General features: G+C 69.2%; 56 protein-coding genes and 2 pseudogenes (1 of these 58 running past the window's edge). 27 read left to right on the top strand and 31 right to left on the bottom strand.

Going from position 1 to position 54,518, the window contains the following annotated elements:
- The 3 genes from Apa02nite_RS43710 to Apa02nite_RS43700 form a co-directional block, all read right to left on the bottom strand.
- Positions 1 to 58: the 5' end (the start) of a hypothetical protein gene (locus tag Apa02nite_RS43710; protein ID WP_203830373.1), read on the bottom strand. The gene continues 434 nt to the left of window position 1, outside the view; only the first 58 of its 492 coding nucleotides appear in the window; its start codon is at positions 56 to 58; its stop codon lies beyond the left edge, outside the window.
- Positions 27 to 4,151 carry a DUF6531 domain-containing protein gene (locus Apa02nite_RS43705; RefSeq protein WP_203830372.1) on the bottom strand — a complete coding sequence of 1,375 codons (4,125 nt, stop codon included), beginning with the start codon at positions 4,149 to 4,151 and terminating at the stop codon, positions 27 to 29. The genes Apa02nite_RS43710 and Apa02nite_RS43705 overlap by 32 nt, the downstream gene beginning before the upstream one ends.
- Positions 4,152 to 4,560: 409 nt before the next feature.
- Positions 4,561 to 5,067: a MarR family winged helix-turn-helix transcriptional regulator gene (locus Apa02nite_RS43700; protein ID WP_239164972.1), complete on the bottom strand. Its 507-nt coding sequence runs from the start codon at positions 5,065 to 5,067 to the stop codon at positions 4,561 to 4,563.
- Between the two features lie 81 nt (positions 5,068 to 5,148).
- On the opposite strand from Apa02nite_RS43700, the gene Apa02nite_RS43695 reads away from it, so the two are divergent.
- Both Apa02nite_RS43695 and Apa02nite_RS43690 read left to right on the top strand, forming a co-directional pair.
- Positions 5,149 to 5,991, top strand: a complete 843-nt coding sequence (locus tag Apa02nite_RS43695; RefSeq protein ID WP_203830371.1) for an alpha/beta fold hydrolase — start codon at positions 5,149 to 5,151, stop codon at positions 5,989 to 5,991.
- Between the two features lie 14 nt (positions 5,992 to 6,005).
- Positions 6,006 to 6,431: a VOC family protein gene (locus tag Apa02nite_RS43690; RefSeq protein WP_203830370.1), complete on the top strand. Its 426-nt coding sequence runs from the start codon at positions 6,006 to 6,008 to the stop codon at positions 6,429 to 6,431.
- Positions 6,432 to 6,460: 29 nt separating this feature from the next.
- Here Apa02nite_RS43690 and Apa02nite_RS43685 read toward each other — a convergent pair whose 3' ends face one another.
- The 3 genes from Apa02nite_RS43685 to Apa02nite_RS43675 all read right to left on the bottom strand — a co-directional run bounded on the left by Apa02nite_RS43685 (position 6,461) and on the right by Apa02nite_RS43675 (position 7,396).
- A complete protein-coding gene (locus Apa02nite_RS43685) occupies positions 6,461 to 6,991 on the bottom strand; it encodes an ATP dependent DNA ligase (protein ID WP_203830369.1) in 531 nt (176 codons plus the stop codon).
- A 67-nt stretch (positions 6,992 to 7,058) separates the two neighbouring features.
- Positions 7,059 to 7,250, bottom strand: a complete 192-nt coding sequence (locus tag Apa02nite_RS43680; protein WP_203830368.1) for a VOC family protein — start codon at positions 7,248 to 7,250, stop codon at positions 7,059 to 7,061.
- Positions 7,247 to 7,396 (bottom strand): hypothetical protein, encoded by a 150-nt coding sequence (locus Apa02nite_RS43675; protein ID WP_203830367.1) that lies wholly within the window; start codon positions 7,394 to 7,396, stop codon positions 7,247 to 7,249. The genes Apa02nite_RS43680 and Apa02nite_RS43675 overlap by 4 nt, the downstream gene beginning before the upstream one ends.
- A gap of 885 nt (positions 7,397 to 8,281) precedes the next feature.
- Between Apa02nite_RS43675 and Apa02nite_RS43670 the strand changes: the two genes are divergently transcribed.
- The 4 genes from Apa02nite_RS43670 to Apa02nite_RS43655 all read left to right on the top strand — a co-directional run bounded on the left by Apa02nite_RS43670 (position 8,282) and on the right by Apa02nite_RS43655 (position 12,083).
- Positions 8,282 to 9,307, top strand: coding sequence for an aldo/keto reductase (locus Apa02nite_RS43670; RefSeq protein ID WP_203830366.1), 1,026 nt, complete (start codon positions 8,282 to 8,284; stop codon positions 9,305 to 9,307).
- A 37-nt stretch (positions 9,308 to 9,344) separates the two neighbouring features.
- Positions 9,345 to 9,800, top strand: coding sequence for a VOC family protein (locus tag Apa02nite_RS43665; protein ID WP_203830365.1), 456 nt, complete (start codon positions 9,345 to 9,347; stop codon positions 9,798 to 9,800).
- A 92-nt stretch (positions 9,801 to 9,892) separates the two neighbouring features.
- Positions 9,893 to 11,356, top strand: a complete 1,464-nt coding sequence (locus Apa02nite_RS43660; RefSeq protein ID WP_203830364.1) for an MFS transporter — start codon at positions 9,893 to 9,895, stop codon at positions 11,354 to 11,356.
- A gap of 79 nt (positions 11,357 to 11,435) precedes the next feature.
- Complete coding sequence (locus Apa02nite_RS43655) at positions 11,436 to 12,083, top strand: TetR/AcrR family transcriptional regulator (RefSeq protein ID WP_203830363.1); 648 nt, start codon at positions 11,436 to 11,438, stop codon at positions 12,081 to 12,083.
- Positions 12,084 to 12,470: 387 nt separating this feature from the next.
- Here the strand turns inward: Apa02nite_RS43655 and Apa02nite_RS43650 are convergent, their stop codons facing one another.
- Complete coding sequence (locus tag Apa02nite_RS43650) at positions 12,471 to 13,643, bottom strand: winged helix DNA-binding domain-containing protein (protein WP_203830362.1); 1,173 nt, start codon at positions 13,641 to 13,643, stop codon at positions 12,471 to 12,473.
- Between the two features lie 92 nt (positions 13,644 to 13,735).
- Between Apa02nite_RS43650 and Apa02nite_RS43645 the strand changes: the two genes are divergently transcribed.
- The 4 genes from Apa02nite_RS43645 to Apa02nite_RS43630 all read left to right on the top strand — a co-directional run bounded on the left by Apa02nite_RS43645 (position 13,736) and on the right by Apa02nite_RS43630 (position 17,403).
- Positions 13,736 to 14,377 carry a TetR/AcrR family transcriptional regulator gene (locus tag Apa02nite_RS43645; RefSeq protein ID WP_203830361.1) on the top strand — a complete coding sequence of 214 codons (642 nt, stop codon included), beginning with the start codon at positions 13,736 to 13,738 and terminating at the stop codon, positions 14,375 to 14,377.
- Positions 14,378 to 14,437: 60 nt separating this feature from the next.
- On the top strand, positions 14,438 to 14,860 hold the full coding sequence (locus Apa02nite_RS43640) for a VOC family protein (RefSeq protein ID WP_203830360.1): 423 nt from the start codon (positions 14,438 to 14,440) through the stop codon (positions 14,858 to 14,860).
- Positions 14,861 to 14,947: 87 nt separating this feature from the next.
- Positions 14,948 to 16,435 carry a DHA2 family efflux MFS transporter permease subunit gene (locus tag Apa02nite_RS43635; protein ID WP_203830359.1) on the top strand — a complete coding sequence of 496 codons (1,488 nt, stop codon included), beginning with the start codon at positions 14,948 to 14,950 and terminating at the stop codon, positions 16,433 to 16,435.
- Positions 16,436 to 16,476: 41 nt separating this feature from the next.
- The gene (locus tag Apa02nite_RS43630) at positions 16,477 to 17,403 is read left to right on the top strand and encodes an alpha/beta hydrolase fold domain-containing protein (RefSeq protein ID WP_203830358.1); all 927 of its coding nucleotides are present in this window, start codon (positions 16,477 to 16,479) and stop codon (positions 17,401 to 17,403) included.
- Between the two features lie 252 nt (positions 17,404 to 17,655).
- On the opposite strand, the gene Apa02nite_RS43625 is transcribed toward Apa02nite_RS43630, so the two are convergent.
- Positions 17,656 to 17,856, bottom strand: a complete 201-nt coding sequence (locus Apa02nite_RS43625) for a DNA ligase-like domain-containing protein (protein WP_203830357.1) — start codon at positions 17,854 to 17,856, stop codon at positions 17,656 to 17,658.
- A gap of 274 nt (positions 17,857 to 18,130) precedes the next feature.
- On the bottom strand, positions 18,131 to 18,802 hold the full coding sequence (locus Apa02nite_RS43620; protein WP_203830356.1) for a BON domain-containing protein: 672 nt from the start codon (positions 18,800 to 18,802) through the stop codon (positions 18,131 to 18,133).
- A gap of 451 nt (positions 18,803 to 19,253) precedes the next feature.
- On the opposite strand from Apa02nite_RS43620, the gene Apa02nite_RS43615 reads away from it, so the two are divergent.
- Positions 19,254 to 19,751 carry a hypothetical protein gene (locus Apa02nite_RS43615; RefSeq protein WP_203830355.1) on the top strand — a complete coding sequence of 166 codons (498 nt, stop codon included), beginning with the start codon at positions 19,254 to 19,256 and terminating at the stop codon, positions 19,749 to 19,751.
- Positions 19,752 to 19,840: 89 nt separating this feature from the next.
- Here the strand turns inward: Apa02nite_RS43615 and Apa02nite_RS43610 are convergent, their stop codons facing one another.
- The 3 genes from Apa02nite_RS43610 to Apa02nite_RS43600 form a co-directional block, all read right to left on the bottom strand.
- Positions 19,841 to 20,203, bottom strand: a complete 363-nt coding sequence (locus tag Apa02nite_RS43610; RefSeq protein WP_203830354.1) for an STAS domain-containing protein — start codon at positions 20,201 to 20,203, stop codon at positions 19,841 to 19,843.
- A 186-nt stretch (positions 20,204 to 20,389) separates the two neighbouring features.
- Positions 20,390 to 21,484, bottom strand: coding sequence for a GAF domain-containing protein (locus tag Apa02nite_RS43605; protein ID WP_203830353.1), 1,095 nt, complete (start codon positions 21,482 to 21,484; stop codon positions 20,390 to 20,392).
- A gap of 97 nt (positions 21,485 to 21,581) precedes the next feature.
- Entirely contained in the window at positions 21,582 to 21,872 is a 291-nt protein-coding gene (locus Apa02nite_RS43600; RefSeq protein WP_203830352.1) for a hypothetical protein, read from the bottom strand.
- Positions 21,873 to 22,018: 146 nt separating this feature from the next.
- On the opposite strand from Apa02nite_RS43600, the gene Apa02nite_RS43595 reads away from it, so the two are divergent.
- Positions 22,019 to 22,474 carry a YkvA family protein gene (locus Apa02nite_RS43595; protein WP_203830351.1) on the top strand — a complete coding sequence of 152 codons (456 nt, stop codon included), beginning with the start codon at positions 22,019 to 22,021 and terminating at the stop codon, positions 22,472 to 22,474.
- A 42-nt stretch (positions 22,475 to 22,516) separates the two neighbouring features.
- Here Apa02nite_RS43595 and Apa02nite_RS43590 read toward each other — a convergent pair whose 3' ends face one another.
- Both Apa02nite_RS43590 and Apa02nite_RS43585 read right to left on the bottom strand, forming a co-directional pair.
- Positions 22,517 to 23,440 (bottom strand): NADP-dependent oxidoreductase, encoded by a 924-nt coding sequence (locus Apa02nite_RS43590; RefSeq protein ID WP_203830350.1) that lies wholly within the window; start codon positions 23,438 to 23,440, stop codon positions 22,517 to 22,519.
- Between the two features lie 106 nt (positions 23,441 to 23,546).
- The gene (locus Apa02nite_RS43585; protein WP_203830349.1) at positions 23,547 to 23,942 is read right to left on the bottom strand and encodes a MerR family transcriptional regulator; all 396 of its coding nucleotides are present in this window, start codon (positions 23,940 to 23,942) and stop codon (positions 23,547 to 23,549) included.
- Positions 23,943 to 24,227: 285 nt separating this feature from the next.
- On the opposite strand from Apa02nite_RS43585, the gene Apa02nite_RS43580 reads away from it, so the two are divergent.
- The 6 genes from Apa02nite_RS43580 (at position 24,228) to Apa02nite_RS43555 (ending at position 30,783) form a co-directional block, all read left to right on the top strand.
- Positions 24,228 to 25,298, top strand: a complete 1,071-nt coding sequence (locus Apa02nite_RS43580) for an ATP-binding protein (RefSeq protein WP_203830348.1) — start codon at positions 24,228 to 24,230, stop codon at positions 25,296 to 25,298.
- A 79-nt stretch (positions 25,299 to 25,377) separates the two neighbouring features.
- On the top strand, positions 25,378 to 25,746 hold the full coding sequence (locus Apa02nite_RS43575; RefSeq protein WP_203830347.1) for an STAS domain-containing protein: 369 nt from the start codon (positions 25,378 to 25,380) through the stop codon (positions 25,744 to 25,746).
- A gap of 114 nt (positions 25,747 to 25,860) precedes the next feature.
- Positions 25,861 to 27,723 (top strand): alpha/beta hydrolase, encoded by a 1,863-nt coding sequence (locus tag Apa02nite_RS43570; protein ID WP_239164971.1) that lies wholly within the window; start codon positions 25,861 to 25,863, stop codon positions 27,721 to 27,723.
- 536 nt (positions 27,724 to 28,259) lie between these two features.
- On the top strand, positions 28,260 to 28,493 hold the full coding sequence (locus Apa02nite_RS43565) for a CGNR zinc finger domain-containing protein (RefSeq protein ID WP_239164970.1): 234 nt from the start codon (positions 28,260 to 28,262) through the stop codon (positions 28,491 to 28,493).
- A gap of 170 nt (positions 28,494 to 28,663) precedes the next feature.
- Positions 28,664 to 30,031: an AAA family ATPase gene (locus tag Apa02nite_RS43560; protein ID WP_203830346.1), complete on the top strand. Its 1,368-nt coding sequence runs from the start codon at positions 28,664 to 28,666 to the stop codon at positions 30,029 to 30,031.
- Entirely contained in the window at positions 30,028 to 30,783 is a 756-nt protein-coding gene (locus tag Apa02nite_RS43555; RefSeq protein ID WP_203830345.1) for an HNH endonuclease family protein, read from the top strand. The genes Apa02nite_RS43560 and Apa02nite_RS43555 overlap by 4 nt, the downstream gene beginning before the upstream one ends.
- On the opposite strand, the gene Apa02nite_RS52145 is transcribed toward Apa02nite_RS43555, so the two are convergent.
- Entirely contained in the window at positions 30,778 to 30,903 is a 126-nt protein-coding gene (locus Apa02nite_RS52145; RefSeq protein WP_275412895.1) for a hypothetical protein, read from the bottom strand. The two genes, Apa02nite_RS43555 and Apa02nite_RS52145, sit on opposite strands and share 6 nt — an antisense overlap.
- A 12-nt stretch (positions 30,904 to 30,915) precedes the next feature.
- Entirely contained in the window at positions 30,916 to 31,176 is a 261-nt protein-coding gene (locus Apa02nite_RS51615; protein WP_239164969.1) for a substrate-binding domain-containing protein, read from the bottom strand.
- On the opposite strand from Apa02nite_RS51615, the pseudogene Apa02nite_RS52255 reads away from it, so the two are divergent.
- Both Apa02nite_RS52255 and Apa02nite_RS43545 read left to right on the top strand, forming a co-directional pair.
- Positions 31,154 to 31,567, top strand: a pseudogene (locus Apa02nite_RS52255) (alpha-L-rhamnosidase C-terminal domain-containing protein); the annotation flags it as partial. The gene Apa02nite_RS51615 and the pseudogene Apa02nite_RS52255 overlap by 23 nt on opposite strands.
- Positions 31,568 to 31,964: 397 nt before the next feature.
- Positions 31,965 to 33,233: pseudogene (locus Apa02nite_RS43545) on the top strand (carboxylesterase family protein); the annotation flags it as partial.
- 74 nt (positions 33,234 to 33,307) lie between these two features.
- Here Apa02nite_RS43545 and Apa02nite_RS43540 read toward each other — a convergent pair.
- Genes Apa02nite_RS43540 through Apa02nite_RS43530 form a run of 3 tightly spaced genes read right to left on the bottom strand, consistent with a single transcriptional unit; the run spans position 33,308 to position 36,453 of the window.
- Complete coding sequence (locus Apa02nite_RS43540) at positions 33,308 to 33,922, bottom strand: hypothetical protein (RefSeq protein ID WP_203830344.1); 615 nt, start codon at positions 33,920 to 33,922, stop codon at positions 33,308 to 33,310.
- 52 nt (positions 33,923 to 33,974) lie between these two features.
- Positions 33,975 to 35,717: a sensor histidine kinase gene (locus tag Apa02nite_RS43535; protein ID WP_239164968.1), complete on the bottom strand. Its 1,743-nt coding sequence runs from the start codon at positions 35,715 to 35,717 to the stop codon at positions 33,975 to 33,977.
- A gap of 19 nt (positions 35,718 to 35,736) precedes the next feature.
- A complete protein-coding gene (locus Apa02nite_RS43530; protein WP_239164967.1) occupies positions 35,737 to 36,453 on the bottom strand; it encodes a response regulator in 717 nt (238 codons plus the stop codon).
- A 200-nt stretch (positions 36,454 to 36,653) separates the two neighbouring features.
- Here Apa02nite_RS43530 and Apa02nite_RS43525 point away from each other — a divergent pair, with 200 nt between their 5' ends.
- From Apa02nite_RS43525 to Apa02nite_RS43515, 3 genes are read left to right on the top strand one after another with little or no spacing between them, the layout of a single operon-like run.
- The gene (locus Apa02nite_RS43525; RefSeq protein ID WP_203830341.1) at positions 36,654 to 37,853 is read left to right on the top strand and encodes an efflux RND transporter periplasmic adaptor subunit; all 1,200 of its coding nucleotides are present in this window, start codon (positions 36,654 to 36,656) and stop codon (positions 37,851 to 37,853) included.
- Between the two features lie 29 nt (positions 37,854 to 37,882).
- On the top strand, positions 37,883 to 38,539 hold the full coding sequence (locus tag Apa02nite_RS43520) for an ABC transporter ATP-binding protein (protein WP_239164974.1): 657 nt from the start codon (positions 37,883 to 37,885) through the stop codon (positions 38,537 to 38,539).
- Positions 38,536 to 39,720: an ABC transporter permease gene (locus Apa02nite_RS43515; RefSeq protein WP_203830339.1), complete on the top strand. Its 1,185-nt coding sequence runs from the start codon at positions 38,536 to 38,538 to the stop codon at positions 39,718 to 39,720. Before Apa02nite_RS43520 ends, Apa02nite_RS43515 begins: the two co-directional genes overlap by 4 nt.
- Before the next feature lie 132 nt (positions 39,721 to 39,852).
- Here Apa02nite_RS43515 and Apa02nite_RS43510 read toward each other — a convergent pair whose 3' ends face one another.
- From Apa02nite_RS43510 to Apa02nite_RS43490, 5 genes are all read right to left on the bottom strand, one after another.
- The gene (locus Apa02nite_RS43510) at positions 39,853 to 40,569 is read right to left on the bottom strand and encodes an alpha/beta fold hydrolase (RefSeq protein WP_203830338.1); all 717 of its coding nucleotides are present in this window, start codon (positions 40,567 to 40,569) and stop codon (positions 39,853 to 39,855) included.
- 282 nt (positions 40,570 to 40,851) lie between these two features.
- Positions 40,852 to 41,271: a hypothetical protein gene (locus Apa02nite_RS43505; RefSeq protein WP_203830337.1), complete on the bottom strand. Its 420-nt coding sequence runs from the start codon at positions 41,269 to 41,271 to the stop codon at positions 40,852 to 40,854.
- Between the two features lie 180 nt (positions 41,272 to 41,451).
- Positions 41,452 to 42,126 (bottom strand): DUF305 domain-containing protein, encoded by a 675-nt coding sequence (locus tag Apa02nite_RS43500; RefSeq protein ID WP_203830336.1) that lies wholly within the window; start codon positions 42,124 to 42,126, stop codon positions 41,452 to 41,454.
- An 86-nt stretch (positions 42,127 to 42,212) separates the two neighbouring features.
- Positions 42,213 to 42,656, bottom strand: coding sequence for a DUF6153 family protein (locus Apa02nite_RS43495; RefSeq protein ID WP_203830335.1), 444 nt, complete (start codon positions 42,654 to 42,656; stop codon positions 42,213 to 42,215).
- A 19-nt stretch (positions 42,657 to 42,675) separates the two neighbouring features.
- Positions 42,676 to 43,680: an SDR family NAD(P)-dependent oxidoreductase gene (locus Apa02nite_RS43490; protein WP_203830334.1), complete on the bottom strand. Its 1,005-nt coding sequence runs from the start codon at positions 43,678 to 43,680 to the stop codon at positions 42,676 to 42,678.
- A 73-nt stretch (positions 43,681 to 43,753) separates the two neighbouring features.
- Between Apa02nite_RS43490 and Apa02nite_RS43485 the strand changes: the two genes are divergently transcribed.
- Complete coding sequence (locus tag Apa02nite_RS43485; protein WP_203830333.1) at positions 43,754 to 44,671, top strand: AraC family transcriptional regulator; 918 nt, start codon at positions 43,754 to 43,756, stop codon at positions 44,669 to 44,671.
- A gap of 78 nt (positions 44,672 to 44,749) precedes the next feature.
- On the opposite strand, the gene Apa02nite_RS43480 is transcribed toward Apa02nite_RS43485, so the two are convergent.
- The gene (locus tag Apa02nite_RS43480; protein ID WP_203830332.1) at positions 44,750 to 47,764 is read right to left on the bottom strand and encodes a hypothetical protein; all 3,015 of its coding nucleotides are present in this window, start codon (positions 47,762 to 47,764) and stop codon (positions 44,750 to 44,752) included.
- Positions 47,754 to 48,578, bottom strand: coding sequence for an esterase/lipase family protein (locus Apa02nite_RS43475; RefSeq protein ID WP_203830331.1), 825 nt, complete (start codon positions 48,576 to 48,578; stop codon positions 47,754 to 47,756). Before Apa02nite_RS43475 ends, Apa02nite_RS43480 begins: the two co-directional genes overlap by 11 nt.
- Positions 48,579 to 49,625: 1,047 nt before the next feature.
- On the opposite strand from Apa02nite_RS43475, the gene Apa02nite_RS43470 reads away from it, so the two are divergent.
- On the top strand, positions 49,626 to 49,964 hold the full coding sequence (locus Apa02nite_RS43470) for a hypothetical protein (protein WP_203830330.1): 339 nt from the start codon (positions 49,626 to 49,628) through the stop codon (positions 49,962 to 49,964).
- A 74-nt stretch (positions 49,965 to 50,038) separates the two neighbouring features.
- Complete coding sequence (locus Apa02nite_RS43465; RefSeq protein WP_203830329.1) at positions 50,039 to 50,209, top strand: hypothetical protein; 171 nt, start codon at positions 50,039 to 50,041, stop codon at positions 50,207 to 50,209.
- A 33-nt stretch (positions 50,210 to 50,242) separates the two neighbouring features.
- Here Apa02nite_RS43465 and Apa02nite_RS43460 read toward each other — a convergent pair whose 3' ends face one another.
- The 3 genes from Apa02nite_RS43460 to Apa02nite_RS43450 all read right to left on the bottom strand — a co-directional run bounded on the left by Apa02nite_RS43460 (position 50,243) and on the right by Apa02nite_RS43450 (position 52,455).
- On the bottom strand, positions 50,243 to 50,425 hold the full coding sequence (locus tag Apa02nite_RS43460) for an LIM domain-containing protein (RefSeq protein ID WP_203830328.1): 183 nt from the start codon (positions 50,423 to 50,425) through the stop codon (positions 50,243 to 50,245).
- A gap of 476 nt (positions 50,426 to 50,901) precedes the next feature.
- On the bottom strand, positions 50,902 to 51,387 hold the full coding sequence (locus Apa02nite_RS43455; RefSeq protein WP_203830327.1) for a hypothetical protein: 486 nt from the start codon (positions 51,385 to 51,387) through the stop codon (positions 50,902 to 50,904).
- A gap of 138 nt (positions 51,388 to 51,525) precedes the next feature.
- Positions 51,526 to 52,455 carry an NAD(P)-dependent alcohol dehydrogenase gene (locus Apa02nite_RS43450; protein WP_203830326.1) on the bottom strand — a complete coding sequence of 310 codons (930 nt, stop codon included), beginning with the start codon at positions 52,453 to 52,455 and terminating at the stop codon, positions 51,526 to 51,528.
- Between the two features lie 64 nt (positions 52,456 to 52,519).
- On the opposite strand from Apa02nite_RS43450, the gene Apa02nite_RS43445 reads away from it, so the two are divergent.
- Positions 52,520 to 53,089, top strand: coding sequence for a TetR/AcrR family transcriptional regulator (locus Apa02nite_RS43445; protein WP_203830325.1), 570 nt, complete (start codon positions 52,520 to 52,522; stop codon positions 53,087 to 53,089).
- Positions 53,090 to 53,113: 24 nt separating this feature from the next.
- Here Apa02nite_RS43445 and Apa02nite_RS43440 read toward each other — a convergent pair whose 3' ends face one another.
- Both Apa02nite_RS43440 and Apa02nite_RS43435 read right to left on the bottom strand, forming a co-directional pair.
- Entirely contained in the window at positions 53,114 to 53,713 is a 600-nt protein-coding gene (locus tag Apa02nite_RS43440; protein WP_203830324.1) for a TetR/AcrR family transcriptional regulator, read from the bottom strand.
- A 139-nt stretch (positions 53,714 to 53,852) separates the two neighbouring features.
- On the bottom strand, positions 53,853 to 54,518 hold a 666-nt coding region (locus tag Apa02nite_RS43435; RefSeq protein ID WP_203830323.1), incomplete at its 5' end, for an RNA-guided endonuclease TnpB family protein.

Raw genomic sequence — 54,518 nt, 5'->3', positions numbered from 1 at the left:
GGTCGACGCCCGGCACACCCGGGTTGTCACCGACCTCCCAGTTGATCTGTTTGCTCATCGTCACCCCGAAGCCGAGCTGGTCGTCCTTGAACCGCTGCCACCCGGTCTCGTACTGCCGGGCGAGTTCGTTGATCGCCAGCGCGTGCGCCGCCTACTCCTGCGCACCCGAGTTCCAGGTGTCGTTGAGGCAGTCCTCCACCCCGGACAGGCAGTCGGACTTGAAACCCCAGCCCCGGGTCCACAGCGGCCCCTTGCCCTGGAAGCACTTCTGGTGCCGGGACAGCGAGTTGCCCGGGTCCGGGTTCTCCCAGCAGTTCTGCCACCCGCTGAGTCCTTGCAGCCCGATGACGAGCTGGGACAGGAAGTCGAACAGCGCGAGCCGGCCGAGCGGGTCGACCATGTTCAGCGGGCTGTCGTACGGGTACGGGCTGGCCGGACGCGACGAGCCGATCAGCACCGACAGCGGGTCCCGCGAGTCGAACCTGCCCCCGCGGGGGAGTACCAGCGGGCTCGCAGGTAGACCGACTCGGCGCCGGCCGACAGTTCACCGCGGTAGCCGAAGCGCGGGCCGTCCGCCGTGGGCAGCCCGGCGATGTCCGGGTTGCCGAACGCGTCGTACCGGGCCGCCAGCGCCCACGCGGCGGTGGGCAGTGTCCACAGCGTCGAGCCGTAGGAATCCTCGGAGAACGTGACCGCTCCGAGCGCGGTGTCGCCGAGATGCGGCCGGCACCGTACACAAAATCGGTTTTGCCGTCCTCGCCCAGCACCTGCGGGGTCTGTTCGCCGACCCTCCACTGGAACGTGGTCTTCGGCCCCTTGTCCGGGCCGATGCTGGTGAGCAGGCCGTCGCCGTTGTAGACCGACTTCTCCACCGTGGTGAGCAGCAGGTGGGTGGTCTTGCGCACGACCGGCTTGCCGAACGAGTCGTACTCGGTGCGGACCTCGTGGCCGGGGTTCGCGCGACCGGTCAGGCGCCCGGCCGCGTCGTAGGTGTAGTCGGTGTGCTTGAGCCCGGTGTCGGTCGAGATCAGCTGGTCGGCGGCGTCGTACCGCAGCACGGTGTCCAGGCCGGGCCGGGAGACCTTGGTGCGGTTGCCGTTGACGTCGTACGTATAGCTCGTGGTGCCCTCTTTGACCAGCCGGCCGGCCGGGTCGTAGGCGAATCTGGTGCTGACGCCGAAGTCGCTCTGCCGGACCACGCGGCCGTCGCCGTCGCGGTCCAGCGTGGTGTCCTGCGCGACCGACAGGCCGCCGAACTGCTTGTACTTGACGAGCATGCCGCCGTCGTAGCCGTAGGTGCGCACCGCGCCGGCCGGCAGGTCGGCTTTGAGTACCTGACCGTCCGGGTTCACCGTGTACGCGGTCCGCCCGGCCCGCGGGTCGTCCACCCCGACCAGGCGGCTGCCCGCGTCGTAGGAGTAGGTGACCGTGAGCTTGTCCGGGTACCGCAGACTGGTCCGGTTGCCGTCCGCGTCGTAGGTGAGGGCGTACGCCTCCTTGTTCGGTTCGGTGAACCCGGAGACCCGGCTGTTCGCGGTGTAGGTGTAGGTGGTGGTCCCGGTCGCGTCGGTCATGCTGGTCCGGCGGCCGTCCGCGTCGTACGTGAACGACTGGACCTTGCCGTCGTCCCCGGTGCGGGTCAGCAGCTCACCGACCGCGTCGTAGCTCATCCGCAGGGTCTTGCCGTCCGGGTCGGTGACCGCGGCCAGGTTGCCGGACGCGTCGAAGGCCTGCTTGGTGACCCGGTGGAGCGGGTCGGTCGACGAGGTCTGCCGGCCGGCCTTGTCGTAGGTGTACGTGGTGACCGAGCCGCCCGGCTCGGTGATCGTGAGCAGGTTGCCGGCGCCGTCGTAGGTGTAGGCGGTGGCCTCACCGTTGGCGTTGCTGCTCGTGGTGAGCCGGCCCTTCGCGTCGTACGTCAGGTGCTTGACCGCACCGGTCGGGTCGGTCGACGCGATCTGGTTGCCCTTGGCGTCGTACTGGTAGGTGGTGACGCCGCCGCGCGGGCCGGTCGCCTTGACCAGACGGCCGTTCTTGTCGAACTCGGACCGGCTGACCAGGCCCGCCGCCGAGGTCTGCGAGTTGCGCCGGCCGTCCGCGTCGTAGGTGTAGCGGGTGACCCCGCCGAGCGGGTCGGTGACCGTGACCAGGCGCCCGTTCGCGTCGTAACCGTAGGTGGTGACGTGCCCGAGCGGGGTGGTGGTGGTCAGCGGGCGGCCCACCTCGTCGTAGGTGTACCGGGTGACCGCGCCGCTCGGGTCGGTGCGGGTGAGCACGTGGCCGGCCGCGTCGTACGACGTGCGGCTCACGTTGCCCATCGGGTCGGTCACCGCGATCAGGCGGGCGTTGGCGTCGTACGCGTAGGTGGTGGTGCGGCCCATCGCGTCGGTGGAGGAGGTGAGCAGGCCCCGGCTGTCGTACGTGTTCTTGGTGGTGCCCGCCGGAGCGTCGCGTCGGGTCTGGTTGCCGTCGGCGTCGTAGGTGTAGCTGACGGTGTTCCCGCTCGGGGTGGTCGCCTGGGCGACCCTGCCGAACGGGTCGTAGCTGAACTTCTCCACACCCCCGATCGGGTCGGTCACGGTGGCCACCTGGCCGTTCGCGCCGTAGGTGTAGCTGGTGCGGTTGTCCAGCGGGTCGGCGACCGTGGCGAGCCGGCCGTTGGTGTCGTAGCTGTTCTTGGTGACCGCGCCGTTCGGGTCGGTGGTGTCGAGCAGCAGCCCGGCCGTGGAGTAGCGGTACTTGGTGACCGATCCGCCGGGATCGGTGGCCGCGGTGACCCGGCCGGAACCGTCGTAGGCGTACCTGGTGGTCAGGCCGAGCGGGGTGGTGACCTCGGTCGGGCGGCCGACCTGGTCGTAGGCGTAGCGGGTGATCCCGCCGGCCGGGTCGGTCAGCTCGCTCAGGTGGCGCCCGGCGTCGTAGGCGTACCGGGTGACCGCGCCGGCCGCGTCGGTGGCCTCGGTGACCAGGCCGTCGACCACGGTGTTGGTGCTGACCGCGCCGAGCGGGTCGGTGATCCGCGACGGGGCGCGGTCGTCGCCGTTGTAGGCGTACCGGGTGACCGCGTCGGTGGCGTCGGTCGTCGTGACGACCCGGTCGAGGGTGTCGTACTCGTAGCGGGTGACGGTGTCGGCGATGCTGCGGCTCAGCACGTTGCCGCGGGGGTCGTAGGTCAGGGCGATGTCCAGCCCGCCGGCGGTGTGCACGGTGGTGATCCGGCCGCTGGCGTCGAAGGTCTGCGTGATGCTGCCGCCGCCCGGGTCGTCGATCGAGGTCAGGTGCCCGGTGGTGTCGTGGTGGTAGGTCGCCTTGGCGCCGTCGGTGGCGGTCACCACGGTGGTGCCGGCGTCGAGGTCGTAGACGAACGTGGCGTCGCCGCCGGAGCCGTACTCCTGGCGGGTCACCCGGCCGGCACTGTCGTACTGGTTCGTGACGACCAGCCGGTCCTCGCCGTCGCGGATGTCGCCGAGGCGCCCGCCGCCGGCGGTGTAGTTGGCGATCACTCCGGTCGGTCCGGTCACGGAGGTGAGGAAGCCGTTGTCGTACGTGTAGACGACCGAGCGCTGGTCGCCGGTGGTGACCTGGGTGATCAGGTCATCGGTGTAGGTGATGGCCAGGCTCGGGCCGGACGACTGGGTGGCGGTCAGGAGCCGGCCCTGAGCGTCGTAGCCGAAGGTGACCCGCACGCCCTGCGACGACCGGGAGGTGCCGCGGCCGTCGGCGCCGAACGCCCACACGTCACCGGACAGGCCACGCAGGCTGTAGGTGCCGTCCGCGTTGTGGGTCAGGTCGGCGTCGAAGTCCTGCGGCCGGGTGTAGCCACCGCCGGAGGCCGGCGCGAAGGTGAGCACCCGTCCGTCGTCGGCGTGGTAGCGCACGCTGCCGTCGTCCTCGGCGACGAGGTGGGCACTGAGGTCGGCGGTCCAGCCCTTGCCGAACGGCCCGGTCGTGTCGTCGAGCGCATTGTAGGTGCGGCCCCAGTCCAGGAGCCCGGCCGGAAAGTCCAGGTCCGACGCCGCGAGCGAGTAGTTGCCGGTGGCGGAGTTGACGCCGCTGCCGGCGATGCCGAAGACCGCATCGGATCCGTACAGTTCCGCAGCCGGGCGGTCCACCAGCGGGGCCGCGTAGGCCCGCCCGACCGCGAGATTCAAGGTCAGTAGCGTTGCCAGGGCGGCAGTTATCCACAATCGTCGCTTCATGTCCTCCCCCGAAGGCGCAAAGGCCGCGGCCGGCGAGGGTCGCGCGACCGCTGATCCTGGCGGACGTTACACCGAAGATTGTCGATGTCTTGGCCCCGCGCTGCGCCCGGTGCACAGTGGCGGAAGCCGTCAATTTCCTGGTTCGGGCGCCGGTCTCGCATCGAGATGAGATCGACGTCTGTTGATTTATGTCCGATCATCCGAGCCGGCACGAGCCGACGGTCCAAGTGGGACTCGGCCACTCGACGCCGAACCTGCGGCCGTAGCGAAGGCGAGACCCCGTACGCGACGCCTGCCCCGTGCCGGCGGCGGCGCGGGGCTCTATTTCAGGCGACGGTCGCGGTGCTGGCCGGTGTCGTGCTCAGCGCCGGGGGCCGGGCGCTGGTGACCGATCCGGCGGGTCCAGCTCGCTCATGTAGGTGTGCATCGTCGACCGCATCCGGCTGACGACCGAGTCGATGCGGTCCAGGTCGGCGGGGGAGTAGTCGCCGAGCACGGTGCCGAGCAGCCGGCTCAGCGGTTCGTGGAACGCGGTGGCCGCGGCGTGGATGCCGGGCGTGGAGCGCAACGTGACCACCCGCCGGTCGCTGTGCTCCCGGGTCCGCACGACGTGGCCCGCCTGCTCGAGCCGGTTCAGCAGGATCGAGGTCGCGCCGGTGGTGAGCCCGATCCGTTCGGCGAGGCGCGCGGGCGTCAGCGGCTCACTCCGGCCCTCCGCGCTGATGATCTCCACGATCGCGACCGCGTCGGTGCCGTGCATGCGCATGCTCCGCGCGAACACACGCCCCAGTTCGCTCTGCGCCGCGGCCAGTCCACGGAGGCCCTCGATGACCTCGTGCGCCCGCCGGTCCGTCATGTCGTCGCTCACGCATCACCCTCTCCGTCCTGGTTGCAAAATATCAGATCGGCAAAGTATCTTTGCCGCAAAACTACTTTGAGGGAAAGCAAGATGACAGAGGGCGGAATGCACGTGACCTCGCGTGACGGCACGCGGATCGGCTACCTGCGCCGGGGCACCGGCCCCGGACTGGTGCTGGTCCAGGGCGCTATGGGCACCGCGTACCACTATCAGCGCCTCGCGGCGGCACTCGCGCCGGACTTCACCGTCTACACACCCGATCGCCGCGGTCGCGGCATGAGCCCGAAGCCGTACGACGACGGGCACGACATCGCCCGTGACGTCGAGGACGTGGACGCGATGCTCACCGAGGCGGACACCGGACACCTCTTCGGCCTAAGCTCCGGCGCCATGATCACCCTGGAGGCGGCCCGGACCCTGCGCCGGGTCACCCGGGCCGCGGTGTACGAACCGCCGTTCTACCGCGACGGCATCTCCCACGCCGGCATCCGGCAGCTCGGCGCGGACATCGACCACGGGCGCCTGGCGGCCGCGCTCGCCGGTGCGCTGCGCACCGCCCGCACCGCCCCGGCTCCGCTGCGGATGCTTCCCCGGCCGGTCGCCCGGCTGCTCGCCGCCGCCGTGCTCAGCGCGGACAGCCGTAGGACCGGTCCGGCCCCGAAGCTTCGCGACCTGCTCCCCGGCATCCGCTACGACTTCACCGTCGTCGGCGGCCTGGACGCCGAGATGGCGAGCTTCGGATCCATCGACAAGCCCGTGCTGCTGCTCAGCGGAACGAAGAGCCCTCGCTTCCTGCGGCAGGCCATCGGCGACCTGGCCGGCGTCCTGCCGCAGGCGACACCCGTCGAGTTCGCCGGCCTCGGCCACGCCGGCGCCTGGAACACCGGACGCCCGGAACTCGTCGCGGGCGCCCTGCGCGACTTCTTCTCCTGAAAGCGGACACCAGCATGCGTCTCAACCACATCAACCTCTGCGCCAGCGACGTCACCGCTCTCGCCGGCACACTCGTCACCCACTTCGGCTACCGGATCATCGACACGGGCCGCGCGCCCGCCGCGTTCGGTGGCGGCTCCTTCGCCGCTGTCGCCGGGAGCGACGGCTCCGAGTTCGTCATCACCCAGATCGATCCGGTACCGGACGGCGGCTCCGCGTACCCGAAAGGCTTTCACTTCGGTCTCATCCAGCAGTCCCGCGAGGCCGTCTACACCAAACACGCCGAACTCACCGCGGCCGGCCTGAACCCCGGCGCGATCAGCGACGGATTCCAGGTCTGGGGAGCGACCTGGACCGCGTTCTACTGCCCCCTGGGCGACGGCCTCGACCTCGAGGTGAACTACCGAACCCCCTCCGCGCTGCTGGACACCAACCCCTGATCCGGGAGCGCCGCACCGGCCGCCACCGGCTACTCCGGCAGCAGAGCGGTCGAGGCGTCGCGATCGTCCAGCACCCCGCGGTACACCGGGTGCCGCAGCTGGGTTCCGCCGGTCCACGAGCGGTAGCCGATCCGGGCCACCACCTGCGGGTCGACCCACATCGCCTCGGCCATCGCGGCGCTCTCGGCGTGCCCGGCCGGTGGGCTGCCGCGGTGCAGCGGCGCGAGGAGCTGCTGCAGTTGCCGGCGCGCGGCGCCGGACAGCCCGCTGCCGACCCGGCCGACCAGGTGCAGGTGCCCGGTCCGGTCGTACGCGCCGACCACGAGCGCGCCGATGGTGTCGCGCAGCCGGCCCTGGCCGGGAAGCCACCCGCACACCACCACGTCCGCCACGTGCGGGATGACCGTTTTGACCCAGGTCCTGGCCCGCTGCCCCGGCGTGTACGGCGAGTCCAGCCGTTTGCACACGATGCCCTCCAGCCCGTGCTCCTGCGCCGCGGCGTAGAGCTCGGCTGCCGCGTCGACGAAGAACGGCGGTGTCTGCACGCCGGCGCCGCGCAACGGCAGATCCTCCAGCAGTGCCCGGCGCTCGCCTGAGTCGATGCGAGCCGCCGCGGTCGAGGGGGTGCTACTGGGCGACGTCGACGACCCAGGTGACACCGAACTGGTCGGTGAGCATGCCGAACCCGGCGGACCACGCGGATGCGGCAAGCGGCTCAAGGATGGTGCCGCCGACGGAGAGGCGGTCCCAGGTGGCCGTGATCTCGTCGAGTGTCGAACCGCTGAGGGCGAGGAAGTACGGCTGGTCGGTGATGGTCATACCGTTTTGCGGTGCGTTGCTCCGGGCTGGGTCGTCTCGCCGGCAGCCTGCCGGGTGGGCACGTCGTAGGCCATGATGCGCAGGCCGTCGGTCGAGGCGACCTGCCCCCAGACAGCCTTGTCGGTGTCGGGGAGGCCGGCGGGCATTCCGTCATTGGTACAGCCTGACCGGCACGGCAGGCTTCTATGACAACTTCGGCAACATCGGGCCCACCATCTGGTGCAACGGCGGCATTGTCGGCGTCTGGGCTTCGACACCGACCGGGGTTCGCACCAGCCTTCTCGTCGACGGTGGCGAAGATCTTCAGGCGGCCACGGACGCAGCGGCCGCTCGACTCGAGCAGCGACTAGACGGAACAACCGTGACGCCTGCTATTCGCACACCGATCGAGAAGGCACTGTCGTCATGACGTGACCGGCGGGTCTCGATACTCATCGCGAGGTTTGTGGCGGCGCCGGAGGCGAGCAAACGTCCATGACGACCGGCATGGCTTAACCGCTGCAGGGGCCTGCTCCGTCAAGATCGGTGAACCGTCCGAGGTCGCCGAGGCGCCAGGGGCGCACGCGTCGATGGGCGCGGGCGCCGGCGACTCATCGGCCTGCCGCCACTGGAACGGGAAGCCCGATCAGGCCACCGCAGACGCGCACGACGGCAGTAGTCCCATCGACAAGGACTCACTCGGCCAAGGCCGGTGCGGCCGGACGGGCGGGATGCGCGAGCTGTCCTCCCTCGTGCAAGCCGGGCGCGGCCTGCGGAAGTGCGGTGGCCGCTTACCCGAGGCTGAAGACGGTCGGTCGGAGTGGGCGTGGTTGGCCCCGGCGGATCCAGGTGACGCCGACGCGGTGAGTAAACATGCCGAACAACCCCCTCTCTTGCAGTACTGAACGGTACCGGTACTTGACGTTACCGGAACCGATCGGTACCGTTATGAAGACGAGCTTCGCTGCATCGCAGGTCAACTCCGAGCGGTTGTGTCAGGGCGTTCGCACCGGGCGCTGGATGCGGAGCCATTTCGAAGAACGGGTGATCACATGCAGTACCGCACTCTCGGGGACACCGGACTGAGCGTCAGCTCGCTGTGCCTGGGCACGATGATGTTCGGGTCCTGGGGCAACAAGGACCACGACGACTCGATCCGGACGATCCACCACGCGCTCGAGGCCGGCATCAACTTCGTCGACACCGCCGACCTATATGGCCGCGGGGAGGCCGAGGAGATCGTCGGCAAGGCGCTGGCCGGGTCGCGCCGCGACTCGGTGGTCCTGGCCAGCAAGTTCCACAACCCGATGAGCGACAACGTCAACGACCGTGGCAACTCGCGCCGGTGGATCATGCGGGCGGTGGAGGGCAGCCTGAAGCGGCTCGGCACCGACCACCTCGACCTCTACCAGGTGCACCGCCCCGACCCGGCGACCGGGATCGAGGAGACCCTGGGGGCGCTGACCGATCTGCAGCGGGCCGGGAAGATCCGGTACTTCGGCACCTCGACGTTCCCCGCCCACCAGCTCGTCGAGGCGCAGTGGGCGGCCGAACGCCGGGGCCTGGGCCGGTTCGTGACCGAGCAGCCCCCGTACTCGATGCTCGCCCGTGGGATCGAGGCCGATGTCCTGCCCGCCGCCGAGGCGCACCGCATCGGCGTGCTCACCTGGAGCCCGCTCGGCGGGGGCTGGCTCTCCGGCACGTTCCGCAAGGGTGCCACCGGCCAGGTGAGCAGCCGCACCGAGCTCATGCCCGGCATCTTCGACATCGACGCCCCGCGTAACGCCGGCAAGCTCGACGCCGTCGAGGCCCTCGCCCTGCTCGCCGAGGAAGCGGGCCTGTCGCTGATCCACCTCGCCCTCGGCTTCGTGCTCGCCCACCGCGCGGTCACCGCACCGATCATCGGCCCGATGGACATCGAACAGCTCGACAGCCAGCTCGGCGCGGCCGACCTCGTCCTCGACCCGGACGTCCTGGACCGCATCGACAAGATCGTGGCTCCGGGCCGGAACATGACCGTCGGCGACGCCGGTTACTTCCCGCCCGCGCTCACCGACGCGTCACTGCGTCGGCGCTGACACCTTCCCCAATCCTTTCAACGAACGGAACCTCTCCATGTCCATCTCCGCCATCCCGCACCTCAACTTCGCGAACGGGAACGCGCGCCCGGCGCTCGAGTTCTATCGGGGCGTCTTCGACGGCGACCTGCTGTCGCACACCTACCAGGACTTCGGCATGCCCGCCGGCCTGCCGGACAGCGACCGGATCGTCTACGGCCAGATCACCACCGCCGACGGCGTCCTGGTGATGGGCTATGACATCCCGGGCGACCAAGAGCCGGACTTCGGCAAGCCGGGCTCGACCCGTCGCGCGAACGGCACGACCATCACCGAACAGCCCATGTTCATCCAACTCCGCATCGCCACCCTGGAAGAGGCGACAACGCTCTTCAAGCGCCTCGCCGTGAACGGGACCGTCGTCGAAAGCCTCACTTCATCGACCTGGTCGCCCGGCTTCGGCATCGTCACCGACCAGTTCGGGGTGACCTGGATGGTCAACGTCCACGAGTGACCACCGCGGGGCGACGCCCGGACAACCACCTCGGGCGTCGCCCCGCACCTCACCTTCTCCCTCGCTCATCCCCATCGGAGTGTCCTACACCCATGCCTGCAGATCTCACCACCGGTCGCGCGAGGAACCTCGCGCTCGCCTTGCTGGCGTTGACCCAGTTCGTCGTCGTGATCGACGCGTCGATCGTCAACGTGGCGCTGCCCTCGATCGGCACCGCCCTGCACATCTCCCAGGACCACCTTTCCTGGGTGGTCAACGCCTACGTCCTGGCCTTCGGCGGGTTCCTGCTGCTCGGCGGTCGCCTGGCCGACTTCCTCGGCCGCCGGCGGATGTTCGTGGCCGGCATCGCGCTGTTCACGATCGCCTCGCTGCTCGGCGGATTCGCCCAGAACGAGACCTGGCTGATCGCGGCCCGGGCGCTGCAAGGCCTCGGCGCGGCGATCGCCTCACCCGCAGCCCTGTCCATCGTGACGACCACCTTCGCTGAGGGCAGCGAGCGCAACCGGGCCCTCGCCATCTGGGGTGCTGTCGCCGGCGCCGGTGGCGCGGCCGGTGTGCTGCTCGGCGGCGTGCTCACCGAGTACCTCGGCTGGGAATGGGTGCTGTTCGTCAACGTCCCGATCGGGGCGCTCATCATCTGGCAGGCACCCAAGCGTCTCACCGAATCGACCAGCGGGGCACAAAACCGGGCCTTCGACCTGCCCGGAGCGGTCACCGTGTCCGCCGGACTGGCCCTGCTCGTCTACACCCTCGTGGACGCCGACAAGGCCGGCTGGACCTCGACCACCACCCTGCTGCGCGGACTGGGCGCACTGGCCCTGCTCGCCGCGTTCACCGTCATCGAGTGGCGCTCGCGCAACCCGCTGTTGCCGTTGTCGACGTTCTCCCTGCGTACGCTGCGCGGAGCCAACGTCGTCGGTCTGCTGGTCGGCATGGCCCTGGTCTCGATGTTCTTCCTGATCACCCTCTACCTGCAGCAGGTGCTCGGGTTCAGCGCGCTGGCCGCGGGATTCGCCTACCTGCCTCTGTCGGTGTCCATCATCGTCGCCGCGACCGCGGCCTCGACCCTGGTCACCCGGCTCGGGTTCAAGCCGGTGCTGATCGCGGGCCTTGCGTTCGTCGCTCTGGGACTCGCCTGGTTCTCCCAGGTGCGCCCGGACGGCTCGTTCGCCGTGGACGTGCTCGGCCCGTCGGTGCTCGCCGGACTCGGCCTCGGCCTCTCGTTCGTACCCCTGACGATCGCCGCGGTGACCGGAACCACCCCGGAGCAGGCCGGCCTCGCCTCCGGGCTGATCAACACCACCCAGCAGATCGGTGGCGCGCTCGGCCTGGCGATCCTCGCCTCCATCGCCAACTCGGCGACCACCGACGCGCTCACCTCCGGCGTACGGGACCTAAAGGTCGCCCTCACCGACGGGTTCTCCGACGCGTTCCTCGTCGGCGCCGGCTTCGCCGTCGCCGGCATCGTGCTCGCCGCCGTGCTGATCTCCAACCGGGACAGCCGCGAACACTCGCAGGCCGCCCAGTGCGGCGAGGTCACCGTACCCGCGGTCTGACCCGTGTACCGGCGGCACAACAATGAATCCGGACCGGCACACAGCAGGCCACACTTCCGGCGACGAGGAGAACACCGCTATGACGCAGGACGACCCCACCGCGGGCGCCGCCGTCCCGGACGGCGAGGGTGGCCCCACCGCCCACCGCCGCCCGGGCCGTAAACCTGACCCCGGCCGCGACACCGAGATCCTAGACGCGGCACTGCAGGTCCTGGCGGAGGTCGGCTATGCGGGTATGACGATGAGCGCGGTGGCGGCAAGGGCCAAGGCCGGCAAAGGCACCTTCTACCGTCGCTGGCCGTCGAAGGCCGAACTGGTCCTCGACGCCGTCGGGCACATGAAACGCAGTCAGGCCGACCTGGACCGGCTGCCCGACACCGGCACCCTGCGCGGCGACATCCTCGCGCTGTTCAAGCCGGCCTCCGTCGAGGAAGGCGAGTACCAGCTCACGATCATGGCCGGGTTGGCGTCGATGCTCAGCCAGGACCGCGGGCTCGCCGAGGCAGCCAACGACGCGATCGTCGAACCGTGGGCCGCCGCCAACCGCGTGCTGTTGGGCCGGGCGATCCGCCGCGGCGAGATCGATTCCGCCGCCGACGTCGAGACCCTCGCACAGATCATCCCGTCCATCGCCGCCTACCGCGCGCTCATCCAGCGCAAGCCGTTCGACCGCGACTTCCTCATCTCCATCATCGACGGCGTCCTCCTGCCGGCGGTCCGCCCATGACCTGTTTGCGGCGGAACCCAGGCCATTCTTAGCCCCCACAAAAGGTCCGGTAGCGGGAGGGGTCGAAACTCGCGGGTACCAAATCCAACGACGATCAAAGCGGTGCCAGAAGACTTGCTCTGGCGCAGAGACGGTGGTCGGGGTGACTGCGCGATGCCGAGAGGGTGGTCGTTGAGCTGGGTGTCCCGTCAAGGGAACGGTCATCGGGACACCAGCGATCCGTTCGGCTGGGGGTGAGCGGCAACGTAGGTCGGCTCAGTTCTGGCATCGCTGCGTGGCTCGTGGGTTGAGGTCGATGATGGGGGGCGCGAAGCGGCTGTCGATGACGTTGAGTTGATGAGTGCGGAGCGCGCGAGATTCGTGACGCTGCTGGCCCGGTCTGGTCGTTCAGAGCAGGGATTTCTCCAGCGGTGTTCGGATCGACGGGGTGACGACCGTCCCGTCGAGCCGCCGCTGGAGTTCCGCGGCAGCCAGGTGAATGGTTGATTTCGCGTCGGTGCCCCGGTCCAGGCGGATTGACGTTCGCACTTCACCGGTGGTTGCCACGGCCCAGGAGCCGATGATCTCGCCGTTCCACCACAGGGTCGGGCCGATGTTGCCGGCCGTGTCGAAGATCTCGCGCCGGTCGATGCTGAGGAACCACTCGCGTTCCTTCCATCCCATCGGTGTGGAGTCGAGCGAGGGCAGAAGGGCGGCGTGCGGCGGGGAGTCGGGGATCTCGAGATCGGGCTCACCCAGCATCAGTCCGGTACGGCCGTGGAGGTCGACGTCGATGGTCGGCAGGCGCGACAGGGCGCGTGTGGTCGTGGTCTTGTTCCACCCCGTCCACCACTGCACATCGTCCGCAGTCGCCGGCCCGTACCGCTCCAGATAGCGTCGCGCGAGCGCACGCTGTGCATCAGCTTCGCTTGTCGCCTCGAAATCGTGTGGCCACCAGGCCGCCGCGGGCTGCCAGAGGTGATTCCTCGACGTCCACGCTCCGGTCGGTACACCGCGGACGATCAACCCGTTAGCACTCATGATGGTCAGCAATGGTGACGTGACATTCTGTCGAACCTCCGACGGTGATCCTGGAAGAATCACCGTCGTCAAGCCTGGAACCCGCGCCGACAGTTGAGCACCGGTGGCGGACCCGGCATCGACGAGTGCGGCCATCGTCTGCTTCTCCACATCGGCGAGCCAAGCGTCCAGGTCGCCCTCGATGGGCGGTTCAGCGCCGTTGCGCCGCAGCCGGCTGAGCAGCTGTCGGCGCAGCGTCGCCGCTAGCGGTGTGCTGACCGCGGCCTGGATTCCGGCGATTTCCGAGGTCGGGAACACGAAAAGGGTGCGGCGCATCGCCATCCAGCGCACCATGCTTCGCCGTGCGTACATCGCGTCGACGATGTCCGCGATCGTGGTCGTCCTGCTTCGTGCGAGGACGGACAGGAACGGTGTGGCCGGGTCGGTCGCGTGCAGCCCGATGAGCGTGGCAGCGACCTCGTCGGGACCGGTAGCGCCCCCATGCAGAAGGTGACGGTGCGCAATGACAAGGCGACGTTGTTCGGGCGTGATGGTGAGCAAGCGGTCCTCCATGGTGAGCTGCGGCACCCTGACCAGGGCCTTCTCGTAAACGATACTTGCGCATATCGAGATGCTGGCGTATCGTTTTACTCATGAGTGAAGCAGACGACGAACAGACGGTGAGCACCCCCGCCGCGGCACCTCACCGCCCTGGTCGCAAGCTCGACGTCGCCCGCAACGCCAAGATCCTCGACTCGGCACTCGAGGTGCTCGCCGAGACCGGTTATGAGGGCATGACCATCGACATGGTCGCCGCCCATTCCGGTTCGGCCCGCGCGACGGTCTACCGTCGCTGGACCACCAAGGCCGACCTTGTCGTCGACGCGGTTCGCCACATGAGCGCGTCCGACACCGCACAGCTCACTCTGCCTGACACGGGCACCCTCCGCGGCGATCTCATCGCGGCCATCATCCCGTTGAGCGTCGAGGACCAAGAGCGGCGCATCAAGGTGCTTGCGGGGCTGGCCACGCTGGCCAAGACGGAACCGCGCCTCGCCGGCATCGGTGGCGGTGCGGGTATCGAGCCATGGGTCGACGCGGCCCGAGTGCTTCTGCAGCGTTCCATCGACCGGGGCGAGTACCCCGGCGCCGACGTCGGCACGCTCGCCCTGGTCATGCCGATGATGAGTATCTGCCGCGCCGCCGTGCAGCAGCAGCCCATCACGCCCGAGTTCACGCTGTCGCTCATCGACAGCGTGATCCTGCCCGCGATGCGCGGCGCCCAGCTCACCTGAGCTGCCCGAACACACAACCTCCGTTTCCCGTTTCAGCCAACCCCATCAGAAGGAGCTCTCATGAGCGTCACCACGACCACCCACATCAACTTCCGCGGCCAGGCGCGCGAGGCCCTCGGCTTCTACGCGACCGTTTTCGACGGCACTGTCACGGTCGCCACCTACACCGACATCCACCAGGTCACCGACCCGGCCCAGGCCGACAGTGTCGCCTGGGGCCAGGTCGAGGGGGCCAACGGGTTCCGCGTCATGGCCTACGACGTCCAGACCGCCAAGCCGTTCGACCACGGCCAGAACTCCTTCTACATCGCCCTGCGAGGCACGGACGCGGCGGAGATCCAGACGCAGTGGGACCGTCTCACCGAGGGAGCCGAAATCCTGACCCCGCTCGCCCCGGCGGTCTTCGCCCCGCTCTACGGCATGCTGACCGACCGCTTCGGCGTCACCTGGATCATCGACGTCACCGCTCCCGCACAGGCGTAACCACCCTCGCAGGCGGGGTGCTTTCCGGCACCCCGCCTCTGCTATACCCCCCCGCGGACTTCCGACCACCGTCACAGAAGAGAACTCATGTCGTCACCCACCCTCCAGAACGAGACCCGGATGTCCGGCTCCGTGCCGGATCACCGCTGGTTGATCCTCGCCACCATCGCCGCGGCCCAGCTCATGGTCGTCCTGGACGCCACCGTGGTGAACATCGCCCTTCCCTCGGCCCAGGCCGACCTCGGCTTTGCGGATTCAGGGCGTCAATGGATCGTCACCGCATACGCGCTGGCCTTCGGCGCCCTTCTCCTGCTCGGCGGCCGTGTCGGCGACATCATCGGCCGCAAGCGGATCTTCCTCGTCAGCGCACTGATCTTCGCGTTGGCCTCCCTCGCCGGCGGCGCCGCCCCGACCTTCACCGTTCTCGTGGTCGCCCGAGCCGTCCAGGGCATTGCCGCCGCAGCACTCGCCCCCGCCACCCTTGCCACCCTCGTCTCGACATTCCGTGACCCCCGAGAACGCGGTCAGGCGTTCGCCGTCTACGGCATCGTCTCCGTGGTCGGTGCGGCCGTCGGTCTGATCATCGGCGGATTCCTCACCCAATACCTCTCGTGGCGGTTCGCTCTCTACATCAACGTCGTCTTCGCGATACCCGCATTCATCGGTGCTCTCGCCTATCTCCGTCGTGAACACCCGCCAAAGCGGCAACCGCTCGACCTCGCAGGCGCATGCACCGTAGCTCTCGGTCTGGTGGGCATCGTCCTCGGCTTCTCGCAAGCCGGATCCGCCGGTTGGAGTGCCCCGTCGACTCTCGTTTCCCTCACCCTCGGCGTCATCTTTTTGGCGGTGTTCGTGCTCGTCGAACGACGCACCGCGCATCCGCTGCTCCCGCTGCATGTGATCACCGACCGGATGCGCGCGACGTCGTTCGGCGTCCTCGCTCTCGTCGGCGTCCAAATGTTCGCCGTCTTCCTCTTTCTCTCCTACTACTTGCAGGGGGTGAAGGGCTTCAGCGCGTCGACGTCCGGGCTCGCCTTCTTGCCCTTCATCGCCTGCATCATGATCAGCGCCAACCTCGTCGGCACCAGGTTCCTGCCCCGATTCGGGCCGCGCATCGTCCTGCCGGCGGGGATGCTCCTCGGTGTCATCGCGATGCTGATCCTCAGCACACTCACGCCGACCACCCCCTACGCCGCCGGGGTCCTGCCCGGCCTGATCGCTATGGGGCTCGCCCTCGGCGCTGTCATGGCCCCGGCCACGAACGCCGCCACGATCGGTGTCGCAGTCGCCGACTCCGGCGTGGCATCGGCCCTCGTGAACACGATGCAACAGGTCGGCGGGTCGATCGGAGTCGCGGTCTTGAGCACCGTCGCGGCCTCCGTCACGGCCTCGCGCTCACGATCCGGCCACGAACATCTCAGCGCAAGCAACCTCCTGGCCGACGCCGCAACGCACGGCTACGTCGCCGTCTTCCTCCTCAGCGGCGGCCTGTTCCTGCTCACCGGGATCGTCTGCGCCACGCTCTTTCCCGACAAGACCGAGTACCAGCGTCGAGAAGCGAACCTCGACACCTGACCCGCCCGACATCTCATTCACGCTCCTACGACAGGACTCTCATGCCCCACAGCAAGCTCGTCCAGAACGGCTCCTCCAGCCTGATGCACCGCGTCATCAGCAATGCCATGCGACCCATGGGCTTCAACAAGCAATCCACCGCGAAGGCCAAGGCCTACGTCCTCAAGCGTGACGCAAAGGCCACTCCGGTCGTCCCACCCGCCAAGGCTGTCGCCGGCCTCGACGTAAGCCAATCCGATGAGCGGGGCTTTCCTATCTGGACCCTCCGCCGCAAAGCCGGCGCCGGCGTGCCCCGCAAGGCGATCGTGGCGATCCACGGCGGCGCTTACGTCACCGAGATCAACGCCATGACCTGGGCCTGGAACGCCAGTTGGGCCCGCGCCGATGACGTCGACGTGATCGTGCCGATCTACCCCCTGGCACCCCACGGCACCGCCGGTCGCATCGTCCCGATCGTCGCCGACCTCATCGCCGACCTCGTCCGTGAGCGCGGTGCGGACCTGGTCGCTGTCCAAGGCGACTCCGCCGGTGCCGGCCTCGCTCTGGCGGCCGTTCAGGAGGTGATCAGTCGCGGCGTGGAAAGCCCGGCGCGCGTCGTGCTGATCTCACCCTTCCTCGATGTCACTCTCAGCGACCCGCGCAGCCACACCATCAACGACCCCTTCCTCAGCATCGACGCTCTGCGCGAGTGGGGCCGCCAGTGGGCAGGTGAGCTCGACCCTGCCGATCCCATGGTGAGCCCGATCAACGGTTCGATGGCCGGCATTCGAGGCCTCGCGGTCTACTCGGGCACCATCGACCTCCTGTGCCCCGACACCTGGCGCCTCAAAGACGCTACAGAGGCGCTCGGTATCGATGCCTACTACGACATCCGCACCGGGCTCTCGCACGGCTGGGCCGGATTCTCGTTCATCCCCGACGCCAAAAGTGTCGCGCCGATCATCCAGCGGCAACTTCTCGGTCGGTGAGCCGAAGGCCGAAGCGCCCAGCCCACCACCGGACACGATGTCTCCCCTGCCTACGCCCCGCCGCCACGAGCGGCTGGGCCTACGACAGGGACTGTCCGGAGAGCGCCCGCCGCAGCCGCTCGAGAGCGAGCGCGGGTAAGAGCCCGCTACGGCTCCAATGGGCGTAACGCGCATCAGATGCAGGAGTGGCGGACATTCACCAGATCAGGCGAGCCATACAAAAGATTGGCAATGCCCGTCGTACGATGCGCTTCAGCGGTAGTGATCGCTCTTCTGACGGGATTCCCGAGGGTTGGGGAAGACGGCGGTCACGTCCCGGCCCGTACGGCTGTGGACCCGCCACCGCCCGCCGGCGGCGGTCACCCCGGCGCGCATCCCTTCGTGCTTGATCTCCGCCGCCCAGCCCGCGCCCACCGGCACCGCACCCGCGGTGGCCAGCATCGGGTCCGTCACGGGAGGTAGTCCGGCAGCCGCGCGCATCTGATGATCGTCGAGCGGCCACCGCCGGGCGCGCAGCCGAACGCGAGAACCTCAGCCCGCCACCGCGCCCCACCCGGCTCCCGCTGTCGGCAGCCGACACCGCCCGGGTCGCCGACCCGCTGTTCCGCTTGCGCGACGGGCAGGGCAACCCTTGCACCGTACGACCGGAAGTGAGGAGTCGGTCGCCACCATCACGATCTTTCATGGAGAGCCGCAGGCCGACTACGGCCTGCGGCCCGCCGTCGCGTCAGTAGTGGATCTCGAGAGCGTTGGTGAGGTCGGTGACGCCCGGTGCCGACCACGCTGCGCGTTCTACCTCGCGCCGTTCTGCCCAGGAATGCACGGTTCCTTCGAGCATGACATGGCCGGCGTGGTTGACGTTCACCGTGATGTCGCGACCTTCGGCCTGGGCGGTTCGCACCAGCGCGGCATTGATGACCGCCTTGACGTCGGTCGGCGATGCGACGGGCTTGAGTGTGATGGCGTTGAAGACCTGGAGGACACCTTTGAGGTGGCGGACGGCTTCTTCGGCGGCCTCCCGCTGGTAGTGCCAGGCAACCTCGCCATTGAGGGTGATGACGTGCTTGTGGACAGTCGCCGTCACTGTCTCGGCCGGGACAGTGACCGAACGGGCGAATGCCTCGCCGGCTTCCCGCGCGATGTCGGTGTCGTTTATTCCTGACCAACTGTTGCGCACGGTGATGTCCTCCGCCACGGCGGTGACCCCGCGTACGCGTAATGCCGCGTGTTCCGCGAGTTGTTTCTCGGGCCAGCTATCCACCTCTCCGGACAGGGTGACCGCGCCGTGGTTGACCGCGACTCCGATGTTCGTGTCACTCACACCGGGGGTGCTCCACTTCAGTTCGTCGGTCACCGCGGCCTTGAGTTGTTCATCGGTCCTGTGCAGTGTCTGGGTCATGGCTTTTTCCTTTTCTCTTCGACATGAGGTTGCGGACAAAATCTGTTTCATTCCTACGGATTCGGTCGCGGTGTCAGCGCAGGCGAGAGTGCCGGTCCGAACGGAGTCGCGCAGCCATCAATGCGGTGAAAACGGCGATCGGTAATGCCCGTGCCGTCATGGCGGAAATGGCGACATGTGCACCATGGCGAGGACGTTCGGTCGCGTTCGCCTCGTCGAGGGGAATGCGCGGCGGCGGGTCGGTGGCCACCGGGGACCAGAGCGGCACATCGACTGTACGCCCGCCGGGTGGTGCCGCGCTTCTCGTCAGCGCAGCCCGCATCGCCGCAACCGTTCGAGCCGGCCAGAGCCGTCGCGGGAGGTCGGCCGGACGGCGCGGATGCCGGCCCGGCCGAGTCGGAAGAGGTGTAGTGCTGAGCGACGGCGCGGGACAGGCGTAGGGTTCGGATGGTTGCTCCGGACCCTGGTGGCTGACTTGTCGCCCCGTGGCAGGAGCTTTCATGCCGACGAGATCGCAGCTGTCCTCGTGTGCCGCTCACCTCATCGAATCCGGCGGCTCGCCGGGGCGTGTGATGGCGAGGCGCTGTCCGCGGCGTGGCTGACGACGACCGCACTCGAGGTGGCGGTCCTGTCGTCGAGCGCGACCATCGAGGTCCCCGCCACCGTGGACGGCTTGCACACCCCACGGCTGTCCACCGGCCGGCCATCGAGCGAGTCGGCGACCGGCGCACCCACCCCACCATCTGATCTACCCGAGGAGGACCTGGTGAACAAGAATCTCGATCGCGGCGATCTGCCGGAACTGCACATCCCGTCCATCAACGAGGATCTGGCTCGGCAGGGTGAATGCGGCCGGGTGCATCTGCCCACCGGAGACACGTGCACGTTGCGCAGACATCATGACGGCTCGTGTCAGTTCGTGATGCTCGGGAGTGGGCAGCGTCGCTGACGGTGTGCCGGAGGCCCTCGCCGGGCCAGGAGGGCGCTTGAGCGGGCGGCCGCCGTGCTGCTTGTGGTCCGCTGTGGCGAGCCGGCCGGCTACGTGGGAGGCCCCGTCGGATGAACGGTGAGGATGCTGAGCGTCCCGGTCTCCTTGAGCATGCGCAGGAGGAAAGCCGGTGGATCGGTGAACTCCAAGCAGCAGCCGCTGCTCAGGGCTGCCTGGCTGAGCAGGATGAGGACAGCGAGGCCACCGCAGTCGATGAACCTCACCCCGGCGAGGTCGACGGCGATGTGGTGCGGACGTCGTGTGCGGAGGGCGTGGAACAGCTGCGCCCGGAGTTCTCCGGTGTTGTTGAGGTCGATCTCGCCGGCGACGGCGATGTGGACGATGCCCGCTGCCGGGTTCGTCGTCTGCAGGCTGAGCTGAGCGGGTGATGACACCCGCGGCGTGATGGACATGGGGTCCTCCGGACTGGTGACTTCTGCTGGCAAGGGCGATCGAGCAGGGTCCGGACCCGTCGTCATGAGTCAAGGTGTGGCAGTGCCGATGCGTCCCGGCGCGGGCGGTAGCTCTCGACAGCCGCACAGCGGGAGGTTTCGGAGCTGGTCAGCGTTGCTGTGGCGTACCCGGTACCGCGCTGGCTCTCACTCGGCTGCTGGGGGATGCCGGATGGCGCCGGGCCGGGCCGGTTCGAGGCGATGCAGGGAGAAGATCGCGGAACGCAGTTCGCGGATGATCGTGTCGGTGTCGTCGATGGCGGTCATGATCGTGGCCTGGGCGGTGCTGTCGTGCAGGCGAGCAGCAATGCCGTGCAGGTCGATGCCGAGCTGGGACACGCGGTGCAGCACGTGGTGGTGCAGGTCGTCACCGATCTGCTGGCGATCGTCGCTCAGCCGCAGCTGCACATTGTCGTGTCGGGCCAGGGCCAGTTGCATGACCAGAGCGGCGTGGCGGGCGTAACCGCCGAAGAGCTCGAGGTCCAGGGCGTCGAAACGGGGAGCGGCGCGCTGGTTGCACACGAACAGCACACCGGTGACCGCAGCGTCGTTACGCATCGGCAGCGCCACGGCCGGCCCGACTCCGTCGAGAAGCTGTCCGTCGGCGCGGGGTCTCGCGTACCAGTCGGCGACAACAGCGGGTCTACGGTCGGCGAGCGCGTCGGCGTAGACGGATCCTGCGGTGGAAAAGGTGGTACCGATGCTGTCGGTGTAGACGCCGCCGCCCGCGGCGACCAGCAACATGTCCGGTTGCCCTGCGGGTACGCAGACGCACACTCCGGCGGCGGACGATGCGCTGGTCGCGTGGACGACGATCTGCGGCAGCGCGAAACCGACCGGATCGTCGTTGCCCAGCACGGCGGTGGACAGCTCCGTCATCGCGGCCTGCCACTGCTGGCGTCGGCGAGACTCGTGCAACAGCGCTGTAGCGCCGCCGGCGACTGCCGCCAGCACCGTCACCAGTTCTTCGTCGTCGGCCGGGAATGTCTCGGCATCGGCATTGCCTGCGGGGTACGGACTGCCGGACGCGGGTGCCCCGATCTGGATCGGAACACCGGGAAACGATGGCGCCGGTGCCTGGCGGGCAGGGAATTCGGCCGAAGGCAGCTGTCCGGCGCTCACCGGACTGCCGGAGTACGTGTGACCGGGAGCAGGCCCACGCTCTGCCGAGGTATCCGCACGGTGGGTGCGGGCCGGTGTGGCCACGGTGATGACGCTGCGATGTGGTGTGCGGTCGGTCATGGCTAACCCCCAGGCGGATGGAACCCGGCCCGGGGTCTGGAGGCAGGAGGCATGTTTCGCGCGGAGGGTGTTCAGATCCTGCTCCGGCGGAGCGGCGCTACTCCTTGGACGTGATGCTACGCCCGATGTCGCGTGGTGGTGTGGGCGCCGGGGGACGCGGGGGCGGTCCGCTCGGATCCGCGATGGCGCGTTGCTGCAGTAGTCCTATCGTGGCGACGTCGGCCATGGCTCGGCCGATCCGCAGCTTCTCCGCGGGGAGCGCGCCGGTGCGGTGTCGAAAAGGTTGAGGGTGTTCGGTGAGGCCGTGCAGGAAGTCGATCACGTCGAAGTCGTCGACGAGCGTGTCGGCCAATGTCACGAGTGCGTCCGCCAGGTGGGTTTCGGACACGCCATTCACCCTCGTCATGCGGTAGGTCGTTCGGTGGATCGAGGTGAGCAGGTCCAGGGCACCTGCGCCGCCGGACCCTGGCATATGCGGCCCGGCCCGGCCGGCGGGCTACCGTCGGGACGGATGCCCGGACCGAGGAGCGTTGCATGGTGAACCTGTCGTTGACGGCCGCGGGGGAGCAGCACATGGCCTGGTGGTGGCAGACCCTGATCGGCGCCGGTGTCGCGCTGCTGGTGGTCTGGCTCGCTCTGCTGATCGCCCTGTTGGTCGCGCGGCCTGGTCGAGCTCAGCTCAAGGAAGCTCTTCGCCTGTTGCCCGATCTGCTGCGGTTGTTGCGTCGTCTCGCCGCCGATCAGCGGTTGCCGCGCGGTGTCCGGATCCGCATCGGCGTGCTCCTGGCCTACCTGGCGTTCCCGTTCGACCTGATCCCCGACTTCATTCCCGTGCTCGGGTATGCCGACGATGCCATCATCGTCACCGCGGTCCTGCGGTCCACGGTGCGCCGGGCCGGCGTCGACGCGGTCCGCCGGCACTGGCCCGGGACCGACGAGGGCTTCGCCGCGCTCAGCCGCCTCACCGGCCTCGGCGGCCTCGGCGGGTGAGGCGGCCGGCCGGCTGGCTGGCGGGTGAGGCGGCCGGCCGGCTCACCCCACCTTGATGATCACTTTGCCGGACGTGTGACCGTTCTCGACGGCGGCGAGGGCGGCCGGAGCGTCGGACAGCGGATGCACCGCGGTGATCGCGGGAGTGAGGACGCCGTCGAGGGCCAGCCGGGCGGTCCGCTCCAGGTTCTCGCGGTCCAGGCGCCGCTCGACGAAACGCCCACCGATCTCGGCCACCGACATGTCATCCACGGCGATGACGGTGCGCGGATCCTTGGCCAGCGGGGCGACCGCCCGCAGCGACGTGCCGCCGACCAGGTCGACGATCCCGTCCACGCCGCCCGGGGCAAGCTCGCGGGCCGCGGCGACGACGTCCCCGGCGGTGTAGTCGACGAACCGCACCCCGACGGCCTCGGCGGGTTCGCGCTTGGCGGTGCTGCCGATGCCGATCACCCGCAGGTCGCGCTCGGCGGCCAGCCGGGCGACGAGCAGGCCGACCCCGCCGCCGACGCCGTTGACCAGGATCGTGGCACCGGCCGGGAGGCCGAGCTGGTCGAGCGCATCCACCGCGGTCGTCCCGGCCACCGGCAGCGTCGCCGCCACGGCCGCGGACAGGCCCGCCGGGATGCGCGCGGTGTTCGGCGCGGACAGCACCGTCGTCTCGGCGTAGGTGCCGCCACCGGTGAGCGCGAACCCGAAGACCGCGTCACCCACCTCGAGCCCCTCGACACCCTCACCCCGGGCGAGCACGGTTCCGGCCGCCTCCATCCCCAGCACCAGGGGAAACGGCCGTCCGCCGTCAAGACCAGGGACAAGACCTGAGCGTACGAGGTGATCAAGCGGATTCACGCCGGCCACCTCGACCCGGATCAGCACCTCGCCGCTCCCGGGGACCGGGTCGGGACGCTCGAAGAGCTCCTGGACCTCGGGCCCGCCATAGCTGCCGAATCCCCATGCCTGTCCCATTTTTTTCCGCCTCCGCGTGACCGGCCCGGACCGTTCCGGGCTCTGCAGCGATCCTCACTGCTGACACCGATGTGAAGGGCAACCGCCTGAGTCACGCGTCACAGCATCAGGCCGCCGGTGTCACCGGCTCCGCAGCGGTGGACAGCTCCGCCCAGTGCCGCCGGTTGATCCCGATCAGCACGTCGAGCGCATCCCGGGTCTCGACCAGGTGCGCGATGTCGGCGTCGATCCGGTCGCGCTCACGCGTCATCGTCACGAACGCCGACGCGGTGACGCCCGGGTCACTCGGGACATCCACACACGGCAGCACCGACGCGATCACCCGGCTGGACATGCCCGCGTCGAACAGCTGCCGGATCAGCGTCACGCGCGCGACCTCGGCCTCGGAATAGTGCCGCTGCCCGGCGCCGGAGCGTGAGCTGCTCAGCAGTCCCTGCTCCTCGTAGTACCGCAGTGAGCGCGCGCTCACACCCGTACGCTGGGAAAGCTCACCGATCCGCATCCCCGCAAGGCTACGCGCGGTCCGGGGTTGCCTGTTGCGCAAGGCGCCGAACGGGGCGGCGCACATGGCGAGGATGCGGGAGGTGGAGGTGTGTTGGCCTCCATGGCACGGATTGCCACGTTTGAGTGCTGTGGCCGGGGCGGGTGAGGGCGTAGCGTCGGTGGTGAGTGTCCCCTTCGACGTGGCGGAGAATGTTCCCGCCGGGGGGGGTAAGTGGCCGGCGGTCGCGGGTAGCCGAGGGTCCGACGCGGCGGCCGGCGTGGACGAAGACGAGGTCCCGCGGTCATGACAGACGAATATGCGGCCCGCCAGCCCGGTGTCGACGGCACCGGCCGGCGTGGTGACAGCCGGGTGTGGGAGTTGATCGGTACCCACGGACCCGATGTGGCCGACCTGTGCCGGGCCGGTGCGGTGCTCCTGCCCGACATTGCGGGGCTCGGTCTGTCGGCCGGGCCCCGCAATGTCGGCCCGCCGGCCGGGTCGGTGCCGCAGACCCGGTTCAGCAGCGATGCGGCAAGCGCCCGGCTGGAGTCCGCGCAGTACAGCCTGGACGAGGGGCCGTGCCGCGATGCCGCGGGGATGCGCCGGCCGGTGCTGGCCGCCGATCTGCGGATCGAGCCGTGGGCGCAGCGGTGGCCGCGATTCACCGAGGCTGCGCTGGCTGCCGGTGCCCGGGCGGTGTTCGCGCTGCCCCTGCACGCCGGCGCGGTGCGCCACGACGGCGCCGTCGACCTGTACCGGCGTACCCCTGGCCCGTTGGACACCCAGTATCCGACCGCGGTGGCGTTCGCCGCGGCAGCCGCCGAGTTGCTCACGCTGGAACGTCTCGGCCTGGACTTCACCACGGCGTTCGCCGCTGCCCGCCGGGGCCACCACACCCTCGGCCGGCCCGCCGGCGCCCCGGCCGATGCGCGCGTCGGGCTCGACGCCGAGCCGCCGGCCGTGCCGCTGGCCCGCTGGTTCAACCGCCTCACCCTGGCCACGGTCCGCTCCCACGTGCGCGCGGTCAGCACCGCCGCCGGGCTGTCCGACCAGGACGTCGCCCGGTTCGTGCTCGCCGTGCACGAGGCGATGCTCAACGCGGTCAACCACGGTGGCGGCTACGGGCAACTGCTGCTGTGGCGCCGCGACGACCGGCTGTGGTGCGAGATCAGCGACCACGGTCCCGGCATGGACATCACCGCCCTGCCCCAGCATCCCGGCATCTCTCCGGACACCGGCACCGACCCGGACCCGACTGACCGGCACGGCCTGTGGTTCATCCGCCAGGCCTGCACCAGTCTGGACATCACCACCGACATCACGGGTACCCGGATGCTGCTGAGTTACCGGCTTGAACACGCCTCTTCGCCGTGACCACCGTCAGTACCCGGCCCGGTCCGGCCGTCGCCCGCCGCCGCACCACCGGGGCGCCATCCCAGGGCAGGTGCCGCACATGAGCGACGCCGGCCCGCGCCTCGTGCTCGTCGCCACCCCCGCAGCCGCCGATGCCGGCACGGTTGTCGTGACGGTGATCGGTGACCTCGACGCCACCACGATGGCGGCATTTGATCACCAGCTGGCCGCCATCCTCGACAGCCATCCCCACCACCGTCACCTCGACCTGGACCTGTCCGCCGTCGGCTTCTGCGACCTGACCGGCCTGCGCCTCCTGCAAACCTTCGACCCCGACGGTGCCGGGCAGCGCCATCACCCGACAGCCCGGATCACCGGGGCCGGCACCGCCGTGCAGGTCCTGATGCGGCTCTGCCGGATCCCCACCCTGCTCGGCTACCGGCCACCCACCGGACCCCACCGGCGCTGACCTCTGCCGCCGCACGCGGCCATGGTCGTCGCCCTGCCGTAGGGGCCGAGACGCTGGACTCCCGCTCCGACGTGGATCGTTCCGCGTGCATCGACACCCTACGATGCGAGCCTCATGCGAAAGGGGCTCTGCATGCACCTATCAAGATCACGCCTGATGGCCGCCGGCATCGCCGGTATCACTCTGGTCGCGGGTGTGTCCGTTCCCGCCGAGGCGGCGTCCCCCGCCAAGGCATCCACGGCCTCGGCCGAGGCCGCTACGGTCCAGGCGACACCGGCCGGGGCCGCTACGGTCCAGGCGACACCGGCCGGGGCCGCTGCGGTCCAGGCGACGCCGGCCAAGACCAGCAAGGCCGAGCGCAAACGGGTCGACTCGGTGCCCACCCCGAAACTCGGGTGGTACAAGTGCTACGGGATCGCCGAGTGCGCGACCGTGAAGCTGCCACTGGACTACGACAAGCCGAAGGGCGCGAAGACCGAGATCGCGGTCCTCCGGGTCAAGGCCAAGGACCAGAAACACAAGATCGGCAGCCTGTTCGTCAACCCGGGCGGCCCGGGCGGCTCGGCCACCTCGTTCGCGCTGGACGCGCCGTACTTCCTCAGCGAGTCGGTGCTGCAGAAGTTCGACGTCGTCGGCGTCGACCCGCGCGGCATCGGGGCCAGCGCCAACATCAAGTGCTTCCGGTCGGTCAAGGCGCAGACCGCGGTGCTGAACAAACTGAACATCGCCTTCCCGGTCGGGGCGAAGCAGGAGGCGACGTACCTCGCCGGTGCCAAGGCGCTCGGGAAGGCCTGCTCGACCACCGGCAAACCGCTCTCCGGCGCGATGTCCACCGCCGAGGTCGCCCGGGACATGGACGTCGTCCGCCGTGCCGTCGGCGACAAGAAGCTGACCTATCTCGGCTTCAGCTACGGCACCGCGCTCGGCGAGTACTACGCCAACATGTTCCCGGACCGGGTCCGGGCCCTCGCGATCGACGGCAACCTCGATCCGCGGGCCTGGGTCGGCGCGGGCTCGGCCGGAAATCAGATCCTGGACGCCCGGCTGCACTCGGCGAACGGCGCCTACCGCGCCCTGAAGGAGATCTTCAAGCGGTGTGACCAGGCCGGCGAGAAGTACTGTGCGTTCGCGGCGGGTAACCCGGAGGCGAACTTCGCGGCAATCGCCACGAGCCTCAAGGCCAAGCCGGTCGTGGTGAGCGACGAGAGCGGGACCTACACGATCACCTACGCCGACTTCGTGGGCGCCGAACTCAGCATGCTCTACTCGCCGTACGCCGGCGAGAGCACCATGCAACTGGCGGCGGACGTCGCCGCGCTGATCAAGGGTGGGTCCTCGTCCGCGGTGTCGACGGCACGAGCCTCGGTGCTGCACCGCATCCGGACCGCCCGGGCGACCGGGTACGACTTCCCGTACGACAACGGCTTCGAGGCGACCATGGGCGTGGTCTGCACCGACGGCACCCACCCGAAGAACGTCGCGAGCTGGCCGGCTGCGACAACCGTCCGGGACCGGCAGGCGCCGTACTTCGGGAAGGCGTGGGGATACATCGACGTCCCCTGTGCCCGCACCACCTGGACGGTGCGGGACGAGGATGCGTACCGGGGGCCGTTCACCAAGCGGACGTCCGCTCCGGTGCTGCTCGTCGGGAACTTCTGGGACCCGGCGACCAACTACGACTCGTCCGTGGCGATGAGCCGGCAGCTGCCCAACTCGCGGCTGCTGACCAGCGACAACTGGGGGCACACCGCATACGGGACGGGGACCTGCGCGACCGGCGCGATCGACAGGTACCTGCTCAGCGCCGCGTTGCCGGCCAAGGGCAAGGTCTGTGCCGCCGAGCACCAGCCGTTCACCGAGCCGATCGACCCCGGAGGCGACCCGGCGACCGCGACCACGATGAGCGCGACGGCCGGCAAGCGGCTGCCGCCGGTGGTCGCGCCGCAGCCGGTATCGATCCTCACCGGCCGCCGGTGACGATCGGCTGACCCCGACGGTGTGTGAAGTTCCGGCGAGCTCCACGCCGGAACTTCACACACCCGGGATCGGGCGGCCCTGGTGGGCAGACACCGATGTATACGGTGAGGCCATGGACACGGTGCGTGGGACAGGACGTTCGAACGGACCATTCTGAGTACGCGGCGGGCGGGCGCGCCGGAGGCCTCGGTGAACACCATGTCGCGAACCGGGCGCTGCGTCGCGGCCATCAGCGCGGCGGCGCGCCGTAGTCCTGCACGTAGATCGCGTAACAGGTCAGCCCCAGCTGGTACAGCAGCCCCGACGTCAGGTCGGTCAGGGCGTCGAAGGTGTACGCGAACTCGTCGGCGCCGGGCGCGATGACGTGGTAGCGATCGGCCAGGGCCGGAATCAGGTTCCGGTGGAATGGCGGTTAGACGTGGATCGCGCGGACGAGCAGTTCCTCCTGGAGCTGCTGAACACCACACCCGTCGCCGACGGCGTCGACCTCGACGAACTCGCCGACACCGACGCCGGCCGTGCGTGGCTGAGGGACCGTGGCCGAGACGCCTCACCCGAGGAGTGGCGAGCCGTCCGCGCCGCCCGCGACGATCTTCAAGCGGTGGTCCGGGGCACTGCTGAACAACCCGGAGTGCCGCCTCTTCCTGATCGACCACAGCAAGCCCAACAGCGCCCGCTGGTGCTCGATGGCGGTCTGCGGAAACCGCGTGAAGGCCCGCCGCCACTACGACCGCGTCCGCCAGTCCGCAGCCGGCGAGCCCCGCAACTGAGCCTGTCGATGAACGCCTCTGACCCGTGGACGGATATCCCGACACGCCCTGCCATCCTGGTGGGATGCGGCCTGGTTGAGGATCCAGCTACATGCTCGGCTGGATACGCTAACTCCGATCAGGCGTGATCTCGAGATATGAGCCTGCGGCCGCAGGCGAGGGGATGTCAGGTGTACATCAAAGAGATCAAGCTGCAGAGCGTGCGGGGTTTCCATGACGCCCGCGACGTCTCGCTTGACCTCACCCGGCCGGACGGCACTCTGGCTGGGTGGACAGTCCTTGCTGGCCGCAACGGCTCGGGGAAAACCTCTCTGCTGCGGGCTGTCGCTCTCGCCATTGGTGGCCCTGGTGTAGCTCGTAACCTGGTCACCGACTTCGCGAGCTGGGTGTCGGTAGGTAAACCACAGGCCATCGCCGCGGTACAACTGACCAACGAACCGGATGTCGACAGCTTCGGGGCAAAAGGCCGTCCGCCCGGAGCGCCGTTCTGGGCCGGCTTGAGCTGGAAGGTTTCCGAGGAAGACCTCTTCCGCGTACGCGACAGGCAGCCGTCGATCGGTGAGCCGGAACTCGGGCCGCACGGGATGACGGCAGCCAGACGGGGGCCATGGTCCGATAATCCAGCGGGCTGGTTTTGCGCAGCATATGGCCCGTTCCGTCGCCTTGCCGGTGGCTCAGGAAACGCGCAGCGCTTGATGCTCAGCCGCGGTCCTGCCGCGCGGATGGCGAGTCTGTTCGAAGAGGAGGCATCACTCGCTGAAGGTGTCAGCTGGCTCATCGAGCAGCATCTGCGATCGCTGGAGAACCGCGCCGGGGCGACCGAGCTCAAAGAGGCCGCGCTCGCCGTCCTCGGCGATGGCCTGCTGCCCGACGGCTACCAGATCCAGGAGGTCAACTCGGACGGCCTCTGGGTCCAACGGGGCAGCCACCGGTTCCCGCTCCGCGAGATGAGTGATGGATACCGGACCGTCGCCGCTCTGGTTGTCGACCTGCTGAAACAGGTCCACGAGGCATACGGAAGCCTGGAAGTCACCGACATCGGCGGGCTGACCGCGGTCCTCGCACCCGGTGTGGTGATCATCGATGAGGTTGATGCGCACCTGCACGTGTCATGGCAGAAACGCATCGGCGGCTGGCTCAAGCAGCACTTCCCGCGGACACAATTCATCGTCACCACGCACAGTCCCTACATCTGCCAATCCGCTGACGAGAACGGGCTCATCCGCCTGCCCGGACCCGACGAAAGCAGCCCGCCACAGATCGTGGACCAGGATCTGTACGAGCGGATCGTCTACGGCAGCGGCGACGACGCCGTCATGTCGGAGCTGTTCGGCCTGGACACGCCGTACTCGGAGCAGGCAGTCAAGCTACGCCGGGAGCTGGTGGACTTGGAGACAACAGTCATCACCGGCGAGGCCGACGAACCTTCCGTGCAGCGCTACTTACAACTGCGCGAGTTGCTCACCAGCTCACCCACCGCCCGGGTCGGTGAAATCGCCGCACGGCTGGTGTCGGATGCGGAGCAACTCCGCCCGTGATCCCGATCCGTCGCGAGTCATTGCCAGCTGACGTCGGCAACCGGATGACGACTCTGACCGACCTCATCGAGGCCGCCGCCGCGGATACCCGGACCGCGACGGCGCGGTCGCTCTGGCGCAGAACAAGCACCCGGACGAACGTAGTCGAGCCGCTGCGTACTGTTCTGCAGACGATGGCCCCGGGGATCGAACGCTGCATGTACTGCGGAGATAGTTTCGGCACGGACATCGACCACCACGAGCCACTGACGCGCAATCCGCTGCGCACGTTCGACTGGCTGAACCATCTTCTGGCCTGCTCACATTGCAACAGTCACCACAAACGTGAGCTGTTCCCCGTTGACGAGCACGGACAGCCGCTCCTGATCGATCCGACAGCCGAAGACCCGTTCGAGCATCTGACGCTGTCATTGTCGGCAGGCGAGTATCGAGCGCTGACGGAGAAGGGCCGCCACACCATCGAGGTGTTCGGCCTGAACCGCTATCCTCTGGCGCGAGCACGACAGAACGTCTACGAGGTCGTCATCCTGTGCCTGCGAGCATGGCCCGGCGCCGTGCGCGGCGAAAACAACTATCGACCCGCCACGCTGCTGCACATGATCCGGCAACAGCCGTGCGCCGACGTCTGCCAAGCGATGCTGCGCCAGGTCGAGCAACCCGGCGCAGCCGTCATCTTCGCCGGCCTACCGGAAATCGTGAAAGTGCTCCGTGACCGGGAGGTTCGTAAGGCCCTGCTCGTCACAGGTTCATGAAAGACGGGGTGCCGCGGTGGTGCGCCGCACGACCAGGGTCGGTGACAGGGTGATCTGGGCGGTGCGGCGGTCGCGCTGGCCGATCCGGTCGACCAGTAGGCGGGCCGCGTTCGCGCCCATCTGCCGGCCGTCCTAGTCCACGCTGGTCAGCGAGATCGGCCCGAACGCGGCGAGGGCGCTGTTGTCGTAGCCGGCCACCGACATGTCGCCGGGCACCGTCAGACCGGCTTCGGCGATCGCTTCCATGGTGCCGAGCGCGACGACGTCGGCGCCGGCGAAGATGGCGGTGGGGCGCACCGGGCGGGCCAGCAGCTGCTGGGCGCCGAGATAGCCGCCCTGCTGGGTGGGGCAGTCGATCGCGGACTCCCCGATGGCCGGCAACGGCGCACTCAAGACCCCGTTCTACGACTGGGGTTACACCGGCCGCTTCGGCGACGAGATCAACTGGGGTGACGCGATCATCCTGGTGCCCGGTTTCTGCGCCGGCTCTACGGCGACACCGAGACCGCGGCCCGCTACTACGCGCCGATGGTGCGTTTCGCCGACTACATCGCCCGGCAGAAGGCGGTCGGTCACCTCGTCGACGCGGCCCTGGCCGACTGGGTGTCGGCCGAACCGGCGACGGCCCGCGTGCCAGCGGCGGCACCATCGGCATGGCGCCGACCGTGCGTACCGGGAAATGGTCTTCCGGCCGAAGGTGGTCGGTGACCTGACCTTCGTCAAGGGCCACTACACCACCCCGCAGGGCACCGCCCGCAGCGAGTGGACGCGCGTCGGCGACCGGTTGCGGCTGACCGTCACCGTCCCGCCGAACACCGCCGTCAAGATCTGTATGCCCACCCTGGGCGGCCGGGCGGCCGGGTGGCCGGTACCCCGCACCGCGCGACGTTCCTGCGCACCACCGACGGCTACGCCGTCTACCAGGTGCCGTCCGGCACCTACACCTTCAGCATCACGTGACCGTCGTGCGCCCGTCGAAGGAGGTTTGATCATGGACATTGGCATGACCCGCAGAACCCTGATCGGAGGGTCGCTGTCGGTGGCCGCCGCGCTGAGCGTGCCGCTGCCCGCGCAGGCCCACGGCACCCGGCACAGCGACGAGGCCGCGACCCGGTACGGCCGGGTGCGCGGCCGGCGCGAGGACGGCATCGTCAAGTTCCTCGGCGTCCCCGTCCGAGGACTGCCTCTACCTCAACGTCTGGACCCCGGCCGCCGACCGCAGACGCCGGCCGGCGATGTTCTACAACCACGGCGGCTACATGATCGGATCCGGTTCGGCCACCGGGCAGGACGGCACCCGTCTCGCGCAGCGCCACGACGTGGTGGTCGTCGAATCCCACCACCGCCTCGGCCTGCTCGGCTACCTGTTCCTCGGCGACCTCACCGGCGGTGACCACGCCGCCAACCAGGGCATGCTCGACATCCTCGCGGCGCTGCGCTGGACGGCCGAGAACATCGCGAACTTCGGCGGCGACCCGGACAACATCATGGTCTGGGGTGAGAGCGGCGGCGGCGCCAAGACCGCGGCCGTCTACACCATGCCGGCGGCTTCGCGGTTGTTCCACAAGGCCTCGATCGAGAGCGCCGCTCCGCTGCGGTTCCCCCGCCGCGCCGGTGCCACCAACCGGGCACGGCGGACCTTGGAGCTGCTCGGCTTGACCGCCCGCGACACCGGCAAGCTGCACGACATCCCGGCCGCGCGGCTGCTGGAGATCCAGCAGTCCGAGGCCGCCAACGGCGTCGCGCCGTGGGGCGACCCCGACCCGGTGCTGCCCGGCTTCGGCGCCTTCGTCGACGGTCACGTCATCCCGCGGCACCCGTTCGCCGACGGCGCCGCGCCGTTCTCGGCCGGCAAACCGCTGATGGTCGGCACTTGCCGCGACGAAACGGTGTTCTTCAGCCTGTTCGGCCCGCCGGACATCTTCCGCATCGACGGGGCCGGCCTGCGCAGCCGGTTGAGCGGCACCTACCAGGGCGCCGAACTCGACCGGATCATCGACACGTTCCGCAAGTCACGGCCGGACGCCACCCCGGCCCAGTTGTACTTCGCGATCACCACTTCACCGATCTGGCGCGACGCCATCAAGATCGCCGAAGCCAAGCAGGCGCAGCGCCGCGCACCGGTGTACATGTACCATCTCGCCTACCCTGACCCCACCCTCGTGCCCGGCATGGACTTCCCGCTCGGCTCACCGCACGCCGCCGACATCCCCCTCAAGTTCACCACCCTGAGCAGCGACGCGGTGCCGGGACGGCAGGACACTTCCCGCCACATGAGCGCGTTGTGGGCCGGATTCGCTCGCACCGGCCATCCCGCCGCGCCTGGCGCCCCGCATTGGCCCGCCTACACATCGAAGTCGCGCGCCACGATGTGGATCGATGCGGAGTGCAAAGTCGTCCATGACCTGGACAAGGCCGAGCGTCTGTACTGGGAGGACCGGCGCCCGTGAGGTGATCGTGGCCGGATTGCCGGGCCGGACAGGACGTCCGGCCCGGCAATCGTGTCAACGTCGAGTGGCGGCAATCATTTCAACGTCGAGTAATAGCTGGCGAACCCCTCTTGTTCGCAGTCCTGCATCCAGTGAGCCTTGCTCCCGGTGGGCATGACGTCGATCGACGACAACTCGCCGTCCTGGAGGACAGCCTTGATATCGTGGTCGTTGAGGCACTTGATGAACGCCTCCATGTGGTCGGCGTAGGCCGGGTCGAGCCGCCTGGCAGGGTCCCGCGCAAATTCGGGTTGCTTCGATGCGCAATTCTTCTTGAGGTCGGCCCGCACCTTGTCGGACAACGGGCCCCAGGCGTCCGAAATGTTGGCGGGATCGATTGTGTACCCGCCCTTCATGACGGCTGCCTTGGGGAGGCCGTTCGTCAGCAGGCAGGTGGTGAAGACATCTGCCGCCCGTGTGATCTCCTCGTCGGAGGCGTCGAGCCGGATGAGGGGGCGCTCCGCTGATACCGCCGTGGCCGAGGCGGCGGCGGACGGCTGCTGGATGCTGGCGACACCCGTGGTGGCCTGGGCGCCGGACGAGGAATCGGTCGTGGCAGCGCTGCTGCAGCCGGCGACGAGAGCCAGGCAGACGGCGGCGGTGACAGCCACGGCCGCGCTCCGCGAACGAGAAACTCCGATGATGGACATGCCGGAATCCTCACCGAGCAATGTCAGCGAACTGTCGAGACCTCTAACCGGGTCACACCGGTGCTTGGCGGGCCTGGGGCAGGGTGATGGTGAAGGTGCTGCCGACGCCGAGCCGGCTTGTCGCGGTGATGTGGCCGTCGTGGGCCTCGATCAGTTTGCGGGCGATGGCCAGGCCGAGGCCGCTGCCGCCGGTGGTTCGGCTACGGGAGAAGTCGGCGCGCCAGAAGCGGTCGAAGATTCGTGGCAGGTCGGCGGGTGCGATGCCCGTTCCGGTGTCCGCTACCTCGATGACGAACTGATCGCCGGTTGCGGCGGTTCGTAGTGTGATGACACCACCGTTGTCGGTGTGCCGGATGGCGTTGGTGACCAGATTGCCGACGATCTGGCGCAGCCGGACCGGGTCCACCGACAGCTGCGGGTCGACGGTGAAATCGGTCGAGAGGCGGATGTGCTGAGACTCGGCGATCCTGCGGTGTGCATCGGCGACCTGCGTCAGGACGTCGTTGACGTACACGTACTCGGGATAGAGCTGCAGGTCTCCCGTGTCCGCGGCGGCCAGGTCGCGCAGATCGTCCACCACACGTTGCAGCAGGGACGTCTCCTCGAGCAGTACATCCAGCAGCTTTGCGTCGGTCGGTGTCATACCGTCCTGGGCGGCCTCGATGGAGCCACGGATGGTGGTCAGCGGCGTGCGAAGTTCATGGGCCAGGTCGCTCACCAGGGCTTTACGCTGCGCCTCCAGGGTTTCCCGCCGGTCGAACAGATCGTTGAGGGCCACGGCCAGGTAACCGATCTCATCGCGGGCGCCGACCGGGACCCGGCTCTGCTGCTCGACCGGGCGGCGGACGGACGCGGTGAGCCGCCGCAGCGGCCGGACCAGACGGGTGCCGACCAGGAGGGTGACCGCCACCGCGATGATCAGCACGAGTCCGGTGCCCACGGCGATCCGGATGACGTTGGGACGGGTCAGGCTGATCGAGGTGGCCGGCGCACCGGCCTCGTGGTCAGTGATGAAAAGTAGTGCGGCCGGCGCCACGTAGGGGGTGAGCTGCACCTGGCGAGCGGATTGCAGGCATCGCTGGATTTTTTCCAGGCTGACGCCGCGAGGCAACGGCACACCTTTGCTCAGCACGGCGAACTGCTGATCGACATAGATGGAGCCCGGCACCTTCTGGCCCAGACAACTGCCCATCAGGCCCCGTAGGGTCCGCAGTGCCTTCACCTCGGTCGGTGTCGGGTCTTGCAATCCGTTGGATTCGCAACCGGCACCGAAGGGGTCCGGGGTCACGACGGGACGGCCGCTGGGCGTGTGTGTCAACCGCGCATTGACGTTGCTCTTCACGCACGCGAGGGACTGGCGGGCGTAGTCGTCCAGTTCCTGGCGCTCGCGAGTGGGGAGCCGGTACGGCCCGACCGCGCGAGCATCGATGGTTGCCTTGCCCGCATCGTTGCTGTCGGGGTTGACCCGGAGCGGGTCGACGACGGCCGACGGCCGGGTAGCCTGCAGGCTCGGCCCTGCCGACGAGTCGGCGATCGGCTGGCGGTCCCGGGTCAGCAGGGTGACCCGATGGCCGGTACGTCTGCCCAGGTCCGCGACGGTGGGCGAGACATCGTCCCAGCTCGAGTGGGTGGCGGCGAATCCGATCAGCGTGTCGTAGATCAGCGTGTCGTCGGCGAGCGAGCGACCTTGTTGCTGCGCGATGGCCCGGGTCGTCGTCCTGGCCGTGAACCAAGCGGTCGCCGCGATCGCAGCGATGGCTATCAGGATCGACGTCGCCAGCAGCCGAATGATCAAACTACGATGCCACGGCAGGTCAGGACGGCGCATCAGCGTCTTTCGGCGCGACGGACGGATCGGTGAGCTTGTATCCGAGGCCGTACACGGACAGCAGCCGGACCGGATGCCGCGGGTTGTTCTCGATCTTGCGCCGCAGATTCAGCACGTGGGTGTCGACCGCCCGGTTGGTGGAGTCCCGGTCCAGTCCCTGGGCGTGTGCGAGCAGCTGGCCGCGAGTGAAGATCCGATCGGGCTGCCCGGCCAGCATCGCCAGGATCGCGAACTCGGCCGGCGTACACGAGATTTCTCGCTCTCCGATGGTGACGACCCGCCGGGGTACATCCATCGTCAGGTCACCGACGTGCAGCAGGTCGTCGTCGACCCGGACCCGATCCACTCGCCGCAGCAGGGTACGCACCCGAGCCACCAACTCCCGCGGGCTGTACGGCTTCGTCACGTAGTCGTCGGCGCCCAGATCCAGCCCGAGCAGCAAGTCGTCCTCACCGGACCGGGCGGTGAGCATCAGGACCAGCACCGACGACTCCTTACGCAGGATTCGGCACACGTTCAGGCCGTCGAGGCCCGGCATCATCACGTCGAGAATGATCAGATCCGGTCGCGTCCGGCGTGCCTCGGCGAGCGCCTCGCGCCCGTCGTGCACGACGAGGAGCCGATGACCTTCGGCCCGCAAGTAGCTGCCCACCAGGTCGGCCTGACGGCGGTTGTCCTCGGCGACGAGAATGTCAGCGCACACCCGGCGGACTATAGGCCGCCACCGGCGACCGTCGCCAAACGCTCGGCTTTTCTCTTGACAATCTCTCGACAATCGCCCGGCAACCTGCCGGTATGCGAATGATCCCGCGATCCGGGCCCGCCGGATCGGCCATCTCGGCGGCATCCAGGCCGAGTCGATCCCGCAGCCGACGCCGTCTTGCCGGCGTCGTCTGCGTCATCGTGGCCCTGTCCGTCCTGGGCCTGGGTCTCGGCTTCGCCCGGTGGGCCGGTCGAGCCGCCGCTGCCGACCAGAGAGCGGAACCGGTGACCCCGACGGCGACCACGACGGTCACCAAAGGGGACATCTCCACCGCGCGCACCATCTCCGGAACTCTCGGTTACGGCGCGACCCGCGTCATCACCGGCAGCGGGACCGGAGTGATCACCTGGCTGCCGGCCGCCGGGACGACGATCACTCGCGGACAGCGGGTGTACGCGGTAAACGACCAATCCGTGCCGCTGTTCTACGGCAAGATCCCCCTCTTCCGGGATCTGGACACCAGGGGCACCGTGGGGCGCGACGTGCGGATGGTGTTCAACAACCTGCGCGCCCTGGGCTACGAGGTAGGCAGACAACCGGCACCAGGAACGGCCGTCACCCAGTCCGTCCCGTCCGCCGCCACAACGGATATGCCGGCGCCCGGCGCCACGACCGACGCGCCCGGCAGCGCTCCTTCGCCTGCTGCCACGACAGACAAGGGGCCGACCACCACCCGGACGCATCTCCCGGCACGGGTCGTCACCAGGACGGTCCACGACGGTGAAGCAGTCCTGACCGCGGCCCTGATCAACGCGATCACCGCCTGGCAGCGACACCTCGAGCTCCCGGCGAGCGGCGAGCTCACGGTCGGTTCCGTCCTGGTGCTCCCGGCCGCGGTCCGCGTCAGTGCACTATCGGCGCAGGTCGGTGCCCCCGCCACGGGAGAGTTGCTGTCGGCCACGTCGACCAGCAAAGTGATCACCGTGCTGGCCGACCGGAGTGAGGCCGCCGCCGTCGACAACGGCGATCACGCCACGGTGGCCCTCTCCGACGGCACCACTGCGCCGGCCACCGTGACCTCGGTGGGCACGGCGTTACAAACCCCGGACGGCGGTGACCCGTCGAGCCCGAAACTCACCATCACCCTCGTCCTGGACCAGCCGTCGAAGCTCAAGCTGGTCGACTCGGCCGATCTGCAGGTCTCCTTCGCGGCGCAGACCCACAAACAGGTCCTGACCGTCCCGATCAGCGCGCTGCTCGCGCTGCAAGAGGGCGGGTACGCGCTGCAGACACCCGCCGGCGCCCTGATCGCCGTCAAGACCGGCATCTTCGCCGACGGTCAGGTCGAGGTCAGCGGGACCGGCATCAACGAGGGCATGACCGTGGTGACGACGTCGTGAGCACGGTGCTGTCGGTGCGCCGGGCGAGCATGCGGTATGCCCCGGAGGTCACCGCGCTCGACGAGGTGTCCCTGCGGATCGAACAGGGCGAAATGCTGGCCATCGTCGGTCCCTCCGGCTCCGGCAAGTCGACCCTGCTGAACATCATGGGGACGCTCGACCGGCCCACCTCCGGAACGATCGAGATCCTCGGCCAGGACGTCACCCGGCTCTCCGACCGCGACCTGTCCGACATTCGCGGCCGGCGGCTCGGCTTCATCTTCCAGCAGTTTCACCTCACCGCCGGGCTGAGTGCCGCCGAGAACGTCGCCACCGGCCTGCTCTACGCCGGCATCCCGCGGCGCAACCGGCGCGCTATGGCCGAGGAGGCCCTCGACCGGGTCGGGCTCGGCCATCGGATAACCCACCGCCCGCACGAGTTGTCCGGCGGTGAGCGGCAGCGGGTTGCCATCGCCCGAGCCCTGGTGAACGGTCCGGTCCTGGTGCTGGCGGACGAACCGACCGGTGCCCTCGACACGGTCAACGGCCAGGCCGTACTGAGACTGCTGACCGAACTGAATGCGGAAGGCACGACCATCGCGCTCATCACCCACGATCGGGACATCGCCGCCCAGGCACCACGGCAGGTACACATGCGCGATGGGCGCCTCATCGCGGACGTGATTTCGCCGGAGAGTGCCGCATGAGCCGGCTCGGCCCTCGTGACCTGCTCGGTGTCGGCCTGATCGGCATCCGCACCCGCAAGATGCGAGCACTGCTGTCGGCATTGGGGATCTCCATCGGCATCGCGACGATGGTCGTGGTGACCGGCATTCCGGCATCCAGCCAGGCGGACCTGCTGCGGACCCTGTCGGCACTGGGCACCAACACCTTGCAGGTGGCACCCATCGATCGCGACCCGCCGGTGACCCTGCCGGAGGAGGCACCCGCCATGGCGGCGCGGATCGGACCGGTCCTCACCGCCAGCGCCGTGGCCAACACACACACCGTGGTCCGCCGCAACGACCGCACCGATTCCCAGGACGGGCTCGGCCTGACCGTCCTGGCCGGCAAGAGCAACCTGCTGACCACCCTCAACGGCACAGTCCGCGCCGGTCGTTTCCTCGACGCCACCAGTGAAAAACTGCCGATGGTGGTGTTCGGCTCGGTGGCCGCGACCCGGCTCGGCTTCAGCGACCTGCCCGCCGGTGCGACCCCGCCGCAGGTGATGATCGGCGACCAGTGGTTCACCGTCATCGGCATCCTGCACAGCATCGCGCTGCACCCCGACATCGACCGTGCGGTGCTGATCGGCTGGCACGCCGCCCGTACGCTGCTGCATTTCGACGGCCATCCCACGGTGATCTTCCTGCAGGCTCAGGAGGACTACATCGAGGCCGTCCGGGCCGTGCTACCCGCCACCGTCGACCCGCAGCACCCGTCCGATGTCCAGGTCACCGCCCCGTCCGACGCGCTGGCCGCCAAACGGGCCACCCAGACCAGCTTCTCGGCGCTGTTCCTCGGCCTGGCCGCGGTGGCCCTGCTGGTCGGCGGCATCGGGGTCGCCAACACCATGGTGATCTCGGTACTGGAAAGGCGCGCCGAGATCGGGCTGCGCCGCGCACTGGGCGCCCACCGCGGCCAGATCCGGGCCCAATTCCTCACCGAGGCGGTCGTGCTGTCCGCGCTGGGCGGCCTCGGCGGAACCCTGCTCGGCATCACCGCGACCACCGGATACGCGTGGTCACAGAACTGGCCGGTAGTCATCCCCGCCGGTGCCACGCTGACCGGCCTCGGCGGGGCAGCGCTGATCGGCGCGGTCGCCGGCGCCTACCCGGCGATGCGCGCCGCCCGGCTCATGCCCACCGAGGCGCTCAGCGGAACCTGACCGACGACCTGCCGGGCCGGACCGCCACGAGCGGCGCTCACGCTGGCGGCGCCGGCGGGAACCTGTTCGGCCGCGACCTCACCGTCACCGGCGGCCCGGCTCCGGTCCGCCGGCAGGTCCGAGCCGGCCACCTCACACCAGGGTGGTGATGTCCGAGGCCAGGCGACGCACGTCGGTCAGGTGTGCGAACCGGCCGGGCCGGTGGTAGATGTGCTGCTGCCAGCAGTGCCTCGCGGCGCCGGGGCAGCTGACGGGCGGACTGCTGTGCACGGCGAGCGCCGCCGTGCCGGGTGCCGGTGTCACGGTGAGGTCGAGGCATGGCTGGTAGGCGCGGAGCAGGCCGGATTCGTCGCTGGGCTGGGCCAGCGACCGGAACGCCGCGGGGATGTCGTCCAGGGGCAGGGCGGCCAGGTACGCCGCACCGTCGATGGCTGCCGATGTCGCCGGGTCCGCGGGGACGGTGGCGTCGACGGTGACGACCGCGTGGGTGGCGTACCGGGTAGCGAACAGGGTCGCCAGCGCCGCCGACGAGGCGTGCCCGACGACGACCGGAGCCCGCCGGACACCCAGGCTGTAGATCAGGCCGGCGAGATCGTCGATCAGGTCGTCGGGCGTGTACCGCCCGCGCCGGTCACCGCTGTCGCGGTGGCCGGGCAGGTCGACGGCGATCACCGTGGCGTGTGGGCGCAGCTCGGCAGCCAGGGGCCACCAGAGTTCCCGGCCGAACAGGACGGCGGGCAGCAGCACCACCGGCCGGCCGTTGCGGCCCCACGTGTCGTAGCACCACCGGCCCTGGAGGCCTTGCCACGCGTGGCTGGTGCGCAGCGGCGGAAGGATCTGCTCCTTCATCGCTGCACCACCGCTGCGTCACGGCCGGAGCCTTCCGGACTCGGGCCGGCAGGGCCATGCGGCTGGTGTGCCCAGCGGCCCGGTCGCTCGCCGCGGGTGGCGGCGCGAAAGAAAGTGTTGGACGGCACGATGCCAGACGAAGTCATGAAAAGTCGGCTTTCAACGCGAAATGTTCAGGACAGCACCGCAGGTGCGCGGCACAACGGCGCGGGCCTCCGTGCGGAGGGCTGAGCCGTGATGGCGATGAGCTGCCCCTGGTGGCGGGGCAGCGCGGCCGGTGTCCTAAATGCGGCTGATGCCGAGCTGGCTGAGTGTGGCCGCGCTGACCGGGCGCGGGCGTGGTGGTGCCGGGCGCGGCCTGGTCGCGCCGATGCGGGTGATCGTGACCGGTGGATGCACCGCAGCCGCGCTGACGATGGTGAAGGTGGTCGTTCGCGCCTCGGCGTCGCAGTCCTCGGTGGTCGCGCCGGAGGCCGGCCGTTCGGCACCGCCCGGGTGGTCACCGTGCGTGACGTCGTTACCGGCAGCGAATCCGGCGTGTGCTGTGGTGCCCAGCCGGTCGTCGGTGCTCGCGCCGAGGTGCGGCGGGTGGGTCGCGCCGCAGTGCGCGCCCTGCAACAGCCCGAGGCCGGTCAGGGTCAGCACCACCAGCAGCCAGCGCAGCGGCCACGCTGCGCGACTCGTCGGCTGGGGGTGCGTCATCGGGTCAGGCTACGACATCGTGGGATACACCCGGCACGGGCATCGATCTTGCCGGGTGCCCGAGCCGATGGGCACCGAGGGCGCCGGTGCTGCGCACAGTGCAGCACCGGCGCCGCCTTCCCGGCGGCTACCGGCGTGGTGCCGGCGGCCGGGATCGATGCCCCGGTGCGGCCGACGGCATCAGAGCTCGCCGAGCAGGCCGTTCATCTCGGTGATCTCCGCCTGCTGATTCGTGATGATCTTTTGTGCGAGGGTCTTCGCCTCCGGGCTGGTGCCCTGAGCGACTTCCTGCTGAGCCATGGTGATGGCGCCTTCGTGGTGACTGATCATCAAGGTGAGGAACTGCTTGTCGAACGCGGCACCCTTGGCCGTGGTCAGCTTGTCCATGTCGGTCGGCGACATGGCGCCGGGCATCGCGTCGTGGTCCATGCCGGGCATCGCCGAGGCGTCCATGCCGGGCATCGCGGGGCCGCTCATCGCCGGCATCGGGTGATGACCCCAGGCAGTCAGCCACTGGCTCATGGTGTCGATCTCGGGCTGCTGTGCGGCCTTGATGGTGGCGGCGAGGTCCTTGACCTCGCTGCTGCCGGCGCGGCCGTCGGCCAGGGCTGCCATCTGCACGGCCTGCTGGTGGTGCGGGATCATCATGGCGGCGAACGTGACGTCGGCGTCGGTGAACGTCGCCGCCGACGCGGACGCGGCCGTGGCCGGCGTCGTGCCGCCGTGGTTCATGCCGGAGTCCGCGGCGGTGTCGTCACCGCCGCACGCGGAGAGCACCAGCGTGGCGGTCACGGCGGCGCCGGCCAGCAGGCCACGGCGCCAGGTGGGAGAAGACAGCATGGAGGTACGCAACATCGCGGAACTGACCTTTCGACAGGTTACGGGTGTGCGGAAGCTCCCCTGGGACACGGCGGATGGCCGTGACCCAGGGACGCGAGCTCCTATATGCGCAGCACCGCTGTCGAAGCGAGGGTGAGTCCGGCACCGGCGATCGGGGGTGCGCGGGTGGCCGGTCGCCGTGATGCCCCGGCGCCGCGCGGACGCAGATCCGGGCGGGCACCGGCCAGCAATGCCAGCGCCAGCAACACGATGACGGTGAGCCCGCCCAGGATGGCCAGGCACACGCTCCACACGCTCATCTGATCGTGGTCGTGGTGGCCGGTGCAGTGATCGTCCGGGCAGGTCTCGGCGGCGGGGGCAGCGACGAACGACGCTCCGGTCAGGGCCGTGGCCGCTGAGACGGTGGTCATCGCCGCGGTGCCGGGGTGCTCGGCGCGTACGCCGGCGTGGCCCAGCGTGTGCATGGTCGCCAACCCGAACACGGTGCACAGCACCAGCACCGTCCGGGCGGTACGCCCGATCGTTGCCGCGGTTGTGCTGGTCACGGCGACCACGATAGCGGAGCTATCTGGTGAGCAGTTTTTCGCTGAGTGCCCAGAGCCGCTGCGCCGACGCGGGGTCGAGCGCGTGCGGTGCGGCGTCGGACAGCACGACCGGCTTCTCGCCCACCGGGGTGGGACCCCACGGGGTCGGGTCCAGGGGCGCGACATTGCTGTTCTTCAGGTAGACGCCGCCGATGCCGTCGAGCAGCGGGCTGGTCGCGCCGAACACGATCGTCGCGGCGGCCTGCTGCGGGGTCTTCTTCTCGTGCTCAGGGTCGATGATCGGCTGCTCGTTCTCGTCGACCAGCCCCATCGCCTGCAACTGCCGCATGGTGAAGGTGCCCTGCTCCATGTGGGCCAGGCTCGAGGCGATGGAGATGCCGGGGTGCACGGCGAAGGCGCGGATGTCCTCGCCTGCCCAGCGCCGGTCGAGTTCGACGGCGAACAGGACGCCGGCGGTCTTGGTCTGCCCGTAGGCGAGGTTGCCGTTGTAGCCCTGCGCGAAGTGCAGGTCGTCCCAGCGGATGTCGCTGGTGCGGTGCGCGCCGGAGGAGACGTTGACGATCCGGGCGCCGTGCGCGGCCTGCAACGCCGGGTGCAGAGCCAGGGTGAGCTGGAAGTGGCCGAGGTGGAACGCGGCGAAACCCGCCTCGTAGCCGCGGGCGTCCAGGGTGTGCTTGCCGTAGGTGTTGCCGGCGCTGTTGATGAGCATGTGCAGCGGGCGGCCGGTGGCGAGGTAGCGGTTCGCGAAGGCGTCGATCGAGTCCGGGTCGAGCAGGTCAAGTTCGCTGACCTCGACGCGGTTGATGCCGGCGAGGGTGGCGGCGGCGCGTCCGGTGGTGCGGGCGGCGACGGTGATCGAGGCGCCGGCCTTGCTCAGCGCGCGGGTGACCTCCAGGCCGAGGCCGCCGGTGCCGCCGGTGATGACGACGTGCCGGCCGGTCAGGTCGAGGCCGGTCAGAACCTCGTCGGCCGTCGATGCGGCGGTGAACGGAGTGTCGATGCGGTGCTGTTGTCCGGTGGTCATGAGGCAAGGCTAGGAGCTTTTTATCGTACGATGAATGGTTTGAAATTCGTTTTTTCTTTGCGATAGTCCGGGTGTGGACGAATTCTCTGAGGTGTTCGAGGTCGTTGAGGCGCGGGGGCAGGTGACCGGTGCGTTCGCGGCGCGCGGGCGGTGGGTGGCCCGCTCGTTCAGCCGGACCCCGCTGAAGCTCACGGTGATGGTGCGCGGGAGCGCGCGGCTGTCGGCCGACGGCCTCAACGCGCCGGTGCACCTCGAGGAGGGTGACGTCGCCATCCTGAACAACCGGTCCTGGCTCGAGCTCGAGGGCGGTTCCGGTGACGGCCCGGTGCGGGAGATCGAGCCGGAGATCACCGACCTGGCCACCGGGGTGCTGACCGCCGGCGCGGATGGCGATCTCGTCGTGGGTGGCCGGGTGCTGCTCAACCGGGCCGGTGAGGACTTGCTGCTGCAGGCGCTTCCGCCGGTCGGCCACGTCCGCGCGAACGCCCCGGAGGCCACCCGGCTGCGCGTCATCGTCGGCCAGCTCGTCGATGAGGTGAGCGCCGCGCGGATGGGATCGGGCTTCGCCGTCCGGCAGTACACGCAGCTGCTGGTCCTCGAAGTGCTCCGGGCATATGTGGGGCAGGCGGACCTGCCGCCGGGACGGTTGCGGGTGCTGACCGACGCGCGCCTGCGCCCCGCGGTCAGCCGCATGCACGCCGAACCGGGCCGGGTCTGGAAGCTGGAGGAGCTGGCGCACGCCGCAGCGATGTCCCGCACGTCCTTCGCGGAACGCTTCCGGGCGGTGGCCGGCGTGCCGCCGCTGACCTACCTGAACGGCTGGCGCATGCTGCTGGCCCAGCGCGCGCTGCGCGACGGCGACGTGCGGGTGGGCGCGATCGCGGCAGACCTGGGTTACACGTCGGAGAGTGCGTTCAGCACCGCCTTCAAACGCGAGGTCGGTGAGTCACCCCTGCGCTACCGCGCCCGCATCCGCGACGAGGCCAACTGATCACGGCTCACAGGGGACTCGGCGCCGCGCCACGTCCCTGGATCAGCATCACGGTCGCGGTAGGTCAGCCTGTAGCGGTCAGACGGATTGGCGCCGCCGGAGCGGATAGCGGACCAGGTCGCGTTCCTCCACGATGTAGGTCGCGACGGCCTCGGCGAGCGAGTCCGTCGGGTCCGGATCGGTCGGCGGTGCTGCCGGTGGTGCGACGTCGAGCTCTTTGAGCAGTTGCTCCGCCTTGAGCATCTCCCAGTGGTGGAGGTACGGCTGGCCGCCCCGCCAGACCTGGAGGTAGGCCTGCGTGGCCAGGTCGGCGGCCTCCTCCGCGCGGCCCAGTTCGTGGTGCGCCACGGCCAGCGCGAGCAATGGGCGGGCCGCGGGCGGTAGCCGGTCGTACCGGCTCATCGCCTCGTCAAGCGCCTCGGCGGCCTCGGCCAGTCGTCCGGTGCGGGCGAGCAGGCAGGCGATCCGCGCGGGCACGGTCTCCGCACCGGCATCACGTTCCACCTCGTCGACCTTCAGAGCGAGCTCCAGCGCACCCACGTAATCACCACGGGCCTCGAGGACGTCGCACAACAACCGTCCCAAGTCTCTCCGGTGGCGCCACGTGCGGGTCCGTTCCCAGGCCTCGGTGAGCTGTTCGACCAGGTCGTCGCCAGCGCCGTCGAGGGCAGCGAGGTAGAGCTGCCAGTAGCGCAACGACCCCGCGAACCACGGCGCGTTGGTAGGCGGGGCCATGGCGGCAGCCGTATCCAGCAACGCGCCGCCCTGGATGACGCGCCCCGCGATGATCGCCCGCCGGGCGCGGACGAGGCAGACCACGGGATCCACTCCCCGGCCGTGGACCGCGAGAAGTTCCTCCCTGAGTTCGGTGTACCGGACGGCGGCGACCAGATTGCCGTCGTCCTCGAAATGCGTGCTGAGGCGGTCGAGGCTGACGACGACGGCGTCAGTGCGGCCCTCCGCGAGCAGGTCGGCCAGCAGGTCGCGCTCCTGGGCGATCGCCTCGTCGTACCGGGCCGCCAGATTCAGGGCGATCGCCAGGTCGGCGCGCACACCGACCGGTCCGCTGTGAGCGAGCGGCCCGAGCAGCTCGATGGTGGTGCTGACTGCGCCGATGTCGTGGACAAGTGCGTTGCGCAGCTGCCGGTTCCACACGTCGGCGGCCTCGGCCGGGCGTTCGGTGCCGAGCAGTGCTCGATAGATCATGATGGTGTTGCGGAGATCCTCGACCGAGGTCGCCGTGCCCGGACTGTCCGGCGGAAGCGCCTCGAAATGGTCACGGATCTGCTCGTGGACCAGGAAACGCTCCGAGCGGTCGAGCTTGTCCTGGACGAAGCCGCGGACGATCGGATGCATGTCGTACCGATTGGACAGCCGGTCCCACCACAGCAGGCCACGATCTTCGAGAGTGTGCAGGGCAGCGTCCAAGCGGCGGCGCACATCGGCGCTCTCCGGGCCGGTGCCGAACGGGTTGACCGTGTCGATCGTTTCCCAGTCGACGCCGCCACCCATCACCGACAGCCAGCCGAGCAGCCGCTGGCTGTCGGTGTCGAGGTCACGCATGGCCACATCGAGGATGTGGGTCCGCCGCTGGGCCAGGTCAACCGCGGAGGCCGAGAGGGCACCACCGGCGTTCGGGTCGGCCAGCCACCGGTCGAAGTCGCCGGGCGCCGGGCGATAGTCGCGGACCAGCGCAGCGACTATGCCGATCAACAGCGGATGGTTGCCGAGCCGGTCGAAGAAATCCCCCAGCTCCCGGGGGTTACCGGAGATCTGCAGCTGCCCGGCCAGGGCCCGGGTGTCCGGCCGGCTGAGCCCATCCAGCGCGAGCTCACGCGCGCCACCCTGCAGATGTCCGGACCGGGAGAGAGTCGTCGGCATCAGCCGGGTGGTGATCAGGATCCTGGAGCCGACAAGCGTCTCCAGCGAGGTTTCCGGACGTTGGCCGAGCACGGAGATCACGGCACCGGTCCGGCCCCGGCGGAGGCCGGCCACCTCGGGACCGGCACTCGCTGGCACGTTGAAGACCCGGCGGGTCGGTGCGGACGGGATCTGTCGCAACGACAGCAGGCTGCGCAGGAAGCTTTCGGCCAGCGGCTCCACCAGGGTCCGCGGCGACGCGTCCGCGTCCTCGTCGCGCACCAGGGCCGGCTCGTGCCGGTGATAGGCGCTCATCAGCCGTTCGACCCCGTCCAGGACGATCAGGTACGGCTGCTCGCGCAACGCCTCGACCACCCGCCCGGCCAGGTCGGCCGGCGCCATCCGGTCGGCCTCGGCGCGGGGTTCGCCGGTTACGTACGCGTACAACTCCTTGAGGAACTGCAGGATCGACGCCGACCCGTCGTAGAAGCTCCACCAGAACCGGCCGGCCAGCTCGGGGATCGCCACGGGCGCCTCGGTCGTCGACCAGTGCCAGGCCAGGGCACTCTTGCCGACCCCGCCGATGGCTTTCACGACCATGACCGGGTCGGCCGACATCGCCCACGCGCTGAGCTTCCACAGGTCGTCCTGGCGCCCGACGAAATCTGCGCTGCCCACGTACGGCGGGAAGGCGCGGAACGCCGGCGGGCCGGAAACCACCGACCGGTTTTCCGGCGGCGCCGGGCGGCCGGCCATGGCCGGTATCCGCTGCAACTCCTTGATGATCTCCTGGCGCAGGTCGGTGCCATCGGTCACCGCCCGGACGCGGGTCGGCAAGGGCAGGCCCCTCAGGCAGGTCGCGCCGTCGACTTCGAAGGCCAGCGTTCGCGGTACGCCAGAGGCAGTGAGCTGCGTCAGCCGGGCGAGGTCGTCACCGGTGACCGCACCGTCACCGGCGACGACGATCAGGACCTCGGCTCGGTGCGCCGTGCGATCGTGACCGCCGGTCAGTGGAACGCGCAGCAACTGCCAGTCGATCCGGAGGCATGCGTCCGCCGCGGACGCCAACAGCGCGCCACCGACGTCACCGACGGACGTCACCGCGGCGATCCGGGACACCCCGGCGGGGCCGCCGATGAAGTTGTTGATCTGGACCTGCGTACCGTCGCCGATGTTGAACGCCTGCCCGCGGCCGTGCGAGGCGTTCCACGGGGCGGAGCCCTCAGGTGTCATCGTCGAGGAAGAGGTTGTTCTGGACGCCGCCGTCACCGATCTGGACGCCGCGGGAGTTACGCAGGTCGAACTGCGGCGGCGACGGCTCGGGGCGGCTGGCCGCAGCCGGCTCCTCGGTGAACGCCTTGCCCACGATGCTCTTGAGAGTGGGGTAGGTGAGGCTGCCCGGCAGGTCCGGGTCAAGAATGCTGAAGTGGTCACCCGGCAGCGTTCCCACCCGCGGGAACACGCTTTGGGCGGAGGCCCGGGTCACCACGTTGTCGGTGCGTCCGGCGTAGACGTACGCCGGGATCGGGCAGGTGTGATCGGTGAGCGACGTGGCGTTGACGATCGCCTGAAGGAACGTGCGTCGGGCGTCGGTGGCATCCACGACCAGGGTCTCCAGCTGACCGGCCTGCGGGTGGCGGCCGAAACCCAGAGCCCGGCGGATCGTGCCGAGGTATTCGGAGCCCTCGTTCGGGCAGGCCAGCAGCACCACCGCGCGAATGATCGCCAGCTCGCGGGCCCGGCCCTCGTGCGCCATCCAGGCAAGGTAACGCTGAAGAATGAGCCCACCCTGACTGTGCGTCGCGATCACCAGCGGCCGCCCGGGGTCGCGCAGCGCCAGGTGGCTGGCGAGCGAGTGCGCAACATCGTCATAGTCCGGAATCCGGGCCGGCGAGAACGGCATCCGGCCGATCGGCGACTCGTACCCGAACGCGTCGATCGCCACCCCACCGAACTCATCGTCGGCCCGAGCCACCCGAACCAGGCGATCCCAGGTACGGGGCGACGACCAGAACCCGTGGATCAGGACCAGGTCTCCCTCAACCATCCTGCCCTCCCGCCTCAGCTCCGCAGCTCCAGCAAGCTTGACATGCAGCAAGACCACCCGCCCGCTGTCAGCCTCAGATAGTTGTGTGTCCTGGAAGGTCATTAAAACCGGCGTACCGGGGTGAAGCTCCACCTCGAGCCGGACACCCCCGAGTTGGGTCTCGGCCGTGGAGCCTTGGCGTCCGGGCCGGAGATCGTGCGGCAGCGGAGGAACGCCAGCCTGCCTTATGGCAAGGCGGTCATCACGGCAGCCCTGGTTGCACAGCGGGCGGGCGCCCGAGTCCCGCTGACCACGACCCTGCTACGAGCGGCCGCTGCGGCCTACCTCACCAGAGAGGAATGGCCATCGCCCCGGCCGGCTGGTTCGAACGAGCGCTCCTCAGCGCTTGCGTCCCTCCGACCGGCCACATGGCCTGCCTCTCGACGGTGTACAACGATGACGACCGCGTCGGCGGTTATCTTGTCGCCGACTATCTGCACCAGGTGGCCTCCGCCGAACGCGCGGCCATCGCCTTGCCGGACGCCATGTGGCAGGCGCTCGTGGACCATCATGCTCCCGAGGACGCCGTGCGGGTCGCGGACACCGCCCGGCGCATGAACGCGTTCCCGCCTGGACTTCTGCGACTCCATGGGCATCGGCGCACTCGTCGCGGCGCACAAGACCGCCCTGGAGCGCGGCGGCTGGGTCCGCCTCAGCGGTCAACGCGTGACCGGTTTGCGTCCGCCACGTGGACTCCACCGGCGGCACTTTCGATCCATCAGCGAGGAGCCGATACGGTCTGCCTGCCTCGTCAGCCGACAGGTCTGCTGCGACGGCGCCGTCCGTGCGGATCGCGGCCGATAAATCGGGCAGGATGCCGATTTTCACGACCGATACACTCGTCGTTCATTCAGCTGCGGTAAAGAGCAATAGTGGCCTTCCGGTCCGTGGTGGCCCGGCTTGATGGCACCGTTTAGGCTACGGTTTTCCGGGGTGGTGTGCGAAGGGTCGATATCGGTGTCGCAGTCGGGTGCGGGGCAGTTGAAACGGCTCACGATTCCGATCGGTATGAGTGTCATCGGGGCGCTCGGGTGCATGGGCGGATCCTTCTGGCTGATCAATGCCCGGATCGGCGTCGATCACCTCAGTGATGAGCAGGTCCGCGACGGCCGCGCCTGCACCGCAGCCGTGTTGTCGCACCAGGAAACCGGCTCGGTGATCAACAACGAAACGGTCTACGAGTTCGAGCTCCGGGTGCAGCCGTCGGACGGCGCCGGGTACGAAACCACGATCCGCGACGCACCGAACTCCGTCGAGGCCGGCCGGATCGGCGCCGGGGCCACGGAGTTCCCGTGCGTCATCGATCGGGACGACCCTTCCCACGTCGAGGTCTTCTGGTCCGCGTGACAAGGCGTCGGCGTAAATCCTGATGCGACCCGGACCGAGCGCGGAGAAGAGTGAATCCTGATCAGTCCGGCTGAATGGCTTCCACTGAGAGCACGCGGATCGCCGCCGACATCGACGCCGTCGTGCAGCTGTCCGCACCCTCGCCGCGTGAGCTGCACCGGGCGGTCAGCGACCTGCAACTGCTCGGCGGCGCGCAGGAGACCCAGGCCCACATGATCCTGCGCCGGATGGGCCTGACCGCCTGATCGTGCGTGCCGAGGAACCTCGGGCCCAAAGATCTAGAGAGGATCGCCGCAACTCAGGCAGGTGTCCTCGCCGTCCTCATAGATCATTCCGCAGCAGTACGACGGCCCGCCGCTGACCTCGAAGCAGGCTTCGTGCCAGTCCTCCCCATTGAAGTCGGCGTGACTGCCGTCGTCCTCGATCGGCTCCTTGCAACCCTCACAGGTGAGCGTTGTCATTCCTCACTCGCCCCCTCACGCCGACTTCGCAGCGTTCCAGCCCCAACAATCGGGGTAGGTGAAAGGCGAGCAGTAGCCGCTGTCATGACGCTCGGAGTAGTCGTTCATGTTGGCTGAGGGCCTGCCACAGTTGGAACAAGGTTGGTGCTCGCCCGGGCAGGTGCGGCTGTTGTGTCCGCTGAATCCGCATAGTGTGCATGCCACGCGGGTGAGCCTAACTTTTGGTCCACGGGACCGGCGAACGCGAGATCTCGAAACCGTTCACGGCAAGTCGCGTCTCGGCTGCCTTTGCCGGGCGGTCGCCGCGTCTACTCCGGTCACGCCGGCACCATATGAATGCAGGTCACATTGCTGGACGAAGGCATGCCATGATCGCCGTGCCCTCCGCAGCCGCACCTGATGGATGGACCTTGACCAAGGGTCATCTTTCACACCAGCGGGTGACCACTATCTACCGTGAACCCGCAGAACGATCTTCAACCAGGCCCGACGAAGTGATCGATACAAACAAGTGGTGGCTGCCCTGACCGGGCAGCCACCCCATGCGACGGAGTCAGGCGGTGTGCTGCAGCCGGCCGGCCAGGGATTCCCGGTGGACCAGGGCGCGGACCAGGCCGTCGGCGACGCCGAGCACCGGTGGGTGGCTGCGGGATCCGGTAGCGCTCGGCGGACAGCCGGGTCATCGCGTGGACGCGGGCGGCGAAGGCGGGCAGCGCGAAACCGTAGTCGCCGTCGGTGTAGGCGACCGCGTGCGCCAGCGCCGTGCTCGAGCCCAGCCGCAGTCCGAACCGGACGTGGCCGCGCCCGGCGGTCGACGGGACGACGCGCAGGTACCCCCGCTGGCCGGCCGGGGCCTGGGCGGCGACCGTCTGCACCTCCGCCAGGGTGCCCAGGACCAGGCCGGCCCCGGAGGCGTACGCGGCATCGCGGTCCGCGACGGTCTTGCTGTGGCCGTACACCATTGTTTTTTGCGGCCGGAAGCCGGACAGCAACGCCGTGCGCAGATGGTCTGCCGAGCCGACATGGCAGCCGAGGCCCTGAGCGGCGAACCAGCGGCCGGAGCCGGGGGTCAGGCCGGCGCGGGCGCAGCGAGGCCCGCGTCAGGGGACGAGGACGAGTTTGCCTCGATGACCGGGTTCGGTGAGGGCGCGGTGAGCGTCGGTGATGCGGTGCAACGGGAAGATCGTGTCCACTACCGGCCAGACCGAGCCGGTGGCCACGTGTCCGGCCAGGTCGTCGAGGAGCCGGGTGTCCGGGTAGCTGCTGAACGTGCGTACGCGCTGCTCGCCGAAGACGGTCGAGGCGGCGATGGCCGTCATCGCTTTCGCCGAGCCGAAGTTGACGGTGACCATGCGCCCGCCGCACGTGAGGCGCCGGCGGTAGGCGAGCAGGTCCGTTCCGGTCGTGTCCACGATGACGTCCGAGGGCTCGAGATCGGCCGGTGTCACCGTCCGGTAGTCGATGACCTCGTGCGCGCCCAGGGACGTCACGAAGTCGAGGTCGCGAGCGCCGGCCAAGGCGGCCACGCGAGCGCCCAGGGCGACGGCGAGCTGGACGGCGACCATCCCGACGGTGCCGGCCGCGCCGCGGATCAGTACCCGGTCGCCGGGGCGGACCCGGGTCACGTCACGCAGGGCAGTCAGCGCTGTCGTGCCCGACGTCACCAGCGCAGCCGCGTCGGTCCACGTCAGCGAGGCAGGCATGCGGGCCACCCGGTCAGCCGGCACCACGACGTACTCCGCGGCGGAACCGGTGACGTGACCCGATTTCGGGGAGACCATGCCCCAGACGGGGGTACCCGTGGACAGGTCTGTCCCGGCGAAGTCGAGGCCGACGCCGAGCGGGAACCTGCGGCCGGTCACGATTTTCAGGGTGCCGCTGCGGACCACCGCGTCGTGGTGGTTGACCGCGGCCGCCTCCACCTTCACCAGCACCTCGCCGGGACCCGCGGACGGCCGGGGCACCGTCGTCAGCTCCAGCACTTCGGGGCCGCCGTAGCGCTGGAACTGTGCCGCCGCCATCTGCTGCATGGAAACCTCCGTGATCGTTCGATGTGAACGGCACTAACATAGCAGCAATGTTAGAGTCGTCAACATGGCCGAGCGCGGGACTTATCACCACGGGACGCTGCGGCAGGCGCTGATCAACGGGGCCAAGGAGATCCTCGCCGAGCGAGGGCACGAGCAGTTCAGCCTCAACGAGGTCGCCCGGCGCGCCGGGGTCAGCACCGCCGCCCCCTATCGGCATTTCCGCAACCGCGACGAACTACTGGGCGCGGTGGCCGAGGAGGGCTACGTGACGCTCGCCGAACGGCTCGAGGAGGCCAGCGGGCTCGCCGGCCTGGGCGGCGTCTACGTCCGGTTCGCGCACGACAATCCGGGGCTGTTCGTCACGATGTTCCGTAGCCGGCCCGGTGGGACGGAGTCCGTCGCGGGCCGAGCCGCCTTCGAGACGCTGCTCCGGGCGATCACCGCGGCCCAGCGCAGCGGGGAGATCGCCACCCACGCCTCATCGGAGATCACCGCCCGCTCGCTCTGGGTCACGCTGCACGGCCTGGCGGTGCTGCACCTGCAGCAGCCGCACGACCGGTACGGCCTGGGCGGGGAGCCGGAACAACTCGCCACGACCACCCTGTCGGCGTTGCTGGGCCTCAAAGGTGATTGACGCGGCGCCTGCCCGGACCGGAGGTCAGGGCTGGTCGTCCAGGAGAGCGATGGCGCGCGTCTCGGGAACCCCCAGCATCAGCAAGCTGGTGATCGTCGCTGCGCGGGGGTCGGGGTTCTCGTTCGGCAGGTCGCTGGTCGCGATGGCGAATACCGCGCCGTAGGCGACCTGGCTCAGGGTCCCGGCTGGCAGGTGCCGTGCGAACCGGCTGCTGTCCTGGCCGCGTCTCACCAGGTCGGCGAGGAGTTCATCGACCGGCCCGAGCAGGCTGTGGATCGCCTCGCCGTACTCGCCGCGGCGCAGCGCCAGCAGCACGCGATACCGGTGTGTCACCGGCCAGATGCGGGCGATGAACGCGACCCACGTCGCGTCCGCTTCTGCGGCGGCGGCGTTGACCTCGGCGAGCACGTCTGTCATCTCCGCGACGGCCCGTTCCGTGAGGGTCCGGATCAGGTCCAGGCGCGACGGGAAGTGGCCGTAGACGGTGCGGCGGACGACGCCGGCGGCGGTGGCGATGTCGCCCATGCCGGCGTCGGGGTTGTCGCCCAGCACGTCGAGGGCGACGTCGAGGATGCGATCACGGGTCTCGTTCATCGAGCGCAGGCGGGAGGACTCGGCGGGCACGACTCATCATTGCACATCTGTGTGCAACGAATCACACTGCACACCAGTGTGCATTGACATACGCTGCACACCAGTGCGCAATGAGAATTGCGCCGCGTTCCGTAGCTCAGGGGAGAAGGTCTTGACAGTCCTCCCCGCCCTAAGGGACGGGGATTCCCTGGGTCGCCCCAGGGGGTTCCTGCTTCACTGACGACTGCCTCGTCCGAGAGGATCCTCGTTGAGGTCTTACACCGCCTCCACAGGCGATCACGGAGAGCCCCTCCGCGAGAATGTTGCGGGCCGCGTTCAGATCCCGGTCATGCACCACACCGCATCGGCAGGTCCACTCCCGCACGTCCAACGGCATCTGCTCGGTGAGAACACCGCAGGCCGAGCACAGTTTCGAACTCGGGAACCAGCGGTCGACCGCCACCAGAGTCCGGCCATGCCAATCGGCTTTGTATTCGAGCATGGTGCGGAACTGTCGCCACGCCGCATCGCTGACAGCCCGGGCCAGACAGTGGTTTTTGAGCATGGTGCGCACCGGCAGGTCCTCGATCACGATCGTTTGGTTCTCACGAACGAGCCGAGACGTCAGCTGGTGCAGATGATCACGCCTGCGGTCGGCGATCCGGGCATGGACGCGGGCGACCTTGACCCGGGCCTTGGCCCGGTTCGCCGAACCTTTCTCCTTACGCGCCAGGTTCCGCTGGGCACGGACCAGGGCTGCCCGGTCCCGGCGTTCATGCCTCGGGTTGGTGACCGTCTCCCCGGTGGACAGGGCGAGCAGACTGCCGAGACCGGCGTCGATACCGACCGCCCCGGG

It is taken from the genome of Actinoplanes palleronii (assembly GCF_016862315.1).
Taxonomy (GTDB): Bacteria; Actinomycetota; Actinomycetes; order Mycobacteriales; family Micromonosporaceae; genus Actinoplanes; species Actinoplanes palleronii.
This window is presented reverse-complemented; position numbering and strand designations above follow the sequence as displayed.

Excerpts from the sequence above, each read along its gene's own strand:
- Apa02nite_RS43695 (WP_203830371.1), top strand. The coding sequence starts at position 5,149 with ATGACAGAGGGCGGAATGCACGTGACCTCGCGTGACGGCACGCGGATC.
- Apa02nite_RS43690 (WP_203830370.1), top strand. The coding sequence starts at position 6,006 with ATGCGTCTCAACCACATCAACCTCTGCGCCAGCGACGTCACCGCTCTC.
- Apa02nite_RS43680 (WP_203830368.1), bottom strand. The coding sequence starts at position 7,250 with ATGACCATCACCGACCAGCCGTACTTCCTCGCCCTCAGCGGTTCGACA.
- Apa02nite_RS43675 (WP_203830367.1), bottom strand. The coding sequence starts at position 7,396 with ATGCCCGCCGGCCTCCCCGACACCGACAAGGCTGTCTGGGGGCAGGTC.
- Apa02nite_RS43670 (WP_203830366.1), top strand. The coding sequence starts at position 8,282 with ATGCAGTACCGCACTCTCGGGGACACCGGACTGAGCGTCAGCTCGCTG.
- Apa02nite_RS43665 (WP_203830365.1), top strand. The coding sequence starts at position 9,345 with ATGTCCATCTCCGCCATCCCGCACCTCAACTTCGCGAACGGGAACGCG.
- Apa02nite_RS43660 (WP_203830364.1), top strand. The coding sequence starts at position 9,893 with ATGCCTGCAGATCTCACCACCGGTCGCGCGAGGAACCTCGCGCTCGCC.
- Apa02nite_RS43655 (WP_203830363.1), top strand. The coding sequence starts at position 11,436 with ATGACGCAGGACGACCCCACCGCGGGCGCCGCCGTCCCGGACGGCGAG.
- Apa02nite_RS43645 (WP_203830361.1), top strand. The coding sequence starts at position 13,736 with ATGAGTGAAGCAGACGACGAACAGACGGTGAGCACCCCCGCCGCGGCA.
- Apa02nite_RS43640 (WP_203830360.1), top strand. The coding sequence starts at position 14,438 with ATGAGCGTCACCACGACCACCCACATCAACTTCCGCGGCCAGGCGCGC.
- Apa02nite_RS43635 (WP_203830359.1), top strand. The coding sequence starts at position 14,948 with ATGTCGTCACCCACCCTCCAGAACGAGACCCGGATGTCCGGCTCCGTG.
- Apa02nite_RS43630 (WP_203830358.1), top strand. The coding sequence starts at position 16,477 with ATGCCCCACAGCAAGCTCGTCCAGAACGGCTCCTCCAGCCTGATGCAC.
- Apa02nite_RS43620 (WP_203830356.1), bottom strand. The coding sequence starts at position 18,802 with ATGACCCAGACACTGCACAGGACCGATGAACAACTCAAGGCCGCGGTG.
- Apa02nite_RS43610 (WP_203830354.1), bottom strand. The coding sequence starts at position 20,203 with ATGTCCATCACGCCGCGGGTGTCATCACCCGCTCAGCTCAGCCTGCAG.
- Apa02nite_RS43605 (WP_203830353.1), bottom strand. The coding sequence starts at position 21,484 with ATGACCGACCGCACACCACATCGCAGCGTCATCACCGTGGCCACACCG.
- Apa02nite_RS43595 (WP_203830351.1), top strand. The coding sequence starts at position 22,019 with ATGGTGAACCTGTCGTTGACGGCCGCGGGGGAGCAGCACATGGCCTGG.
- Apa02nite_RS43590 (WP_203830350.1), bottom strand. The coding sequence starts at position 23,440 with ATGGGACAGGCATGGGGATTCGGCAGCTATGGCGGGCCCGAGGTCCAG.
- Apa02nite_RS43585 (WP_203830349.1), bottom strand. The coding sequence starts at position 23,942 with ATGCGGATCGGTGAGCTTTCCCAGCGTACGGGTGTGAGCGCGCGCTCA.
- Apa02nite_RS43580 (WP_203830348.1), top strand. The coding sequence starts at position 24,228 with ATGACAGACGAATATGCGGCCCGCCAGCCCGGTGTCGACGGCACCGGC.
- Apa02nite_RS43575 (WP_203830347.1), top strand. The coding sequence starts at position 25,378 with ATGAGCGACGCCGGCCCGCGCCTCGTGCTCGTCGCCACCCCCGCAGCC.
- Apa02nite_RS43570 (WP_239164971.1), top strand. The coding sequence starts at position 25,861 with ATGCGAAAGGGGCTCTGCATGCACCTATCAAGATCACGCCTGATGGCC.
- Apa02nite_RS52145 (WP_275412895.1), bottom strand. The coding sequence starts at position 30,903 with ATGGGCGCGAACGCGGCCCGCCTACTGGTCGACCGGATCGGCCAGCGC.
- Apa02nite_RS43540 (WP_203830344.1), bottom strand. The coding sequence starts at position 33,922 with ATGTCCATCATCGGAGTTTCTCGTTCGCGGAGCGCGGCCGTGGCTGTC.
- Apa02nite_RS43520 (WP_239164974.1), top strand. The coding sequence starts at position 37,883 with ATGCGGTATGCCCCGGAGGTCACCGCGCTCGACGAGGTGTCCCTGCGG.
- Apa02nite_RS43515 (WP_203830339.1), top strand. The coding sequence starts at position 38,536 with ATGAGCCGGCTCGGCCCTCGTGACCTGCTCGGTGTCGGCCTGATCGGC.
- Apa02nite_RS43510 (WP_203830338.1), bottom strand. The coding sequence starts at position 40,569 with ATGAAGGAGCAGATCCTTCCGCCGCTGCGCACCAGCCACGCGTGGCAA.
- Apa02nite_RS43505 (WP_203830337.1), bottom strand. The coding sequence starts at position 41,271 with ATGACGCACCCCCAGCCGACGAGTCGCGCAGCGTGGCCGCTGCGCTGG.
- Apa02nite_RS43500 (WP_203830336.1), bottom strand. The coding sequence starts at position 42,126 with ATGTTGCGTACCTCCATGCTGTCTTCTCCCACCTGGCGCCGTGGCCTG.
- Apa02nite_RS43490 (WP_203830334.1), bottom strand. The coding sequence starts at position 43,680 with ATGACCACCGGACAACAGCACCGCATCGACACTCCGTTCACCGCCGCA.
- Apa02nite_RS43480 (WP_203830332.1), bottom strand. The coding sequence starts at position 47,764 with ATGACACCTGAGGGCTCCGCCCCGTGGAACGCCTCGCACGGCCGCGGG.
- Apa02nite_RS43475 (WP_203830331.1), bottom strand. The coding sequence starts at position 48,578 with ATGGTTGAGGGAGACCTGGTCCTGATCCACGGGTTCTGGTCGTCGCCC.
- Apa02nite_RS43470 (WP_203830330.1), top strand. The coding sequence starts at position 49,626 with ATGAGTGTCATCGGGGCGCTCGGGTGCATGGGCGGATCCTTCTGGCTG.
- Apa02nite_RS43465 (WP_203830329.1), top strand. The coding sequence starts at position 50,039 with ATGGCTTCCACTGAGAGCACGCGGATCGCCGCCGACATCGACGCCGTC.
- Apa02nite_RS43460 (WP_203830328.1), bottom strand. The coding sequence starts at position 50,425 with ATGACAACGCTCACCTGTGAGGGTTGCAAGGAGCCGATCGAGGACGAC.
- Apa02nite_RS43455 (WP_203830327.1), bottom strand. The coding sequence starts at position 51,387 with ATGGTGTACGGCCACAGCAAGACCGTCGCGGACCGCGATGCCGCGTAC.
- Apa02nite_RS43450 (WP_203830326.1), bottom strand. The coding sequence starts at position 52,455 with ATGCAGCAGATGGCGGCGGCACAGTTCCAGCGCTACGGCGGCCCCGAA.
- Apa02nite_RS43445 (WP_203830325.1), top strand. The coding sequence starts at position 52,520 with ATGGCCGAGCGCGGGACTTATCACCACGGGACGCTGCGGCAGGCGCTG.